This is a genomic window from Collinsella sp. LCP19S3_F2, from assembly GCF_052121015.1.
In the GTDB taxonomy this organism is placed as follows: domain Bacteria; phylum Actinomycetota; class Coriobacteriia; order Coriobacteriales; family Coriobacteriaceae; genus Collinsella.
The window spans coordinates 1-57,671 of sequence record NZ_JBQKFA010000002.1; the positions used below are offsets into that span (position 1 = coordinate 1).

The 57,671-nt window shown below is 58.0% G+C and carries 49 protein-coding genes, 7 tRNA genes and 1 rRNA gene (1 of these 57 running past the window's edge); 28 read left to right on the top strand and 29 right to left on the bottom strand.

From position 1 onward, the window contains the following. The 11 genes from ACTQX9_RS01675 to ACTQX9_RS01725 all read right to left on the bottom strand — a co-directional run. A 16S ribosomal RNA gene (locus tag ACTQX9_RS01675) occupies window positions 1-485 on the bottom strand; the annotation flags it as partial. A 775-nt stretch (window positions 486-1,260) separates the two neighbouring features. Next, window positions 1,261-1,336 (bottom strand) — tRNA-Lys (locus tag ACTQX9_RS01680). A gap of 28 nt (window positions 1,337-1,364) precedes the next feature. Then, the gene (locus ACTQX9_RS01685; protein WP_441537028.1) at window positions 1,365-2,645 is read right to left on the bottom strand and encodes an aminopeptidase; all 1,281 of its coding nucleotides are present in this window, start codon (window positions 2,643-2,645) and stop codon (window positions 1,365-1,367) included. A gap of 93 nt (window positions 2,646-2,738) precedes the next feature. Then, window positions 2,739-3,314, bottom strand: a complete 576-nt coding sequence (locus ACTQX9_RS01690; RefSeq protein ID WP_427717870.1) for a hypothetical protein — start codon at window positions 3,312-3,314, stop codon at window positions 2,739-2,741. Then, window positions 3,315-4,193 carry a phosphoribosylaminoimidazolesuccinocarboxamide synthase gene (locus ACTQX9_RS01695; protein ID WP_154516897.1) on the bottom strand — a complete coding sequence of 293 codons (879 nt, stop codon included), beginning with the start codon at window positions 4,191-4,193 and terminating at the stop codon, window positions 3,315-3,317. It lies immediately after the preceding gene. Window positions 4,194-4,311: 118 nt separating this feature from the next. After that, complete coding sequence (locus ACTQX9_RS01700; protein WP_154516828.1) at window positions 4,312-5,877, bottom strand: sensor histidine kinase; 1,566 nt, start codon at window positions 5,875-5,877, stop codon at window positions 4,312-4,314. 11 nt (window positions 5,878-5,888) lie between these two features. Beyond that, the gene (locus ACTQX9_RS01705; RefSeq protein ID WP_441540307.1) at window positions 5,889-6,611 is read right to left on the bottom strand and encodes a response regulator; all 723 of its coding nucleotides are present in this window, start codon (window positions 6,609-6,611) and stop codon (window positions 5,889-5,891) included. Window positions 6,612-6,763: 152 nt separating this feature from the next. Further along, the gene (locus ACTQX9_RS01710) at window positions 6,764-7,975 is read right to left on the bottom strand and encodes a hypothetical protein (protein WP_427748135.1); all 1,212 of its coding nucleotides are present in this window, start codon (window positions 7,973-7,975) and stop codon (window positions 6,764-6,766) included. Then, window positions 7,975-8,238 carry a TIGR03905 family TSCPD domain-containing protein gene (locus ACTQX9_RS01715; RefSeq protein ID WP_427717875.1) on the bottom strand — a complete coding sequence of 88 codons (264 nt, stop codon included), beginning with the start codon at window positions 8,236-8,238 and terminating at the stop codon, window positions 7,975-7,977. Before ACTQX9_RS01715 ends, ACTQX9_RS01710 begins: the two co-directional genes overlap by 1 nt. 129 nt (window positions 8,239-8,367) lie before the next feature. Further along, window positions 8,368-9,714: an adenylosuccinate lyase gene (gene purB, locus ACTQX9_RS01720; RefSeq protein WP_441540308.1), complete on the bottom strand. Its 1,347-nt coding sequence runs from the start codon at window positions 9,712-9,714 to the stop codon at window positions 8,368-8,370. Between the two features lie 386 nt (window positions 9,715-10,100). Further along, window positions 10,101-10,175, bottom strand: a tRNA-Gly gene (locus ACTQX9_RS01725). A gap of 298 nt (window positions 10,176-10,473) precedes the next feature. On the opposite strand from ACTQX9_RS01725, the gene ACTQX9_RS01730 reads away from it, so the two are divergent. Next, complete coding sequence (locus ACTQX9_RS01730; protein ID WP_441540309.1) at window positions 10,474-13,905, top strand: SpaA isopeptide-forming pilin-related protein; 3,432 nt, start codon at window positions 10,474-10,476, stop codon at window positions 13,903-13,905. 62 nt (window positions 13,906-13,967) lie between these two features. Here ACTQX9_RS01730 and ACTQX9_RS01735 read toward each other — a convergent pair whose 3' ends face one another. Both ACTQX9_RS01735 and ACTQX9_RS01740 read right to left on the bottom strand, forming a co-directional pair. Beyond that, a complete protein-coding gene (locus ACTQX9_RS01735; RefSeq protein WP_441540310.1) occupies window positions 13,968-14,186 on the bottom strand; it encodes a hypothetical protein in 219 nt (72 codons plus the stop codon). Window positions 14,187-14,206: 20 nt separating this feature from the next. Further along, window positions 14,207-17,317, bottom strand: coding sequence for a hypothetical protein (locus tag ACTQX9_RS01740; protein ID WP_441540311.1), 3,111 nt, complete (start codon window positions 17,315-17,317; stop codon window positions 14,207-14,209). 198 nt (window positions 17,318-17,515) lie between these two features. Here ACTQX9_RS01740 and ACTQX9_RS01745 point away from each other — a divergent pair, with 198 nt between their 5' ends. Together ACTQX9_RS01745 and ACTQX9_RS01750 are read left to right on the top strand one after the other, a co-directional pair. After that, window positions 17,516-18,538 (top strand): helix-turn-helix transcriptional regulator, encoded by a 1,023-nt coding sequence (locus ACTQX9_RS01745; protein ID WP_154516810.1) that lies wholly within the window; start codon window positions 17,516-17,518, stop codon window positions 18,536-18,538. Continuing rightward, window positions 18,525-19,442: a helix-turn-helix transcriptional regulator gene (locus tag ACTQX9_RS01750; protein WP_441537032.1), complete on the top strand. Its 918-nt coding sequence runs from the start codon at window positions 18,525-18,527 to the stop codon at window positions 19,440-19,442. Before ACTQX9_RS01745 ends, ACTQX9_RS01750 begins: the two co-directional genes overlap by 14 nt. On the opposite strand, the gene ACTQX9_RS01755 is transcribed toward ACTQX9_RS01750, so the two are convergent. After that, entirely contained in the window at window positions 19,439-22,333 is a 2,895-nt protein-coding gene (locus tag ACTQX9_RS01755; protein WP_441540312.1) for a helicase C-terminal domain-containing protein, read from the bottom strand. The genes ACTQX9_RS01750 and ACTQX9_RS01755 overlap by 4 nt on opposite strands. Continuing rightward, window positions 22,327-23,292, bottom strand: coding sequence for a D-alanine--D-alanine ligase family protein (locus tag ACTQX9_RS01760; protein ID WP_441540313.1), 966 nt, complete (start codon window positions 23,290-23,292; stop codon window positions 22,327-22,329). The genes ACTQX9_RS01755 and ACTQX9_RS01760 overlap by 7 nt, the downstream gene beginning before the upstream one ends. A gap of 85 nt (window positions 23,293-23,377) precedes the next feature. Here ACTQX9_RS01760 and rlmN point away from each other — a divergent pair, with 85 nt between their 5' ends. Then, on the top strand, window positions 23,378-24,430 hold the full coding sequence (rlmN, locus tag ACTQX9_RS01765) for a 23S rRNA (adenine(2503)-C(2))-methyltransferase RlmN (protein WP_154516799.1): 1,053 nt from the start codon (window positions 23,378-23,380) through the stop codon (window positions 24,428-24,430). A gap of 192 nt (window positions 24,431-24,622) precedes the next feature. On the opposite strand, the gene ACTQX9_RS01770 is transcribed toward rlmN, so the two are convergent. From ACTQX9_RS01770 to rpmH, 9 genes are all read right to left on the bottom strand, one after another. After that, window positions 24,623-24,877, bottom strand: coding sequence for a hypothetical protein (locus ACTQX9_RS01770; protein ID WP_154516796.1), 255 nt, complete (start codon window positions 24,875-24,877; stop codon window positions 24,623-24,625). Continuing rightward, on the bottom strand, window positions 24,867-25,745 hold the full coding sequence (locus ACTQX9_RS01775) for a ParB/RepB/Spo0J family partition protein (protein ID WP_441540314.1): 879 nt from the start codon (window positions 25,743-25,745) through the stop codon (window positions 24,867-24,869). Before ACTQX9_RS01775 ends, ACTQX9_RS01770 begins: the two co-directional genes overlap by 11 nt. Before the next feature lie 19 nt (window positions 25,746-25,764). After that, the gene (locus tag ACTQX9_RS01780) at window positions 25,765-26,565 is read right to left on the bottom strand and encodes a ParA family protein (RefSeq protein ID WP_441540315.1); all 801 of its coding nucleotides are present in this window, start codon (window positions 26,563-26,565) and stop codon (window positions 25,765-25,767) included. Window positions 26,566-26,695: 130 nt separating this feature from the next. Continuing rightward, entirely contained in the window at window positions 26,696-27,433 is a 738-nt protein-coding gene (rsmG, locus tag ACTQX9_RS01785) for a 16S rRNA (guanine(527)-N(7))-methyltransferase RsmG (RefSeq protein WP_441540316.1), read from the bottom strand. 96 nt (window positions 27,434-27,529) lie between these two features. After that, window positions 27,530-28,099 carry a Jag family protein gene (locus ACTQX9_RS01790; protein WP_441540317.1) on the bottom strand — a complete coding sequence of 190 codons (570 nt, stop codon included), beginning with the start codon at window positions 28,097-28,099 and terminating at the stop codon, window positions 27,530-27,532. Between the two features lie 44 nt (window positions 28,100-28,143). Beyond that, window positions 28,144-28,914, bottom strand: a complete 771-nt coding sequence (locus ACTQX9_RS01795) for a YidC/Oxa1 family membrane protein insertase (RefSeq protein WP_441042215.1) — start codon at window positions 28,912-28,914, stop codon at window positions 28,144-28,146. Between the two features lie 29 nt (window positions 28,915-28,943). After that, window positions 28,944-29,168 carry a membrane protein insertion efficiency factor YidD gene (yidD, locus tag ACTQX9_RS01800; protein ID WP_441540318.1) on the bottom strand — a complete coding sequence of 75 codons (225 nt, stop codon included), beginning with the start codon at window positions 29,166-29,168 and terminating at the stop codon, window positions 28,944-28,946. Beyond that, complete coding sequence (gene rnpA / locus ACTQX9_RS01805) at window positions 29,165-29,503, bottom strand: ribonuclease P protein component (RefSeq protein ID WP_154516785.1); 339 nt, start codon at window positions 29,501-29,503, stop codon at window positions 29,165-29,167. The genes yidD and rnpA overlap by 4 nt, the downstream gene beginning before the upstream one ends. Window positions 29,504-29,523: 20 nt before the next feature. Next, window positions 29,524-29,658 carry a 50S ribosomal protein L34 gene (gene rpmH / locus ACTQX9_RS01810; RefSeq protein ID WP_019127408.1) on the bottom strand — a complete coding sequence of 45 codons (135 nt, stop codon included), beginning with the start codon at window positions 29,656-29,658 and terminating at the stop codon, window positions 29,524-29,526. A 345-nt stretch (window positions 29,659-30,003) separates the two neighbouring features. Here rpmH and ACTQX9_RS01815 point away from each other — a divergent pair, with 345 nt between their 5' ends. The 14 genes from ACTQX9_RS01815 (at window position 30,004) to typA (ending at window position 45,219) form a co-directional block, all read left to right on the top strand. After that, window positions 30,004-31,380 carry an ATP-binding protein gene (locus ACTQX9_RS01815; protein WP_441540319.1) on the top strand — a complete coding sequence of 459 codons (1,377 nt, stop codon included), beginning with the start codon at window positions 30,004-30,006 and terminating at the stop codon, window positions 31,378-31,380. Between the two features lie 15 nt (window positions 31,381-31,395). After that, window positions 31,396-33,099, top strand: coding sequence for a DnaA ATPase domain-containing protein (locus ACTQX9_RS01820; protein WP_441540320.1), 1,704 nt, complete (start codon window positions 31,396-31,398; stop codon window positions 33,097-33,099). A gap of 238 nt (window positions 33,100-33,337) precedes the next feature. Further along, window positions 33,338-34,441 carry a DNA polymerase III subunit beta gene (gene dnaN, locus ACTQX9_RS01825; RefSeq protein WP_427729028.1) on the top strand — a complete coding sequence of 368 codons (1,104 nt, stop codon included), beginning with the start codon at window positions 33,338-33,340 and terminating at the stop codon, window positions 34,439-34,441. Window positions 34,442-34,450: 9 nt separating this feature from the next. Next, window positions 34,451-35,557, top strand: a complete 1,107-nt coding sequence (recF, locus tag ACTQX9_RS01830) for a DNA replication/repair protein RecF (RefSeq protein WP_441540321.1) — start codon at window positions 34,451-34,453, stop codon at window positions 35,555-35,557. Beyond that, window positions 35,544-36,107, top strand: coding sequence for a DciA family protein (locus ACTQX9_RS01835; RefSeq protein WP_441540322.1), 564 nt, complete (start codon window positions 35,544-35,546; stop codon window positions 36,105-36,107). Before recF ends, ACTQX9_RS01835 begins: the two co-directional genes overlap by 14 nt. A gap of 104 nt (window positions 36,108-36,211) precedes the next feature. Continuing rightward, a complete protein-coding gene (gene gyrB, locus ACTQX9_RS01840; protein ID WP_441540323.1) occupies window positions 36,212-38,242 on the top strand; it encodes a DNA topoisomerase (ATP-hydrolyzing) subunit B in 2,031 nt (676 codons plus the stop codon). A gap of 185 nt (window positions 38,243-38,427) precedes the next feature. After that, on the top strand, window positions 38,428-41,139 hold the full coding sequence (gene gyrA / locus ACTQX9_RS01845) for a DNA gyrase subunit A (protein WP_441540467.1): 2,712 nt from the start codon (window positions 38,428-38,430) through the stop codon (window positions 41,137-41,139). A 298-nt stretch (window positions 41,140-41,437) separates the two neighbouring features. After that, window positions 41,438-41,514, top strand: a tRNA-Ile gene (locus ACTQX9_RS01850). A gap of 67 nt (window positions 41,515-41,581) precedes the next feature. Further along, window positions 41,582-41,657 (top strand) — tRNA-Ala (locus tag ACTQX9_RS01855). Between the two features lie 4 nt (window positions 41,658-41,661). After that, window positions 41,662-41,738, top strand: a tRNA-Ile gene (locus ACTQX9_RS01860). Between the two features lie 153 nt (window positions 41,739-41,891). Next, window positions 41,892-42,392: a bifunctional nuclease family protein gene (locus tag ACTQX9_RS01865; RefSeq protein WP_427748159.1), complete on the top strand. Its 501-nt coding sequence runs from the start codon at window positions 41,892-41,894 to the stop codon at window positions 42,390-42,392. A gap of 45 nt (window positions 42,393-42,437) precedes the next feature. After that, window positions 42,438-42,782, top strand: coding sequence for a hypothetical protein (locus ACTQX9_RS01870; RefSeq protein WP_441540324.1), 345 nt, complete (start codon window positions 42,438-42,440; stop codon window positions 42,780-42,782). 30 nt (window positions 42,783-42,812) lie between these two features. After that, on the top strand, window positions 42,813-43,262 hold the full coding sequence (locus ACTQX9_RS01875) for a hypothetical protein (protein WP_441540325.1): 450 nt from the start codon (window positions 42,813-42,815) through the stop codon (window positions 43,260-43,262). A 118-nt stretch (window positions 43,263-43,380) separates the two neighbouring features. After that, window positions 43,381-45,219 (top strand): translational GTPase TypA, encoded by a 1,839-nt coding sequence (gene typA, locus ACTQX9_RS01880; RefSeq protein ID WP_441032650.1) that lies wholly within the window; start codon window positions 43,381-43,383, stop codon window positions 45,217-45,219. A 104-nt stretch (window positions 45,220-45,323) separates the two neighbouring features. Here the strand turns inward: typA and ACTQX9_RS01885 are convergent, their stop codons facing one another. The 4 genes from ACTQX9_RS01885 to ACTQX9_RS01900 form a co-directional block, all read right to left on the bottom strand. Further along, window positions 45,324-46,469: a polymer-forming cytoskeletal protein gene (locus ACTQX9_RS01885; protein WP_441540326.1), complete on the bottom strand. Its 1,146-nt coding sequence runs from the start codon at window positions 46,467-46,469 to the stop codon at window positions 45,324-45,326. A gap of 184 nt (window positions 46,470-46,653) precedes the next feature. Then, a complete protein-coding gene (locus ACTQX9_RS01890; RefSeq protein ID WP_229770653.1) occupies window positions 46,654-47,343 on the bottom strand; it encodes a trimeric intracellular cation channel family protein in 690 nt (229 codons plus the stop codon). A gap of 300 nt (window positions 47,344-47,643) precedes the next feature. Next, window positions 47,644-47,734, bottom strand: a tRNA-Ser gene (locus ACTQX9_RS01895). 48 nt (window positions 47,735-47,782) lie between these two features. After that, window positions 47,783-47,873: transfer RNA gene (locus ACTQX9_RS01900), tRNA-Ser, on the bottom strand. A 335-nt stretch (window positions 47,874-48,208) separates the two neighbouring features. Here ACTQX9_RS01900 and ACTQX9_RS01905 point away from each other — a divergent pair. From ACTQX9_RS01905 to ACTQX9_RS01945, 9 genes are all read left to right on the top strand, one after another. Beyond that, on the top strand, window positions 48,209-49,762 hold the full coding sequence (locus tag ACTQX9_RS01905) for a PTS transporter subunit EIIC (protein ID WP_441063254.1): 1,554 nt from the start codon (window positions 48,209-48,211) through the stop codon (window positions 49,760-49,762). Window positions 49,763-49,866: 104 nt separating this feature from the next. Beyond that, window positions 49,867-51,216, top strand: coding sequence for a family 4 glycosyl hydrolase (locus ACTQX9_RS01910; protein WP_441063252.1), 1,350 nt, complete (start codon window positions 49,867-49,869; stop codon window positions 51,214-51,216). Between the two features lie 113 nt (window positions 51,217-51,329). Next, window positions 51,330-52,043 (top strand): hypothetical protein, encoded by a 714-nt coding sequence (locus ACTQX9_RS01915; RefSeq protein ID WP_441537045.1) that lies wholly within the window; start codon window positions 51,330-51,332, stop codon window positions 52,041-52,043. Window positions 52,044-52,112: 69 nt separating this feature from the next. Continuing rightward, window positions 52,113-52,679 carry a hypothetical protein gene (locus ACTQX9_RS01920; RefSeq protein ID WP_441537046.1) on the top strand — a complete coding sequence of 189 codons (567 nt, stop codon included), beginning with the start codon at window positions 52,113-52,115 and terminating at the stop codon, window positions 52,677-52,679. 376 nt (window positions 52,680-53,055) lie between these two features. Further along, the gene (gene rpsF / locus ACTQX9_RS01925; protein ID WP_006235831.1) at window positions 53,056-53,349 is read left to right on the top strand and encodes a 30S ribosomal protein S6; all 294 of its coding nucleotides are present in this window, start codon (window positions 53,056-53,058) and stop codon (window positions 53,347-53,349) included. Between the two features lie 48 nt (window positions 53,350-53,397). Further along, a complete protein-coding gene (locus ACTQX9_RS01930; RefSeq protein ID WP_006235830.1) occupies window positions 53,398-53,850 on the top strand; it encodes a single-stranded DNA-binding protein in 453 nt (150 codons plus the stop codon). 72 nt (window positions 53,851-53,922) lie between these two features. Further along, window positions 53,923-54,189 carry a 30S ribosomal protein S18 gene (gene rpsR, locus ACTQX9_RS01935; protein ID WP_006235829.1) on the top strand — a complete coding sequence of 89 codons (267 nt, stop codon included), beginning with the start codon at window positions 53,923-53,925 and terminating at the stop codon, window positions 54,187-54,189. 15 nt (window positions 54,190-54,204) lie between these two features. Continuing rightward, complete coding sequence (rplI, locus tag ACTQX9_RS01940) at window positions 54,205-54,744, top strand: 50S ribosomal protein L9 (RefSeq protein WP_117843040.1); 540 nt, start codon at window positions 54,205-54,207, stop codon at window positions 54,742-54,744. A 218-nt stretch (window positions 54,745-54,962) separates the two neighbouring features. Next, on the top strand, window positions 54,963-56,045 hold the full coding sequence (locus tag ACTQX9_RS01945) for an IS1595 family transposase (protein WP_441540327.1): 1,083 nt from the start codon (window positions 54,963-54,965) through the stop codon (window positions 56,043-56,045). Between the two features lie 71 nt (window positions 56,046-56,116). On the opposite strand, the gene ACTQX9_RS01950 is transcribed toward ACTQX9_RS01945, so the two are convergent. Then, the gene (locus ACTQX9_RS01950) at window positions 56,117-56,611 is read right to left on the bottom strand and encodes a nucleotidyltransferase domain-containing protein (RefSeq protein ID WP_039689008.1); all 495 of its coding nucleotides are present in this window, start codon (window positions 56,609-56,611) and stop codon (window positions 56,117-56,119) included. 190 nt (window positions 56,612-56,801) lie between these two features. Here ACTQX9_RS01950 and dnaB point away from each other — a divergent pair, with 190 nt between their 5' ends. After that, a protein-coding gene (gene dnaB / locus ACTQX9_RS01955) for a replicative DNA helicase (RefSeq protein WP_427718155.1) crosses the window boundary here: on the top strand, window positions 56,802-57,671 show its 5' portion. The gene runs 528 nt beyond the window's last position; the window shows 870 of its 1,398 coding nt (coding positions 1-870); it begins with the start codon at window positions 56,802-56,804; the stop codon falls past the right edge of the window.

The following is a 57,671-nucleotide window of genomic DNA, read 5'->3' on the forward strand; positions in this document are numbered from 1 at the left end:
ACGTAGTTAGCCGGGGCTTCTTCTGCAGGTACAGTCTCGTCTCTTCCCTGCTGAAAGCGGTTTACGACCCGAAGGCCTCCGTCCCGCACGCGGCGTCGCTGCGTCAGGGTTGCCCCCATTGCGCAAGATTCCCCACTGCTGCCTCCCGTAGGAGTCTGGGCCGTGTCTCAGTCCCAATCTGGCCGGTCGGTCTCTCAACCCGGCTACCCGTTGTCGGCACGGTGGGCCGTCACCCCGCCGTCTACCTGATGGGCCGCGGAGCCATCCCCTCCCGTCGGGGCTTTAGCCCGGGCGCCATGCGGCGCCCGGGGGTATCCGGTATTACCCGTCCTTTCGGGCGGCTATCCCGGGGGAGGGGGCAGGTTCTCCACGTGTTACTCAGCCGTTCGCCACTCGCCTCTATCCGAAGATAGGTGCCGTTCGACTTGCATGTGTTAGGCGCGCCGCCAGCGTTCATCCTGAGCCAGGATCGAACTCTCCGTCCAAATATGTTTGGGCCTCGAGCCCGTCCGGTCCTCTCAGTCATCGCTGATCGGTTCCGTTCGATTCATATGGTTCTGTTTGATAGGAAAAGGAATTTCTCGGGGCCGCCTCTCGGCGGCCTTGCGAAAAACGAATCCAAGTCAGACCATTTCAAATGGTTCGATGTCTGCCCGGATGCGACACATCTGGTGTGTCCATCCTCGCAGTATCCGGTTCTCAAGGTGCACGCCTGCGCCGGTTCCCGGTCCGACCGGGCCGCGCGGCAAGGAGATATATTGCCAGACCGGAGGGGCCCCGGGGGCGGGAATCACGCACTCCATATTTTGTTCACAAATAAATTGATCCTTCAGCTGTTCCACTGAAGTCATATCTGAAGCATCGGCTTCCGGTATTGGCGATGACCAGCTGGTTTATAGGTGTTGAGGTATCGGTCATCTCTGGTGCGCTACTTTACTCTAACGGCATCTGGTTTTGGTTTCCTGTCGGTAAAAGGCTGGTTTTGGCCGCCAGGCGTCCTTATATATAGAGAAGATCGGGTTCGAACCCGTGCACCGGCAACAAAAAAGCGGCCGGCATCCGCCAGTCGCTTTTCTATTCTATGGTGGGCCGTCAGGGGTTCGGGCCCGCTGCGCGGGCGGCCGCTTCGGCGCCCCCGCGCCTCGCGCGCTGCGCTGGCAAACGCTGACGCGTTTCCTCAGCTCCGCGCCCTTTCGGGTTCGAACCCGTGCACCGGCAACAAAAAAGCGGCCGGCATCCGCCAGTCGCTTTTCTATTCTATGGTGGGCCGTCAGGGGTTCGAACCCTGGACCTTGGGATTAAAAGTCCCCTGCTCTGCCAGCTGAGCTAACGGCCCGCGGATGGCATTGTACCACGGTCTGAGACTATTCCCAACTCCATTGGCCGTTCTGGAAAATCACAATTTCACGTCCATCAGGTGTAATGCCCGTAATATCGATGTCGTCCGTGCCAATCATAAAGTCAACGTGCGTGCTCGAAACGTTGACGCCATGCTCCAGAAGTTCCTCTTTGGACATGTCATACCCGCTTTCGATGCACTCGGGAAAACCGACACCCAACGCAAGGTGACAGCTGGCGTTCTCGTCATAGAGTGTGTCGTAGAATAGAATGCCGCTTTCACGAATCGGTGTGTTCTTGGAAATAAGCGCAACCTCGCCCAGATGAGCAGCACCTTCATCGGTTTCAATAATGCTCGCAAGCGTTGCCTTACCCACGCGAGCGTCATAGTCCACTACGCGGCCGTTCTCGAACTTAATCCAAAAATCGTCAACCTTATTGCCGTGGTGAATGAGCGGCATAGCCGAGTACACGATGCCGTCGGCGCGCATACGATCGGGCGAGGTGAAGACCTCCTCGGTGGGAATGTTGGGGAAGAAAGGGTGACCGTCGGGAGTTTTTCCCTTGCCGCCGGCCCACTCATGGCCTTTCGTCATTCCAATCGTCAGATCAGTTCCATTCGAAGCGGTGTAGTGCAGGCAATCAAATTGATTATCGTTTAGGAAGCGCAGGTTCTTTTCGAATGTGGCGTCATGGAGCTCCCAGTCGCTCTCCGGGTCCTGGCCATCAGCACGAGCGGTGTGCAGAATCGCATTCCACAGCTTATAGACTGCAACCTCATCGGCGTCTCCCGGGAATACCTCGCGCGCCCAAGCAGCGACCGGAGCGCCGGCGATGCACCACGGGTTAATGTTGTAGTCCAGTCCACGGCGGAAGACCTTACACTGCATGTTCCTCGCCTTAGAAGCTGCGGCAGGCTTAGCGGGATCGATGCCCTTGAGGGCAGCAGGGTCCGTGCCCTCAATAAAGATAAAGCAGGCTCCGTCCTGAGCCAACGAATCCAGCTGCATGCGCTTCCACTCGGGAGTCTGCTCAAAATAGCTTTTCTCGACATACTCGTAGGTAAGCCTCGTCACGGCATCGTCAGCCCAGATGACCGTCACGTGACCGGCACCGGCGTCATAAGCCTCCGCAACCACCACGCGCGCAAATGACGCGCACTCGACAGGAGACTGAACGACGACCTCCTGACCGGGCTTAACGTTGACGCCCTTGCGGACAACGAGACGCGCATAATTTCTAATCTTGGGCTCCAGGGACTTCATACCCTCCAGAGCCTCTTCGACCGTCAGGGCAGCTCGAATCATGTGCCACTCCATCTATCTACAGGACAGTAAAAAGGCGCGCCGCAAAAAACGACGCGCCTTATATCTTAGCGATATCTATAGGTTGTAACGCTACTACTTCTTCTTGGAGGCCTTCTTGTCCTCTTTGGCAGCCGAGCGCTCGATGATAGCGTTGAGCTTGTTATCGGACATGCCCTCGGCCTGCGCGCGATACATATTACGCAAGGGACGGATGCGCACGAAGTCGTAGATGAAGTCACCCAGAATGACGATGTAGGACAAAACAATGCCGGCCATCTGGACGGGGCTGGACACCATGCCAGCGGGAGCGAAGTACAGCGAAGACCAAATGGCCACGACGAGCACCATGCCGATAGTAAGCACGGCCCACCAGATGCGGCGGCGCTTGGTGTAGTCCTCATCCTGCTTGAGAAGGATACTCGACACCGTGTAGATGCGGTCCTCCTTGGCGCGCCGCTTAGCCTTGCGGGCGCGCTTCTCCTCTTTAGAGAGGCCCTCGAGGCTCTCGCCCTTCTCGAGCTCCTTGCGGCGTGCCTTGGATGATGCCGGCACGACGCGAACAGAACTCGCTGCCTGACGAGCTGGCTTGGCGGATGCGGCGGACTTGCGCGCAACCCCGGTAACCTCGTGGGATTGCGTGCGCTTGTTCGTGGCGCTGCGGGTACTCACTTACGCGTTCTCCTTCATGCTTGTAAACTGGGAGCCCGTGATGATCTGGAAGGCCTCGCGATAGCGCTCGGACGTGCCATCGATGACCTCGGCGGGCAGATGCGGGGTCTCCCCCGTCATATCCCAGTTGGCCTTGAGCCAATTGCGGACGAATTGCTTGTCGTAGCTAGGCTGAATCTTACCCTCCTCGTAGCTGGCGGCAGGCCAGAAACGGCTGGAGTCGGGCGTGAGGCACTCGTCGATCAGCGTGACCTTGCCATCGATGACACCAAACTCAAACTTGGTGTCGGCAATGATGATGCCACGGGTCGCTGCATACTCGGCGGCAGCCTTGTAGATCTTAAGAGATAGATCGCGAATCTGCGTGGCGATGTCCTCGCCAACGATCTCGCAGCAACGCTCAAACGAGATATTCTCGTCGTGATCACCGATCTCGGCCTTCGTGGACGGGGTGAACAGCGGCTCGGGGAGCTTGGAGGCCTCGGTCAGGCCCTCAGGCAGCTGGATGCCGCAGACGGTGCCGTTCTCGTCGTAGGTCTTCTTGCCCGAACCGGTCAGATAGCCGCGGACGATGCACTCGATAGGAATCGTCTGGGCCTTCTTAACCAGCATGGCGCGGCCTGCGAGATAGTCACGATACTCGGCAAACTCCTTGGGGAAATCCGCCGGATCGATGGAGACGAGGTGATTGGGGACGATATCGGCAAACTTGTCGAACCAGAACGCCGAGATACGGTTGAGCACCTCTCCCTTAAACGGAATTTCGTCGGGAAGAATAAAGTCGAACGCAGAAATGCGATCGGTGGCGACCATCAACAGGTTTTCGCCGGCATCGTAGATATCACGAACCTTGCCACGGGAATCCGGACGACGCTCCATCGTTGTCACGTGAGTCACTCCTTACCTAAATACGACAGAAATGCGGGTTCTTTACCGCACGTTTTCGCAAACTCGGAGCGGCAGGGACGCGGTCCCTCCTTCACCGAATAGCGAAAAGCTAGTGCTCCATTGTAGTAGATGCCGCGTCCGCCGTGTGCTCGCGGGGCAGATGAATCGTAAAAGTCGTACCCTTTCCAAGCTCCGACTCCACGGATATGTAGCCATGGTGACGCTCGACGATCTGTTTAGTTACGGCGAGGCCGACGCCCAGGCCGCCAGCTTCGCGGGCGCGGCTGGCATCGGCGCGCCAAAATCGTCCGAAGATACGCGACAGATCGTCCTTGGCAATACCGATACCGGTATCCGAAACGGCAATACTGACATGCTTGCGGTCACTGAGCACCGACACTACGACCCAACCGCCCTCGGGGGTGTAGCGCATGGCGTTGCTCATGAGGTTGATGACGCATTGCGTGATCATGTCGGGATCGGCCTCGACGACATCGTCGTGCCCCTGGGTTTCATCTGCAAAGCGAAGGCGAAGGTCACGGTCGGCAAACAGACGCTCCTGGCCGTTCACAATCGATCGCACGAACGGAACCATGTCCACCGGTTCGAGATTGAGCGGAGCCGTGCTGTTTTCCATACGCGATAGGTCGAGCATCTGCTGCACCAAACGAGCGAGGCGACGCGTCTCGGAAGCGACCGTCTCCAGATGCTCGTCGTCGGTGGGGTACACGCCGTCTTGCATGGCCTCGACCGTTGCAAGCATGGCCATGAGCGGTGTACGAAGCTCGTGTGCGACATCCGAGGTCAGGCGCTTTTCGTGCTTCATATCTTTCTCGAGCGAGGTGGCCATCTCGTCAAAGGTCTCACCCAGCTGATCGATTTCGTCATCGCCGCGCAAGCCCGTACGAGCAGACAGATCGCCGTCGCGAATTTGCTTGGCTGTGCTCGTAATACGATGAATCGGCTTGGTAAGCATGCGCGACACGAGCGATCCGATAACGACCGAGATGCAGATTGCAACAACCGCGGCAAGAGCCATGGCGTTAAAGGTCTTCTCCCTAAATGCAGAATCTGCCTTAGTGAGCAGAGCGTCGGAGCCGATAGCCCATAGCTTTACCTGTCCGACATGCTCGCCAGAGGACGTAACGATTTCGACGTTGGCAACGCTATCGGAGTCGGTGGGCGCTGACGAGACCGGGCTATGCGAGGCCTTTTTACCGCTCGAGCTGCTCGACGGCAATTCGCTCTCGCGCACATCGGCGGTCGCACTTGCCGAAGGCCATGAGTCGTCATAAACGACAACGCCCTTTTTGTTGACGACCTGCATACCCAGGTCGTCGGACACCAAGCTCGATGTCGCGACCGTGCGCAGCTCGCCCGCAGTCCAATTGCCGTTTTCCTCATACGACGTCGCAAGCTTTTCGGCAGCAGAATTGGCGATCTCGACGATATTGGAGCGCGTGTAATCCGAAAAGACGGTGCCCCACACAACGGAGACAACGCCCACCAGCACCAATACCGTCATGAGCGATGTCAGGGCAAAAGCCAAAGCCATACGCGAGGGATAGCTCATCGCCGGCCGTGAATCGGAACGAGGCGTGTTCCAACTTGCCTTGGAACCCGCCTCGTTCTCCTGCTTGTGCTTTTGTCCGATTTCAAAGCGCGCAGGTGTCATATGTGATTTACCTATTTCTCGTCCGGCTTATCGGTCTTGGCCGGAGCCTCGAAGCGATAACCGACGCCGTGAACGGTATAGAGCCACTTAGGCTTCTTGGGGTCGTCGCCCAGCTTGGCGCGAAGGTTCTTCACGTGGCTGTCGATGGTGCGCTCGTAGCCCTCAAAGTCGTAGCCGAGCACCTTCTCGACCAGCTCCATACGGTTATAGACGCGACCGGGGTGGCGAGCAAGCGTGGTGAGCAGCTTAAACTCGGAAGCGGTCAAATCAACTTCCTTGCCCTCGACCAAGATCTTGTGGCCCGAGATATCGATGACCAGATCGCCAAAGTCGAGTACCTCAACGGCGGGCTCGTCTGTCTGGTGAGCACGACGGAACAGGGCGCGAACGCGGGCGACGAGCTCGCGCGGCGAGAACGGCTTGATCAGGTAGTCGTCGGCACCAAGCTCGAGGCCGATGATGCGATCCTCGATCTCGCCCTTGGCGGTAAGCATGATGATGGGCACATCCGAGGTATCGCGGATAGTGCGGCAAACGCGCTCGCCGGGGATCTTGGGGAGCATAAGGTCGAGCACAACCAGGTCGAACTGGTGCTTCTCGAACTCCTCGATCGCAGACTGGCCATCGCCAACGCCAACAACCCAGTAGCCCTCGCGCTCGAGATAGGCAGCGACAGCGTCACGGATCGCCTTCTCGTCCTCGACCAGCAGAATCTTTTTTGCATCTGAAGCCATAACACGGCCCCCCTGTCTCAATTAGCTAAGAACAAGCCCATTTTAACGCACCTGAGCCCACCGGGCATCGCATGGGCGCGACAGCTCGGCGGGCGGTACTCACGGTTACAATGGGCTTATTCCCCCGTTGGCGCCTTTTTAACCCCTCGGCGCTAAAGAGAGAACAGGCGAGCGGTAACCGTCTCGGGAATTCCTTGGCTATTACGCACCGTGGCATAGGTTAAAAACGTATTCGATTTTCCCGCCGTAGCTGGATAGTCGCCATATTCGAGAGCGCGGTCGGGCGACAGCAGCGAACCATAGGTTTTAGCGGAGGTATCGATCAGAAAATGCGATGCCTGAACCTTAACCAGATATTTGCCCTTCCTGCCGGCGGCGCACGCAAGCGGTTCGCGCGATAGAAATTGATACGGGCCGCCCTCGTTACCAATGTAGGTACCCATATTGCCCAGGCCGCCCACGCCGGCATAGGTCGCCTCAATGGAGAACACAAACGTATCGCCCATATATACGGCCTCGAAAGGTGACACCGACGAAGGAAGGACCAGCTGAGCCCTCTTGGTATTGTTGCCGTCCGTCAGGTCGATCGCCGTCATGCCGTAGTAGACGCCCTCGTCATTGCGCACGCGGGGTGAGATAGTCAGGATGCCATCGCTCACGCGCGGTGCAGACGCAAAGCGGCCTGTCGACTTCCAGATTGCCTCCGCTTTAGATTCATCGAGCGAACGGCGGTAGCAATATGAATCGCTGCCGGTCTTATTGCCACCGGTCGAAGGCATCTTGTACCAGATGACCGACGAGTCAAAGGCGGTAAACAGCGGAGGGTCGTAGTCCTCACCGCCGCGATCAAGCTCAACGGCATTACCAGTAAGCGCCGCGCCCGACAGGGTTTGCGCATAGAGCTTCCACGACGAATTCGCGTAGTTCATCTCAACCCACGCAAACACGCTATCGGTGGCGCGAACGTCGTAAAACGCATAACCGGAACCCTCGACAGGATCGTCAATCAACGTGGTGAGTGAGCCGTCCCCCATGTTGAACACGCCAAGCGTGTTGGCATGCAGCGCAGATGCGGGCGCCATCATCGCCGCAGCGTAACCGCCATCGCAGTAGTACAGCAGCGTCCCCAATGGCAACGTCCACGACGCCGTCGGCTTAAGATCAATGTCGACGGCCTCATACTCTTCGGTAATCGAGACGATCTTGGAATCATCTTTGATAACCTGCGGCTCACCGGCAGCATCATCGCTGGTGCCCGTTTTTTTCGAGCACCCCGCAAGCAGCGTGGCAGCACTCGCGGCAGCACCACCCAACACAAATCCTCGGCGCGTTACCCCATTCTTAACGCGATCAAAAATACTCATTAGGCAATCTCGGCACGCGCGGCCTCGATGGCACGCGTAAGCTGGTCGGCACAGGAGGTCTTTTTCGTGCCGCACGTATTGCCGGCCAACACCTCAATCACGCGATCGGAAGAAACACCTTCGACCAATTTAGAGATGGCCTTGAGGTTGCCGTTGCAGCCGCCGGTAAACTCAACGCCCAGCACTTTGCTGCCGTCATCGGAAAGATTGAGGTGAATATTGCGAGTACACACGCCCTGGGGCTTGTAATCAAACGAAATCATGCGATCTCCTTCTCAGAATGTCATTCGAGACGACTATTATCCCCGTCTTTCCATAAATGCAACGAGGCGCTTTACCGGCAACACACATTACCAGCAAAGCGCCCTAAAAAGCTAACGTTATGCCCGAACCTACTCGAAGTTCAGCTGCTCCAGACGATCGAAGACCGTATCGATGCGGGTGAGGAAGTCCCACGGATCAAAGATCTCGTCGAGCTTCTCCTGGCTGACGGTGCAGCGCGGATCGGCCTCGAGGCGCTCCTTGAAGGTGGGGCCGGAAACGCAGTCCTGCACCTCATGCCAGGTCGCCATGGCGTTTTCCTGCACGATTGCGTAGGCGTCCTCACGGGTAATGCCCGTATCGACGAGGGCCAACAGAACCTTGGAGGAGAAGATGAGACCGCGGGTCTTGTTGAGGTTGGCCATCATGCGAGCCGGATACAGCTGGAGGCCATCGATAACGCGGATAAGGCACTGGAACATGTGGTCAAGCGCGATAAAGCTATCGGCCTGGGCGACGCGCTCGGCAGAAGAGTGCGAAATGTCACGCTCATGCCACAGGGCGACGTTGTCGAAGGCGACCTGGGCGTTGGACTTCACGATGCGCGACAGGCCACAGACCTTCTCCATGGTGATGGGATTACGCTTGTGCGGCATGGCGGAGCTGCCCTTTTGACCCTTGCGGAACGGCTCCTCGGCCTCGAGTGTATCGGTCTTCTGCAGATTGCGAACCTCGGTAGCAATGCGCTCGCAGGTGGCCGCCGTGGTGGCGAGGACGCCAGCGAGGTAGGCATGATGGTCGCGGCTGATAACCTGCGTGGACAGCGGGTCGTGAACCAAACCCAGGTGCTCGCAGACATACTCCTCGACAAACGGCTCGATGGAGCTGTAGGTGCCAACGGCACCCGAGATGGCACCGAAGGCGACGTTCTTGCGAGCGTCCTCAAGGCGATCCAGATCGCGCTTGAGCTCCCAGGCCCAAGAGCCAAACTTCATACCAAAGGTCATAGGCTCGGCGTGGATGCCGTGAGTGCGACCGGCGCAGAGCGTGTTACGCTCCTCGAAAGCGCGACGTTTGCAGATCTCGCCGAGTTTCTTGACGTCCTCGATAATTAGGTCGCAGGCCTGGGTGAGCTGATAGCACAGGGCCGTATCGCCCAAGTCAGAGCTGGTCATGCCATAGTGAACCCAACGGCTGGGTTTAGGCTCGCCCTCGGGAACATCGGCGTCGATATACTCCTTCATATTGGTCAGGAAGGCAATGACGTCATGGCGCGTGACTTCTTCGATCTCGTCGACCTTCGCCTTCTCAAAGTTGGCGTGGTCGCGGATCCACTGAGCTTCTTCTTTAGAAATACCGATCTTGCCGAGCTCCGCCTGGGCCTCGCAGGCCAGAACCTCAATCTCCTGCCAAATGGCGTACTTGTTCTCGAGGGAGAAGATGTGTCCCATCTCCGGGCGGGTATAGCGATCGATCATAGCGGCTCCTTTTTGGTTATTGGCACGTTGGTCGTAACCCAACCATTGTACCGTGCGCAGGTGCAAGTATAGGCAGCAGGTATTAACCTAACATTTTGCCATTTGCCTAACGTTCACACCTTGTCGGGTTCGAGTCCCGGCGCTTTATTGAAAAAAGCACGACACCGTGATGGTGCCGTGCTTGTACTTTTAACTGGAGCGGGCAACGGGACATCCGCGCATTTGCTTCGCAAATCCGCACCGGCTTCAGGCGCCTGTCGGCGCCTTCACCTGCTCGCTACAAACGCTTCGCGTTTGCTTAACGCTCACACCCTGTCGGGTTCGAGTCCCGGCGCTTTATTGAAAAAAGCACGACACCGTGATGGTGCCGTGCTTGTACTTTTAACTGGAGCGGGCAACGGGACTCGAACCCGCGAGTGTCAGCTTGGGAAGCTGATGCCTTACCACTTGGCGATGCCCGCATATGTGGGGGATAGTATAACGCGGTTGTCTTGTTTGATACAAGGGCGCTAACCCTTGTTTTACGCATGGAAAATCATCTTCTTGTTGCTCGAATTGCGAAAACAGGGACTCGAGTAACCTGTTTTACACCGTCTTCTACCTGCTCTTTTGTTTGATTATCTAAAACCGGTCTCCATTTGTTGGGAACTTGGCAAGTTCTTGGTCAGCTCGCGGTACTTACCCGTATGACCCCCGGCGCTAATCTCATCCCACGCGCCGCAATCTCCCAGCGCGGCGCACAAAGGATAAGGAGCAGCCATGTCCAATGCACCCACGCACTCTGTCCACAGCGCAATCGCAACAGCACCGCTGCTCCTATTCCTCTTGTTGTTTCTAGCCTGCGCCACGCCTGGTACCGCCTGCGCCGTCGATGGAAACGATACGCTTAGTTTTCGCACCATCAGCGATATGTGCGGACCGTTTGGCATTGGCAAGTATGAGGCACAAGACGCCTCGATTTCTTACTGCATGAACCAAGACTGCCCCGGCCCCAGCAGCCCGGGAGGACCCTGGCGGACCTACAATCAGGGTTGGACATGGCTCGACAACGAGTTTGCCGCCGTCATCTGCCATGGATACCCTTCCGCCACATCATTTGGCGGCCATGACCTAACGGCCGAACGCGCCCGCGCCGCAACCCAGATTGCCGTGTGGATGCTCAAAGGAACCACGCGCCCCGATGGCTCTTTTGCGTATACAAACAACGCCGGCGTTGCCAAAAGCGGCAAGTTCGATCAAGACGCCGAGGTTGTCGCGGCGGCGCGCTGGCTCTACGACAACGCAAAAGCCGGAAATATTAAGGCCGACCCGCATCGCGCCAGACGCTATCACGGACCCGTCTCTAACGAAGGCCGGCACCAGGATATGCTCTACGTTTTGCCCACCATCAACGTATCCTTTGAGAAAAGATCTGCAGACACTGTCATTACCAGCGGGAACGATACGTATCAGTTAGGTGGGGCGACGTTTAACATCTTTGAGGAAAACACGGACAAACACGTCGGCAGCATCAAAATGGACGGCAACGGTCGTGCACGGGCAACACTTTTGCCCAACACGGCATACTACCTAATCGAAACCAAAGCGCCGACAGGCTATCTGTCCCGACGCGATCGCATTGCCTTTACCACCGGAAATAGCGGCGGACATGTCACAATCAACGAGCAGCCAGGTTCTATCACGCTGCGTGTCGTCAAAACCGATGCCGCCACGAATGCCGGAGCGCAGGCGGGAACCTCGCTCGCCAAAGCCGAATTTACCTGTGTCTCGCAATCTACCCCTGGGTGGACGCGTACCTTCACGACCGAAGGCGATGGCCAGGCGACCTTAAGCGGCATTCCCCTGGGAACCTTTACCCTCTACGAATCGAAAGCGCCAGAGGGCTACCTGCTCCCCCATGACAGCTGGACCTATACGGTCGGTCCCAATCAACTAAACGACATGGGCGTCGTTGAGCTCGAACGCCGCATCCCCAATACTCATGTTGCGTTTGATATCGAGATTTCCAAGTTCAAGGATTACGGGAACGGCGAGCAATCGGGATTAGAACAGCCAGCGGAAGGCGTCGTCTTTGAAATCGTCAGCAACAGCTCTAAGCAGGTCGTAGGCACATTGACGACAAATATCTATGGCTTCGCATCCACCAAAGACCAGCCCAAGGCCTGGTTTGGCGCGGGCACACGACCGGACGGCGTCCATGGAGCCATCCCCTACGATCGTGAGGGCTATACCGTTCGCGAGGTCCCGGAAACTGTTCCCACAGGCTTCAAGCGGGCAGAGGATTGGACCATCGCGCCCGAGCAAATCGCCGACGGAGCCAAGCTTCAGTACATAGTGGACAATCACACCCTTTCGACACATCTCCAAATCATCAAACGCGATGCCCAGACGGGAGCTTCCGTCCCCCTTGCCGGCTTTAGTTTTCAGCTGCTCAACAGCAACCGTGAACCCATCTCTCAAACATGCTGGTATCCGACGCACAACGTTATGAACACCTTTACCACCAATGCGACCGGCACCGTCACGTTGCCAGAATCGCTCAAGCCGGGCACATATTACGTACGAGAAGTCGCAGCCAAAGCGCCCTACCTTGTGGGCGACGAACTGAAGGTGACGATTCCTGCCGATGCAGATCTCACACCTATCGCCGCCGTCTCGTATTTCAACAGCGCGGCAACCGGAAGCATCGAGATCGTGAAGGCTGACGCAGTAGACGGCAGTGCCCTATCTGGTGCCAAGTTTGAAATTCGCGCTACCGACGATATCGTTTGCCCCGATGGCCACATTGCCGCCCTTGCCGGTGAAGCCGTTGCCGCCGTCACAACTGATGAACAGGGTAAAGCTCGCGTAGACAACCTTTCGCTGGGTTGCGGAACGGCACGATACGAAGTCGTTGAAACCCAGTCTCCCGACGGCTATCTACTTGATCGGACAGCACATATCGTTGAGCTTGCTTATATCGACCAGAAGGTCCCCGTGGTCGAGTCGCAGATCAAATTGTCTAATGATTACACCAAGGTCGATTTCTCCAAGGTCGATATAACAGACAAGCATGAAGTTAAAGGCGCCCGACTGGTCTTATGCGACGCCGATGGAACAGAAATTGATTCTTGGATATCATCCGAGCAGCCCCATCGCGTGGAGCACCTTGAACCCGGTTCTTATACCCTACGCGAAACAATGTCCCCGCGCTCCTATGACCTCGCTGAAGACGTATCCTTTGAAGTCGAGGATACGGGGAAGATCCAGGCCGTAACCATGACGGATGCACCGATTGAGATTAAGGGGAGCGTCGACAAGCGACAAGAAATCGCGCGGCCAACCGCAAAGGGAACAGTGGCGAACGGCGACGGTAAAAACCGGGCGGCGACGCAACCCGACAGTAAGGGCTCCTATTCCTACACCATCGACGCTCAAAACGAATCGAGCACCTGGGTCGACGAGTTCACCGTCACCGACGATCTCGAATGTGCCAAAGACGGCACGGCCAAACTTGTCGCCATTAAAACCCCGATCGCCGTCGGCGACTTAAACGGGCTCTGCAATGTTTGGTATCGAACGTCACCGGCAGACAAGTTGGGCATAAAGGAAAAGGCCAACGCCACACTTGACGATGAACACACCAACCCGTGGCTCGAGACAGCCGAGGTCAAAGAGCGGCTGGGCGAGGATGTGCGGATTGTCGATTACGATGGCTGGAGTCTTTGGAAAGCCGATGTCTCGACCACGGAGTCTTCCACCCTCGAAGTAAAGGACCTTACGCTTTCGGACGACGATGTTATCACGGGGATTCGCTTTGAGTATGGCTCGGTTTCCGCAGACTTTACGACCCGGCGCGACAACGATTCTTGGAATCGCAATGGGCTTAAAGACGAGCATGACGACCTTGACGACGCGACGGCATCCCTCAAATCGGATTTACACGGAGCAATCATCCGGATGTGTGCAACCTCATCCTATACGCCCCAAACCGCACTCGCCAACAGTGCCCGTGTTGACCTTTGCCGCAACGGAGGAGGCGAAAAACTCGAGTCGCACGATAAAGATCGTGTTGTTCAAAAATGCGCCATTCCGCAGGATCTTCCAAATACGGGCAATGCACCCATCATCTCTTTTCTCACCGCATTATTGACCGCCGGTGGCACAGCAATTTGGCTCACTTGGCTAAGCTCGGCATCAAAAGAGGAGTAGGTAGAAATAACGGGCGAGCCGATATGCCGGCTCGCCCGTTATCTGGCGTATGTAACCAAAGGCTATTCCGTAGGCGCAGACCCGCCGTCAACAAGTTCCAGATCGCCATCCGAAATGCCGTCGGCACCCAAACTCTGCTCTTGCTCCACCTCTTCGCTCATCGTGGACCTGGGCGTCGACCCCTTAGCGCCCACGATATATGCGGCCCCCAGACCCATAGCGATGGCGATCAAAAACAGAACCACATAGACGGGCCAATGGCGTTTGATGTATGAAAACACGCTAACTCCTTAGAGGTCCGCTACGAACGGCGGATGACCTCGGTGACAACCTCGGACACCGTAGCGATGTTCGTCGGGTTGACGTTGTACGGCAAATCGTCTCCGGTGCGCGCGCAGGCAAGACGCGGGCCATCGACACCGGCAATTGTGAGGGCGCGACGGCTCGCCTCGAGCGCGGCATAGGCATCGGTCTTGGCATAGGGCATCTCAAACGCGCCACAATCAACGTGGAACGACTTGCACACCTTGCTGACCAGATTCATGATGCGGCGATCACCCTTGAGCAACTGCTGCTCGCCTTCGACCGTCACGACCGAAAGCCTACCGGCTCCAATGGACTCAAGATTGATAAAGAACACACCACGCAGCTTATCGCGATGGGCTTCGAGGAACGCCTTCATACCGGCGCCGTCACAATCCGAGGCACCCGTTGCCACAAACCAGATATCGTGACCAAGCAGCTCGTCATCACCCATGGAGGCAACAGCCGAAAGCATGTCCTCGGCAGAAGCGCCGTCAGAAGAGGTGGCACCGCCCTTCCAGCCGTTATCATCGTCCTCAAAGTTATCCCAAGAGCCGATACCGCGGCCAGACTTCTTGGCATCGTAGTCATCCTCGACGCCCAGCCAGTCGCTCATGCTGTTCTGCTCATTCTTCTTTTTGCGTCCGAACAAGCCGCCCAGACCGCGCTTCTGAGGCTTTGCCTCCTTGACGACGGGAGCCGAGATGGTTTCGATGGGCTGAGCGCCCGAAGAAACGGGCATGGAGGGGGCAACCGGCGCCGACGTGGGCTCGGGCCCCTGAGCCGTCGCGAAAGGATCGTCGGCCTGAGCCGAGGGGTCGGGGAGATCGAAGAGGGATGTGCGGGATGCGACGTTTGCCTGCTGCATCGAGGGCAGCGATGGATCGGGGACCGAGGCAAGCGGCGAAGAAGAAGGTGTGAGCACCGGAGCAGAAGCGGGATCGGGGATATTCATCTGCGGACGCGGTGCGGCCTTGGACGAAATCTGTGCCATGAGCGAATCAACCGTCTCGACCTGCGCCGATGCGGGGTTGGCAACCGTGGAGCCGGGATCGCTCGGGGCAGGCATGGTAAAGATCTGCGTAGAGTACGGCCTGGACTCATCGGCGTTAGAAATCACCGGGGTCTCTTCTTGCTCAACGACGACCGTCGCGTCGGCTTCAATCTCGTCGGCGGTGTTCGTCTCGGCGTCAACGTTCTCAACCTGCTCGGCATCGACACTCTCAGCCGGCTCGGCTTCGGGCGCCTCGATCTCATCTGCAGCATCCTGGGACTCATCGGAAACAGAAAGGGGATCGGCGATGGCAGTACCCTGCTTCTCGAACGTTATCGTGGCATCGAACTTCGCGGCATCGAGCGTCTCGGTGGCGTCGATTGGCTGCTGGGCCTCAAAGGACGTCGTAGCCTCGGCGACCTCCGTCGCGGCAGGCTGCTCAGCCTCATGCTGTTCAAATTCCCGCGCCGCACGCTCACGCTCGGCCTCGGCAGCCTGCTGGTGGGCAATAGCCTCCTGCTCTGCCACCTCGCGCGCAGCGGCACGCTTTTCCTCAAGGTCGTCGACAAGTTTTTTACCCTTAGCGAGTGCGCCCTTAAAGAAGCTTGAAGCGCTGGCTCCAATCGAAGAGAACGCAGATGCTATATCGGCATGGGGCGTCGCGACCGGTAGATCGGCCGAAAAAACGGTATCGCTCTCATAAGAAACGCGCTGCGGATACTCATCGTAATCGCTGGCGGAATCGTCGTACACATCCTGAACCACCGGAGCGGGTGCAGCGGTGTCCGGCTCGGGTGCAGGGCTGGGCTCGGGTTCCGTCTCGGGCTCGGTATCGACGACGGGCTCGTCGGCAGGCGCGGCGACAGGTTCAACCGAAGCAGGCGCGGGATCGATCGTCGGCTCCTCGCCCTCTTCGTAATCAAGCGTGCACGACTCGGGAAGCATCCCCAAGGCACGAATGGCATCAGAACCAAAGCGAATATTACCGGCGGCATTGCGATACAGCTTGGGCTCGGGCTCGCTCGGCTCGGCGACAGCGGGCGCCCCAATCGACTCGACGACATCCTCATCCGCGACCGGCTCGGCAGCAACCTCGGCTTCAGCCTGAGCCTCGGGAGCAATGACACCAATCAGGGTTTCGTCAGCTGAGGCACCCCCAAAGCCATCGATCTGCTCGTCAAAAACTTCGCCCTGCTCGGATTCGGGAGCGATCGGCTGGCCAAACTCGTCCTCGGTGTAGGAGGGCTCTTCGTACTCGATGGTGTTGCCGTAGTCGTTTTGCTGCTGGGCAGCGGCATACTCAGCCGCCGCGCGCGCCATCTCCTCGGCACGACGCTTTTGCTCACCAAAATAGTCATCAAACGGAATGTCGTTGGGGAACTCGTTTTCGCCCTGGTAAGGGGCAACGTTATCCATGACACCGAGCATCGCGGCTACAGAAGACTTATTGCAGACCGCACCGGACGTATAGGGAAGAACAAAACGGTTGGCAATGATATTGGCCGCGTTGGCGAGCGCCACAAGAGAGGCGAGGATCGCAACGATCCAAAGCAGAACCTTCAGAGCGCCGGGGAGCGGCAGTATACGCAGAATGGCGACGGCAGCGGGGACAATCGTGGCGACCGGCAGCATCTTGGCGATGAGCGCGCGATACGGCGCGTACGGTTCGCGAGCGAGGAGCTCGGCACGCGGAGAATCGTAATGGGCGACAACAACCACCGGACGGTTGCGCGGAGATGCAAGCGGACCTGTGGCCTTGTGATAGGCAATGACATTTTGACTCACGCCCGTCTTGCCCAGACGAGAGATAACAGGGCGACCGGTACGCTCGAGCACATACAACACGGCACCGGCGATGGCCAGCAGAACACCGATTAAGCCGATGCTGCCGCCAATACCCATAAGCAGGGCACCGGCAAAAGACAGGATGCCTGTGACGGCAAATGCCAGCCTGCTGGGTGCAGGAGCGTTAAATTCCTGGACTTCGGGATCAAAGCCATGATTGCGGAAGATCTGGGCGATATCCTCGGCAGCCAAACGCTCTTCTTCGCTGCACGCCGGCGTGATGCCCGTGCCCTGCAGCAGGTGATTGATATAGTTCTGGGTGTTCGCCATGTGCGCTCCACATCCATAATCCGACAAATAGGCCCAATGCTTGCACATTAGAACCGTATATAGTCGAAAGTATACCCCGAGCGAACGCAATCGGCCGAAATCTGGGCATCTTAACGCACTGAGCGGACAAGGATATAGCCTAATCTCCATATCGGATTAAAATCATGGCATCAAATAACCTTCCCATGCGAGGATTCTATGACGGTAAGCGATATGACCGCGACAAACAAAACAAATGCGCCAGAACCCGGTTTCGACAAAACCGCCCAGCGTATCCTCAACCTTTTCTTTGTCCTCAACAGTTCCCCCGAGCCTCTAACAACCGAGCAGATCGTGCTGGATTCTGACCTAGGCTACGGATCGGGCAACGTCGACTCGGATAAGCGAAAATTTCGCCGCGACCGCGACAAGCTGCTCGAGCGGGGCATTGTGATCAAGGAAGTTCGCGCCGCAGGTGCCCAGGAGACCGAGGAGAGCGCCTGGACGATCGACCGTGAGCATACGTTTGCCGCGGGCGGCTTGATCACCGCAGACGATGCCGACATTCTGCTAAACGCTATCGATCAGACCCTCACCACGGGCTCTTCGGCCTTTGCGACCCCGCTCGCCGACATACGCTCCAAAATTGCCTATCTTACTGGCGAGACGAATACGGCCGAACCCCCCGTTGTTCACTCGCCGACGGTCGATGCGGTATGGAGCGCGTTTGCCGACCGATGCGCGCTGCGTTTTTTGTATCAAAACGGACGGGGTGAGCAACGACAACGCACTGTTTGCGTCTACGGCATGTTCGAGCGCGAAGGAACAGCCTACTTTTGCGGCCTAGATGACGCCACCGGAAAAATCAGAACCTTTCGCTGCGATCGCATCGTTCGTGCGTGGCGTCCATCGCGGGCCTACGCCATTCCCGCAGACTTCAATCTCAACGATTACCTCTTCTTTGAATTCGATTTCTCCGATTGCCAGCCCGTCACGGCAACTTTCTCGTTTGCTCCGCAGGCTCAATCCGACATGGTCCACGGCCTCACACGTGGGCGAGGAAGGCTCGAGCACGCCAAAGACGGCTGGACCTGGACCGTTGACGTTCGCGACCTGAATGCGGCGGCGTCATTTTGCATGGAACACAGCGTTGACGGTATGAGGCCCGTAGCGCCCAACGAACTCAAGCAGGCGTGGAACCGCCTCATCGAAAGGACAGTGAGCGCTCATGGCCGTGCGTAAGCTCACCAGCGAACAAAGGCTCTCGCGCTCCATCGACATTATGGAGGCACTCTATGCCGCCGGCGAGGCGGGCATGACGCGAGACGAAATCTGCAGTCGCTTCGATATCTCCGGAGCTTCGCTCGACGAGATCATCGGCATCATCTCGACGCTCGCAGACCGCGAATCGGGCGCGCGCATCATTTGCGAATGCCACGATGAACGTGTGGTTCTCATCGGCGATGCGGGCCGTGTGCTGCCGCTTCGCCTGAGTGCCGCCGAGGGCGCCGTACTCAATCATGAATTGGAGTCACTCGGAATCGAGGAGTGCGCGGCGGCGCGCATCCGGCGCGCACTCCTTCCGGCGGAACTCGGATACAACCAACGCGTTGACGATACCGTCGCCCGCGGATCTTATTGGCAGCAACTCTGTTGTGCAATTCAGGATGGCGTGCGATGCCTCGTCACCTACCGCTCCCTGGACGACCAGCATCCACGCAGGCGATTGATCGACCCCCTAAAGATTACGACCAACGGCGACCAAACGTACCTGATTGCCTGGGATGTCGAGGCAGACGGGCAGCGCTCCTACCGTATGGACAAGATCGAGGAGCTTCTGCTGACGGAAGACTCCGTCGTGCGTCACACGACCGAAACCACGTCCCTGCACGATTCCCTTGCACAGGCAAGCCAGAGCGTTAAGCTCCTGATGCCGCTCGATATGGCAGAACGCGTGAGGTGGGCAGGTATCAGGTCAATTAAAGCCGATGGGGAGGGTACGGCAAGCGTGACCGTTTGCTATAGCTCCGAAAACTGGCTGTTTAGCCAGATTATCGCAGCGGGCGGAGCCATCCGCATCGCAGACGACCCCGCCCTTTCAAAGCGTCTATGTGATGCCGCCGAGGCAATGGCCTTCCGTTCTTAGCGATGGCGTTCGTGCGCTTGGCGCCATAACTGAAGATAGTGGCCGATCTGCGCCGTTTCGATGCGCTGATACGAGCTGGTAGGCAGCGATGTCAGAAATTTCTTTCCGTAACCCTTCGTCACCAGACGCGGGTCGGCCAAAATCAACACGCCGCAATCGGTCGATGAACGAATCAGGCGACCGGCCGCCTGCTTGACCTCGAGAACCGCCTCGGGCAGCGAGTAGCGTACCCAGGCGCGGTCCTCGCGCAGATTGCGCTCGCACGAGAGAGGATCGGTGGGGCTCGAGAATGGCAGCTTGGGGATAATGACGCATCTCAGCGTCTCGCCGCTGGCATCGAAGCCCTCCCAAAATGCTTTGAGAGCAAAGAGCGACGAGGTCGACTCGTTGATAAAGCGATCGCGCAAGCGACGGGGAGACGAATTGCGCTGCTGACAATTGAGTTCCAGGCCGGCACGCGCCAGCTTGGGCTCAACCCGAGCGTACAGGTCTTCCATATCGCGGCGATTGGTGAACAGCGTGAGTACCGACCCGCCCATGGCAAGATGGGCATCGACCAATACGCGCTCGAGCGCGGACAGATAGCCCTCGCGGTCGCGAGGGTCGGGAATGTCCCCCGCCACGACTACGGCCATGTTCGAATCGAAGTCATAGCTCGAATCCAGGTGCAGTGACGAGGATGCCGAAGCGCCAATGCGATCGAGGCCTACGGCATGGTTAAAGTGCTCAAAGCTCTTGGACACCGTCATGGTTGCCGAGGCAAAGATGGCCGTATGCACCTCGGGCAGCCACTCGTTCGCCAGGGCCTCGCCGATGTCGATGCGCTCGGCGGTCATGGATTCTCCGCCCGCACGTAGGCGGCGGTTGACCTGCAGCGAGTACACATAATGCTCGTCGGTGCCGTCAATGATGAGCTTGAGGTTCTCGGCCAGCTCGTGCAGACGGCGCGAAATATCGCCCAGGTCGACGACGACCTCGGGTTTATCGGCAGCGACAGCCTGCACCAGCGCGGCAACATTTTTATCCGCCTGCTCCAGGGCATCGATAGCAGCGCTGGCAGACTGCAAGAAGTCATGCCAGTCATCCGACTCGCGCAACTCGGGGCCAATCCACAGATTTGCGCTGTCATAGCCACCGCGGGCGCGACGGCCGAGCTCACGCACGCCGTCAAACACCTCGGCGAGTGCCATGCTCGCGCGTGCGACCGTAGACGTCGCCTTCGCGGTGAGCCCCAGATAAAGCGTGGAGCCTTCGGATGTCGCCAAATCACGAGATACCTGGCTCAATGCACCGGAGCTCGACCCGCCAAGGCGCTCAAATAGCACGCGAGATTCGTCTGCCGAGACCACGCGCGCCCACTGGCGGCGCGCCTCGCGCTCGATGGAATGGGCCTCGTCGATTACCCAGTGGCGGATGGGAGGCAAAATTCTCCCTTCGGCCGCAACGTTGCGAAATAGCAGGGAATGATTTGTGACCACGATATCGGCATGCGCCGCGCGACGACGGGCACCGTGGACGAGGCATTTATCGGGGAAGAACGGACACAGGCGGCGAGCGCATTCGCGCGAGGCCGTCGTAAAGTCGGGGCGGTTGACGCTGCGCCAGCGAATGCCGAGCGAATCGAGGTCACCATCGGCAGATTGGCACACATACGCCATGATCACCGCAACCGCTGTGAGCGTGTCGGCAGGATCGCGGTTGGTGGTAATCTCGGTCTGACTTCGGCTCATGCGCTCGAGTTTGCGCAGGCACGGATAGTGGTCATATCCCTTGAGCGCACAGAATGACAAGCCTCCGTCCAGCTGTTCGGCGAGTTTTGGCAGCTCGTGGTACATAAGCTGATCGGCAAGATTATTCGATTTGGTCGCAATGCCAACGGTAATGTTGTTTCGGCGGGCGGCCTCGGCAAAGGGCACGAGATACGCCATCGATTTACCGACACCCGTACCGGCCTCTATCACGCGATGCGTATCCGTAACCAACGCGTCGCGTACCTCGAGCGCCATGGCAATCTGCTCGTCGCGCGGCTCATATGTGGGATACATGCGGCTGACTAGGCCACCAGGGGCATAATCCGCCTCAATCTCTTCGCGACTCGGCATGTTAAGAACCGGCAGCTCGTCGGCATCCACGCGATCATCGGCGCGATCGGCCTTGAGCACGTCGGCGCGGGCGGCGGCAAGCGAGAAAATCGAGCCGGGGTTTTGACCTGCCAAAAACGAGAAAATGGGACGATAGGACCAAGGAACATCCGCGTGCATATCCGCCAGACGCGCCATAAGGCCCTGCGGCAAGTCCGTAAGGGCAACCAGCAGCACGCGCCACACCCCACACAGGGCATCGACATCGGCATTTGCACGGTGCGACACGGAGTCGCAGCCAAACAGATCGGCCATAAAGGACAACTTGTGCGATGCCAGGCGCGGCAGCGCGATACGGGACAACGCCAGCGAATCGATCCAGATGTCGCTGACGTTGACACCGCCCTTGACCGATTCGATGAACGATCGGTCAAACGTGGCATTGTGCGCGATAACCGGGCACCCGCCCACAAAATCGGCGAGCGCAGCCACGGCCTCTACAGCCGAGGGGGCATCGGCCACATCGGCGTTTGTGATGCTTGTGAGCTCAGTGATTTCGGCAGGGATCAGCTGCTTGGGATGCACAAACGTATCAAAGCGGTCAACGACCTCGCGGCCCGAAAGACGGGCCGCGGAAATCTCGATAAGTTCGTTGTCCTGGACCGAAAGACCCGTGGTCTCGGTATCGAGGACGATAACATCCTCCTCGATAAGGCCAAACGATTGTGTGCGGGCACGCTCGGCGAGCGTTGCATAGGAATCAATGACAAACTGCGGCGTTCCAGGAGATACAGCGTCCTCGATTAGCATGCAATGCCCGCTCGACGGAGACCCATGCGAATCAGACTGTCGCAGACCTGCGGGAAGGTCATGTCTTCGGTATGACGAATCTCGTCCGGATACAGCGACGTATCGGTCATACCGGGAATCGTATTGGTCTCGAGGATGACGGGGCCGTCCTCGCTCACGATAAAATCGCTGCGCGAAATGCCCAGACAGCCGAGGGCTCTGTGGGCCGCACAGGCAAGTTCCTGGGCACGAGCATAGTTTTCGGGCGAAATCTGCGCCGGAATACGGTGGATATCCGTGGGATCGACGTACTTCACATCCAGGTCATAGAACTCGCAGTCCTCAGGCTTGCGAATCTCGACGATCGGCAGGGCGCGCACGTCATCCTCGCCGTAGACGCCTACGGTAATCTCGGTTCCCTCGATGCACTTTTCGACCAGCACCTTATCGCCGTACTCAAAGGCCTTGGCGATGGCGGCAGGCAGCTCAGAGGGCTCGTGTACCAGGGAGATGCCGTAGCTGGAGCCGTTGACGGCGGGCTTTACAAAGCAACGCTCGCCGCAAATCTCAACGATGCGATCGATATCGACCTCGTCGCCCGCCTCAAGCGCCAAACCGGGGGCAATGGGGATGCCCGCCTTGGCATACAGAAGCTTTGAAACCTCTTTATCGGCGCCACACGCGCTGGCGAGCACACCCGACGCCGTGTAGGGGATACCCAGCGTCTCCATGGCTCCCTGCATGGCGCCATCCTCGCCGCCGGCGCCGTGCATGGCGATAAACGCCACGTCAAAATCGCCAGTTGCCATAGTCACCATAAAATCATCGGCAGCCGTATCGAGCAGCTCCACCGAAGTGTAGCCAGCCTCCTTTAGGGCCACCACGACGTTCTTTCCCGAATTGAGCGAAATCTCGCGCTCGGCGGAATGGCCGCCCGCCAAGACCGCTACGTGCATGTTCTCTAGGCTTTTACCCGGCATGGGCAGACTCCTCCTCTATGATTTCTGCAGCTGATACCATATTGTAGCGATACCCCCTACGTTTCCCCAAAATCGAAAGGCTTCCATGAATCCCAGGACTAAATCTCAGGACATTCGCGACTTGAGCCAAAACGATATTCGCGAGCTCGTGGCCGAACTCGGCCAGCCCGCTTTCCGCGCGAAGCAGCTCATTGAATGGGTTTTTGAGAAGAACGTTTGTTCGTTTGACGATATGACCAACCTTCCCAAGGCTTTCCGCGAGCAGTTAAAGGAGGCATTTGCCTTCGACACGCCGACCGAGCTCACTAAGCAGGTGTCCAAGGACGGCTCTCGTAAATACCTACTCGAGTACCACGATGGCATTTCTGTCGAGACCGTCGGCATGCCCCGTCGTAACAAGCTCTCTGTCTGCGTATCCACCCAAGCCGGCTGCGGAATGGGCTGTGCTTTTTGCGCTACCGGTCTCAACGGCCTCAGGCGCTCGCTGACCGCCCAGGAAATCGTCGACCAGGTACTTCACGTTTCCAATGATTTTGGCGAGCGCGCGACAAGCGTAGTGTTCATGGGCCAGGGCGAGCCTTTTGCCAACTACGATGAGGTTCTTAAGGCGCTGCGCATCCTTAATGACCCCGACGGTATCGGCATTGGAGCGCGCCATCTCACCGTGTCTACCAGCGGTGTTATTCCTGGCATCCGTAAGTTTGCCGACATTCCCGAGCAGTTCACCCTAGCTGTCTCGCTGCACTCCGCTATCCAGTCCACACGCAATAAGCTCATGCCCGGTGTCAAGAAATACACACTCCTGCGCCTTCACGAGGCACTGCAGCTCTACACCGAGAAGACCGGCCGCCGTCCGACGTACGAATATGCCATGATCGAGGGCGTCAACGACACCAACCCCGAAATGCAGGCGCTCTGCGACTTCTGTGAGGGCACGCTGTGCCACGTCAACTTGATTCAGCTCAACGATATTGAGGGCAGCCCGCTCAAGCCGTCACCGATCCATAAGGTAGAAGACCTTCAACGCCGTCTTGAGTCCCGTGGTATCGAGACCACGATTCGCAACTCCCGTGGTAACGATATCGATGCGGCTTGCGGCCAACTCAAGCAGCGTTTCAAAGTTCAGAAGAATGCGTAGGGGCGACCAGCCCAAACGTTTCATGTGAAACATCAGAAAGCCCCGGTTGCTTAATTGCAACCGGGGCTGTTTCATATTCATCGATTATCTGCATCATACGAATGTCCAGCATTATTTAGGACGATATTTGGGATCCCTGTACTGGTGATCAGACAGGGAACCCTTCAGAATAGATGAGTTATTGTTAGGTACCTAAAAGCCTACATTTTCCCATTGATGATTAACCCAATCTTGGTTGATCTTGGGATTCTTAGTCATCTGAGCCGTACGCATGGCAACGTCCTCGGTCATAACATCCATTTTCTTTTTTGAGGTATCAACGATATCCTGCGCTCCGCGAAGTAAACGACCACGCAATTCATCATCTGTCGCAATCTTATAACCGGCAAAAGCGCCAACTGCAACAGTAGCAGCCAAAGCGACAGCAGTCAGAACTTTATTCCTCATCCTGACCTCCTTGATCAAACTGAATGATTTCGCCAAGAATGCGAGAGAGTTCCTCTTCATCCTTAAATTCAATCTCGATCTTGTTCTTTCCGCGCGAGCTTTTTACGCGAACGTTGGTGTTAAACACCTGACGCAGAACGCGTGCCGCCTTCTTAAAAGACTGAGGCGTTGCGGTTCGAGGCGTTTTTGAGGTCTCTCCGGCAGAAAACAACGGAGCAAGATTTTCTGTCGCGCGGACGGACAATCCTTCCGCAACAACCTTCTCAGCTAACCTAATACGTGCATCTTCGTATGGAACTGCAAGAATTGCACGAGCATGTCCAGCAGTCAGCTTACCTTCAAAGATCATCTGCTGAACAACCTCTGGGAGATCAAGTAGTCGCAACGAATTGGTGATTGCAGAGCGAGACTTGCTAACAGCCTTCGACAAGGCCTCTTGAGTCATGCCGCTCGCATCGATGAGCTGTCGATACCCCTTAGCCTCTTCGACGGGATTGAGATCAGAGCGTTGCAGGTTTTCAATCAATGCAAGCGCAAGCATCTGTTCATCATCAACATCTTTTATTATGACAGGAACTTCCTCAAGTCCAGCAAGCTTAGAAGCCTGATAACGGCGCTCACCCGCGATAATCTCATAGCCATTATCGTGCTTGCGTACAAGAAGCGGCTGAAGAACGCCATGCTCCTGAATCGACTCACTCAACTCTCGAAGCTCGGTCTCATTAAAATGAATTCTGGGTTGGTTGGGGTTCGGAACGATATCCTCGATTGGAAGTTTAGTTTCCGAAGCAGTATTGGATGCGGACGTCGCAGATCCACCGGTCTCATATTCTGCTTCGGAGACCAATGCATTGAGTCCGCGACCCAAACCGCCACGCTTCCTTGGACTAGGCACGCTTGATCACCTCTCTGGCAAGGTTCATATACGCCTTTGCACCCTTATTTTGTGGCGCATATGTAATTACCGGCTCACCGAACGACGGTGCTTCTGATATTTTAACCGTACGCGGAATCAAGGTCTTAAATGCCTTATCGCCAAAGTACGACTTCACTTCTTCGACAACCTGATTTGAGAGCGATGTGCGCGAATCATACATCGTCATAAGCACACCATAGGTATCAAGGCTCTTATTTAGGCGTGTTTTGACCATCTTCATCGACTCAAGCAGCTTCGTGACACCTTCGAGTGCGTAATACTCGCACTGAATTGGAATCAGAACACTGTCCGCCGCCGTCAACGCATTAATGGTCAACAAGCCAAGTGAAGGCGGACAGTCGATAAATATAAAGTCAAACTCATCCTTAACAGGCTCAAGCAGATCCTTCAAGCGCGTTTCTCGTGCAATCGCGCTTACAAGCTCAATTTCGGCACCTGCAAGCTGGATAGTAGCCGGTATTACAAATACCTTACTGCAATTTGTATCAAGAACAAGCGATTCTGCCGGAACATCATTCAGCAATGCATCATAAATGCAGTTATCGAGTTCTTCTTTTTCGATTCCAAAGCCGCTCGTGCTATTACCCTGTGGATCAAAATCGACAATCAGCGTCTTTCGACCCTGTTCACCCAGTGCTGCTGCAAGGTTTACAGCTGTGGTGGACTTACCCACACCACCCTTTTGATTGATGATTGCAATGATACGCGTGTCTTTTGCGCTCTTTGAACGCTTAACGTCGCGAAATCCCACGGTCCCTCCTGGTGTATTTTAAGCTGTTAAACGGAGGATGTTTCACGTGAAACATTCCGATTCATCATCTGTTATGTTTCACGTGAAACATAACAAGTAATTACTATCCATTATGTTTCACGTGAAACATCTAGGCAAGCGGATTCTTCTTCGCCATGCCATTAGCACGTGGAAGCGAAATAGCTGCCGGACGAGATTTTTTTAGAATGATAAACTCGCGATGACCCAAGCCATTTGGCAAATCTAAATCATCCGTCATAAGTGTGGTGAACCCACATATACTAGCGGCAGTTAGACCAGACTGAAGTTCGACGTCTGATGGGTTTCCCTTAGTAATAACAAAGAGACCACTATCTATTAGAAATGGTGAAGCATACTCGACGAGAACTGGTAACGGTGCAAGTGCACGAGCGGTAACAACAGCAAACTGTTTCTTATGGCTTCGGGCATATTCTTCAAGACGATCATGAACCGCTTGTGCATACTTGAGACCGAGAGCCTCAACAAATGAGTTGACGGCATCAACCTTCTTGCCAACCGAATCGATATAGGTAGCCTTACGTCCGCTAGCAATTGTCAAAGGGATACCAGGAAAACCAGCACCAGTACCCATGTCTAACAAAGCACCTTCTGGAGCTATGTCTATATAGGGAAGCAACACAAGCGAATCAAGAATATGGAGAACAGCCGCATCTTCGACATTGAGAATGCGCGTAAGATTGGTGGTCTTATTAGCCTCCAAAACAAGATCAAGATGCTCAATACAGGAGCGTAGGGCATCATGGGAGACCTTCAAAGAATAGTCTTCGCAATACGAAATTAGACGACTAAGCATCTGGCTTGTCTGCTCATCGGTTAGTACAAACAAGACAAACTCCTATCTGACAAAAATCAGTGTATCAAGAACTTTTGACAAAAAAAGGGGACGTGGAAACCACGCCCCCTTAAGATAAGCTCGTTTAGGTTATCGAGCAACAATCACAACATGGCGATCGGGGTCAGAACCCTCAGAATGCGTGTCGACGGCATCGTTGCCGCGAAGAGCAATATGAACAAGACGGCGCTCGTAGGCATTCATGGGAGGAAGCGAAACGCTTTTGTGAGTGCGAACTGCCCGCTCGGCAGCAGACTGAGCCATAGAGGCAACCTTGTCCTGGCGGCGGCTCTTATATCCCTCGACGTCGACGACAACCGGATACCTAAAGCCAATCTTTCGGCTCACCAACAGCGAGAACATAACCTGAAGGGCATCAAGGGTGCGACCATGACGACCGATTAGGACGGCAAGGTCGGGAGCCGTTACATCAAGAATCAGTTCGCCCTCGTCGCCCTCGTACTCATCGATAGGAGAGTTGGCGGCGTCGAAATGCGAAAGGATGGAACGAAGAATAGAAATCGCAACATCGGCAATGGTGTCGAGCTCTTCATCCGTAAGCTCTTCACCAGCCTTGTAGCGCTGTGCAATCTCGAGATAATCGCCCGCGGCCTGCGGGGCAACCTCCTCAAGCATATCCTCGACGATCTCTTCAGACATAACGTACTCCAAAAGTTAGGTACCTAAATAAGATTACTATACCGCTACTTCTTCTTGTGTGGGCGCGGCTTCTTCTCGCGACGCGTGACCTCAACCTGCAGCGGGGCGTTCTTAAGACGCTCCTCCTCTTCGGCCTTAGCCTTCTCGATAACCTTCTGCGTCACAAAGATCTGCTGGATGACCTGCCAGGCAGAAGACACGTCGTAGTACAAAAGAACACCAACGGGCAGGCTCCAACCCATCCAGAGCATCATGACGGTCATGACGACGGCCATCATGCGCATGCTCTGGGCCTGCTGACCGGTCTGATTGCGCGACATGTACAGCTGCGGAATCAGGGTCAGGACAGCAAACAGAATCAGGCAAATCAGCGCAGGCAGTGCGACCATAAAGCCATCGGCAAAAGAGGCGCTCGGCGTGGTAGTCAGATCGGGCAGAATGTTGAAGAACGAGAAGGTGCCCTCGTTAAAGTACTGCGGCAGGTTGCGCAGAAGTGTAAACAGGGCGATGAGGATAGGCATCTGAATCAGAAGCGGCAGGCAGCCGGACAGCGGATTGAACTTGTTCTCGCTGTAGAACTTCTGCATCTCCTCGGCCTGACGCTGGGGATCGTCGGCGTAGCGCTCCTGGATCTCGAGCATCTTGGGCTGCAGCACCTGCATACGGGCCGTCGACTTGGTCGACTTGAGCATGAGCGGCGTCAGCAGCAGACGGACGATGACCACCAGGATAATGATGGACAGGCCCCAGTCGACCGCAAAGGTCTGGATGAGCTTGAGCAGCTCGAAAAGGATGTTAACGATCCAATCCCACATGTAATTTTTCCTCCGATAGCGAGTGCCCGCTAGGGCACAGGGTCATAACCGCCGACGTGCAGGGGATTGCAGCGAGCGATGCGCCTCACGGCAAGCCAGCAGCCTCTACAAACACCGTATTTCTCGATAGCCTGGACGGCGTAATGAGAACACGTTGGATAATAAATGCAGGCGTCAGGCAATAAGGGCGAAATAACCTGTTGATATATGTGAATAGGAGCGATGGCAACACGTCGCAAAACGTGATTGCTCATCGCTCCTCCCCGGCAACGCCGGCGCGTATCACAAGCGAACGCAATGCCTCGTTCATCTCCTCCGGCGACGAGATCCTCGTCTTGGGGGTCGCGAACAAGATGATGTCATAACCCGCAACGGGAAATCCGCAGCTGCGGGCGGCCTCGCGCATCACACGCTTAGAACGGTTGCGCACAACTGCGCAACCGAGTCGTTTAGCACCAACGAAGGCGACCCTTCCAGAGTCGCCTTCGCCAACCGATTCACATATGGTCATTCGAATCAGAGGATGATTGAAACGACGCCCCTGACTGAACACATGCTCGAAATCTTGCCGAGACTTAATAGTCTTCATGCGAGATGTGTGTATCGCTGCTAGACAGTGAGACGCTTGCGGCCCTTGGCGCGGCGACGGGCGAGCACGGCACGACCACCCTTGGTGGCCATACGGGCACGGAAGCCATGGGTCTTGGCACGCTTACGCTTATTAGGCTGATACGTACGCTTCATCTTAAGTTCCTCCTGCTGCATTTCGAGTGTCCGCGAGGGCGCGGACGCAGATATAGACACGTGAGCTTGAAGATTGTAGGGAAATCAATGTTCAAATGTCAAGAAATCAAAGGTAAAAGGTTGCGCAGTTCACACGGTTCCGCCATAAGCCGGATGAGTTTTTGAGTATGACTCCAACTTTTCACGATATTTCACCGAGTTTTCAACAGGTCATGTTGCCAATGTTGAGAACTTTTCGCCCATTTTCCAAAGTTTTCAACATGTTTTGAAAACTTGTCGAAAGATGAGAAACATTGCGCGGTGAGCTACTATTTATCCGAAACCTTTTGAAAGATTGCGAGCGGCATGTCTGACGACTTTTACACCATGGTCGATTCCGGTGACCCGGCACCCGACAACGAGCACATCAACGGCGTACGCGAAGAGCGCGAAGAGGGCGAGCAGACATCGAAACAGACACCGAAAACCATGTATGCGGCGCGCATCGCCGTCTATGACGACATGCTTTCGACCCCGCGCGTGATCGTCATCGAGCCGCAAGACATCCGCACGTATCTGGAAGAGACGACTAACACCGTCTACCAGTGCATGAAAGAGCAAGGCGGACACATCTCACTCATGGTTATCCGCGAGATTGTCGAAAACTTTATCCACGCCCACTTTGCCGAGCCCATTATCTCGATCCTGGACGGCGGGGAAACTATCCGCTTTGCCGACCAAGGTCCGGGCATCGACGACAAAGAGCGCGCCTTCGACTTTGGCGTCACCAGCGCAAACAGCAAGATGAAGCGGTATATACGCGGCACCGGGGCAGGTTTTCCCATGGTGCAGGAATACCTGGAAAACGCCGGCGGGGCAGTCTCCATCGAAGACAACATGGGCAACGGCACCGTCGTCACGGTGAGCCTCGACCCCAAGCGCGTGCAGGAAATTGAGCGCGCGGGAGGGCGCGGGGCAGCCGTGCGCCCCGAGGCCCAGGGGTCGGAATACCCACTGCCGGGAGCATTTCCACAGCAAGCAATGATGACTCCGCAGCAAACCATGGCCGCGTCCCCACTACAACAGCCCATGGCTTCGCAGCAGATGCATCAACCCGGCATGCCGCCCATGCAGGACCCCCAGCCCGCGGGACAGACGACAACTCAAGGCTCGGCAGAGTCCATGGTCCCGGCCGATTTGGATGCAGCCGCGATGCAGCAGGTGACGGGCATGCAAGGAGCTCGGCAGATGGGCTTCCAACCGTACCCGCAGGCATATCCGGGACAATATATGCCGCAGCAGGGATACTCCCAGCAATATATGCAGCAGTATCCCCAGGGCTATCAGCAGCCGTATCAGCAGATGCCGCAGCCGTACAATCCCTGGGCCCAGCAGATGCCGCCGCAGCCATACCAACAGTGGCCGCAAAGTTTTCAACAGCCGATGCCAACCATGCAGAGTTCTCAACAACCAGCAGCTCAAATGATGTATCCTAATGCGGCGAATCAATACGCACAGCCGCAACCGGACGTATTTGTGAGCGAGCGCGGCAACGCGGCGCTGGGATATCTGGCTCAAAACCAAGAGTGCGGCGCCACCGACCTGGCGCGAGCATTTGGAAACTCCGCACCCACGTGGTCACGCACACTCAATGACTTGGCGCAGGCCGGCTTGGTGATCAAACACGGTCAGAAATACCATCTGACCGAACTCGGCAGCGCTCGCGTGCGTGCCCAAAGTTAAGGAACGGGAGAGACAGTGGACGAGGAAGCAAGCATCATCCTGGAGGATGCCATCGCCTTTTGCCAGCGCGACGGCCAAGATGCACGCCTCATCAACATGTTGGGGCAATCGCGTGCCGTGAACCTGACCGAGGACACCTTGACCATCGAGGCACCGTCGCGCTTTGCCATTGCGCAGCTCAAAAAGCACCAGCCGACTATCGAGCACTACCTAGAAGAGATTGCCTTTGCGCCGATCGCGCTCAACATCGTGGCCCCGCAGGGTCCCACGACAGGCGCCACAGGGGCGGCACCCGTCACTCCCCCTTTGACGACCGTCGCCCCCGTGGCGGCTCCGGAGACCAATGCGAGCGATGTTTCCCGTGAAACCATGCCCCACGCAACAGCCGTGCCGGTAGCAACCGCGCCCAGCGTTTCACACATGCCCGTCGCGCACGACGCGGCGCCGGGCGAAGAACCGGGCATCGCGATCAAAAACACGCTGTCGGCCGACGATTTCCGCCGCATGATGAATCAGATGAAGGGCGTGGCACCCGCCAAGAGCGCAAAACCAGTCTCGACATCGCCTGTGAGCGTGCCTGCGGCTGCGGCGCCGGGCGAGCAGAACGCCGATGGCGCGCCCCTCGTGGCCAACTCAAAATTCACCTTCGAAAACTTTGTCTACGGCCCCGAAAACAGCCACGCCTATCGTTCGGCGCTTAAATTCGCCGCACTCGCAGACGAACGCGGTACTTGCACATCCCTGTTCATCTATGGCAAATCGGGCTTGGGCAAGACCCACCTGCTGCTCGCCATCAAAAACGAGCTCGCCGAGAAGTCGCCCGAGATCAAAGTGAAATACGCCAACTCACAGGCATACATCGATGATCTGATGACAGAATTCGACCGCCAAAAGAAGAGTAACGCCCCCATCATGCAGGCATACCACGGCGTGGACGTGCTCATCATCGATGACATCCAAAACATCATCGGCAAGCGCGCGAGCGTGGATTACTTTTTCCAGCTCATGGACGAGTTTATCCGCAACAACAAGAAGGTCGTGATTGCCGCAGACCGTGCGCCCAAGGACCTGAACATGGACGAGCGCCTGACCAGCCGCTTTAACGCCGGCATGCTCTGCTTGGTAGCAGAGCCCAGCTACGAGATGAAGTACAAGATTCTGCAACGCTATTACGAGAACACGATCGCGGCGGCGCCCGAGGCGGGCGACGACTCGCTGCTGGCGGCCTACGGTGGCGACAGCGGACATCTGACCGACAAGCACTTTAAACATATGGCGGAGGTATCGGGCACCAACATCCGTGAGCTCGAGAGCTTCTGCGAGCGCTGCGCCGGGGAGGCGGGCGACCGCGAGCGCGAGGGTAGCGAGCTGAGCTTCGACGACATCGACGCCATCGCCAGCCAGTACTTCGACACGTCGGCCAAAAAGATCAACGTGCAGACAGTTCAGTCTGTTATCGAGGAGCAGTACGGCGTGACGCATGAGGAGCTCATTGGTCCGCGACGCAATGCCAATATCGCCAAGGCTCGCCATATCGCCATTTACCTAGCGATCGAGATGTGCGAGATGACAACCACCGCCGTGGGTGCGGAGTTTGGCAACCGCAACCACTCGACCGTCAGCACGAGCTACAAAAAAGTCCAGAAGATGATCCAGGAAGACCGGACCGTGACCGAGGACCTCAAATCGCTACGAGACAAAATTACACTGCGCTCGTAGGGAAATAGGCACACCTGTTGAAAACTTGTCGAAACCGCGGGCATAAGGTGTCTAAAACCCAGCCTGCTCCGATGAAAAGTTTTGCGCAGGTTTTGAACGTGGAAAACGACCCCTGTTGCACACAGGGAACTGTCGATTCTCTTTTTGGGTTTGACCTGCATGTTTGGGAGTAATCAACAGTTTCGTCAGTACTATTACTATTATTAAGATATTTATATCTATAGAAAGGTATTAAAAGATGAAGTTCACCGTCAGCCAGAGCTCGCTTACGCAAGCAATCGGCGTCGTCATGAAGGGTGTCGCTTCGGCATCCACCCTCCCCATTCTGTCGGGCGTGCTCATCAAGGCACAAGACGGCATCTTGGAATTCCAGACCTCTAACTACACTATCTCGATTCGTCACCGCATCGCGGCACATGTGGAAGAGGAAGGTGAGATGGTAATCCCCTGCAAGATGCTCTCCAACATCACCAAGACCCTTCCCGATGCCCCAGTTACCTTTGAGCTTTCGGAGCGCCAGGTGCTGATCGGTTGCGAGAAGAGTTCCTTCCGCCTGAATACGCTCGATGCCAACGATTTCCCCGAGTTCCCGGCCTATGCCATCGAGAGCGCCGTTGAGCTCCCGACCGACATTCTGTCCGAGATGGTCAGCCGCGTGTGGCGCGTCACCTCGACCGACAAGGCCCGCCCCATCCTGGGCGGTGTGCATATGAGGGTCGAAAACAACACCGTGCGCCTGGTGGCGACCGACTCCTTCCGTCTGGCCGTGTGCGATACGCAGGTGGAGACCTCGACGCTCGAGGGCTCCTTTGAGCTCAACGTGCCGGCCGATGCCTTCAACGACGCCCTGAGCATCATGGCGAGCCAGGCGACCATTATGATCGGTGCCACCGACACCCAGGTTGTCTTTGAAGCCGGCAACACCACCTACGTGTCGCGCCGCATAGAGGGTATGTATCCCAACTACAAGCAGCTCATCCCCGATTCGTGCGTAACGAGCGTCAAGATCGACGTGGCGGCTTTTAATGCCGCCCTCAAGCGCGTGGCGGTCATCGCGAGCGCCAACCCCGCCGTCAAGTTTGAGATCGATGTCGAGAACGGCCAGATGGGCCTGTCCTCCATCTCCAATGACCAGGATCTGGCGCAGGAGACGATCGATGTCGAGGCCGAGGGCGAGTCGGGTACCATTGCCTTTAACTACCACTACATCTTTGGCTGTCTCAACGCCCTGTCCAAGGAGAAGGAGATCACGCTGGAGCTCAAGAGCTACTCGCAGGCCGGCATCTTTAAGTCCTACGACAAGATCAACTATCTGTACCTGGTCATGCCGGTGCGCATCTAGCGGCGCCCTATGGCCATGTTCGCCCGCGACCTTTCCGTCGCGCGCTACCGCAGCTTCGATAGCTATCGCCTGGAACTGAGCGATGGCGTGACGGTGCTCGCGGGGCCCAACGCGGCGGGAAAGACCAACCTCATAGAGGCGCTGCAGCTGCTAACGAGCGGCGCCTCGTTTAGGCATTCCACTGCCGTCGAGCTTGTGCACGACGGCACGGGTTTGTGCAAGGCCGAGCTTAGGCTCGAGGGCGATGGCCGCGTGCTGGACATGGGCCTATGCGTGGAGGACGGTAAGCGTTCGTTTAGCCGCAACGGCAAGCGATGTGCCGCCTCTGGCGTGCGCGGCGTGCTGCCGAGTGTTTTGTTCTGCCCCGATCATCTGGATATGGTTAAGCGCGGTGCCAGCGTGCGTCGCGCCGCGCTCGACGACTTTGGTGTGCAGCTGAGCGCCCGCTATGCCGATCTGGCAAGCGCCTATGGCCGCTGCGTGACGCAGCGTAACGCCCTGCTCAAAGAGACATGGTGCTGCCGTGAGATGCTCGGTGCGTGGAATGAGTCGATTGCCCGCGCCGGATCGGCCCTGCTGGTGCACCGCTTGGCCTTGCTCGATCGCTTGGGCGCCCACGTGCGCAATGCCTACAGGCTGGTTGCGTCCGGGGAGGAGGCCGATGTGGCCTATGCGTCCACGTTGGGGGAGCTGCCCCAGACCGATGACCGCGAGGAGCTGAGGGGCTGGGCATACGAGCGCATGCTCGCGGCGCTCGACGAGCGCGCCGACGAGGAAATCCGCCGCGGCGTGACACTCGTGGGTCCGCACCGCGACGAGATTGAGTTTTCGGTCGCCGGCCGCTCGGCGCGCTCGTTTGCCAGTCAGGGTCAGCAACGTACGTTGGTCCTGGCTTGGAAGGTGGCCGAGGTGGCCGTAGCCCGCGATATTCTGGGTACCGCCCCGCTGCTGCTTTTGGATGACGTGATGAGCGAGCTCGACGGCGATCGTCGCGCCGCTTTTTTGCAGCTGATCGGCGACGACATCCAGACAGTCATAACCACCACCAATTTGGGATACTTTACCGATGAGTTACTTGATCGAGCCAAGGTGGTGAGCATGGGTGAGGCATGCTAATTACGAGCGTGAGAACGGCGCGGCTGCCTTCAGTGACTTTTTGGGTGCCGAGCGCCAGCGCATCTTGGCGTCGGCCACGCCCGAGCGTCGTGCGCAAATGGAGGCCGCCGAGGAATCGCGTGCGGTCTACCGTGCTTGGAACGCGGTGTGCTCGGGCACGCGCGAGGGCCGGCACGTGACGGGGCTGCGTTATCTTCCCGAGTCCAACGAGCTGCTGGTGTATCTCGATTCGCCCTCGTGGACACAGGAGATGACACTTTTGCGCGAGATAATCCGCGCACGCATGGAGCGTGCCGGCGCGCATGTGGATGGCCTGGTATTTAAGACGACCCGCCCCGGCCACACGCCGCCCGCGGCAAAAGAGCGCCTGCGCCCGGTCGCGCCCGAGCGCCCGCCCGCGCCGCATGCCGACCTGAATGAAGCCGAGCGCGCCGAGATCGAGCGCCAGGTGTCGCCCATCGAAGACCAAAAACTGCGTGAGGCCCTCCAGAACGCCATGAGGGCCAGTGCCGAGTGGGCCAAGGGCGTGCAAAGCAAAAAAGAGTCTTAAATCGCATCTGGTGGCCTTGTATAGGCAAATACCCTCGTCCCCGAGGGTATTTTTTACGATAAAATAGTAAGGCTATACAGATTTTCTTAACCGAAGGAGGACGTGTGGCAAACGAAAACGATTACGATGGCGGCGAAATTAAGATCCTCGAGGGTCTCGAAGCCGTCCGTAAGCGCCCGGGCATGTATATCGGCTCGACGAGCGCCAGCGGTCTGCACCACCTGGTGTGGGAGATCGTTGACAACTCCGTCGACGAGGCCATGGCCGGTTTCTGCACCGAGATTCAGGTGACGGTCCACGCCGACAACTCCATTACGGTCGTCGATAACGGGCGCGGCATCCCCGTCGACGAGCACCCTGTCAAAAAGATTCCGACGCTCGAGGTCGTCATGACGATCCTTCACGCCGGCGGTAAGTTCGATAACTCGGCCTATAAGGTTTCCGGCGGCCTGCACGGCGTGGGCATCTCCGTTGTCAACGCCCTGTCCAAGCGCGTGGTCGTACAGGTGCGCCGCGACGGCAATATCTACGAGATGGAATTCTCGCGCGGCAAGACCGTCAAGAAGATGGAGGTCGTGGGCACCTCGGATTCGACGGGCACCACCGTCTCCTTCTGGCCCGACGACGAGATCTTCGAGACCTGCGTCTACGATTTCGATACACTGCACAATCGTCTGCAAGAGACGGCGTTTCTCAACAAGAACCTCAAGATCGTGCTGACTGACGAGCGTGAGTCGGCTCCCCGCGTGGAGGAGTTTTGCTACGAGGGCGGCATCATCGACTTCGTCAAGTTCCTCAACGACGGCAAGGACGTCCCCGAGGCCTTTAAGGAGCCCATCTACATTGAGGGTAAATCGGACCCGGATGCGCCCGTGGCCAAGATGGGCGAGGTCGAGGTGTCCCTGCAGTGGAACGCCGGTTATGGCGAGAACGTCATGTCGTTTGCCAACGACATCTACACCCCCGAGGGCGGCATGCACCTTGAGGGCTTCCGCACCGCCCTCACCCGCGTGATTAACGATTACGCCCGCAAGCAGAACCTGCTTAAGGAGAAAGAGGCCAACCTGAGCGGTGACGACGTGCGCGAGGGTCTCTCGGCCGTCATCTCGGTCAAGCTGCCCGATCCGCAGTTTGAGGGCCAGACCAAGGCCAAGCTCGGTAGTTCCTACATGCGCGCGCTTACGCTCAAGATCGTGACCGACGGTCTTGCCGACTACCTCGAGGAGCACCCCAAGCCCGCCCGCGAGATCGTCAAGAAGGCGCAGCAGGCCTGCAAGGCCCGCAACGCCGCACGCAAGGCGCGCGAGGCGACCCGTCGCAAGAGCCTGCTCGAGACGGCGTCGCTGCCCGGCAAACTCGCCGACTGCTCGGTGCGCGATGCCGAGCTGACCGAGCTCTTCATCGTAGAGGGCGACTCGGCAGGCGGTTCGGCCAAGGACGGCCGCCGCCGAGACATCCAGGCGATTCTGCCCCTGCGCGGCAAGATTCTGAACGTCGAGCGCGTGGGTGACCATCGTGCGTTCTCGAGCGACACCATCCAGTCGCTGATCACCGCGATCGGTTGCGGCGTCACGACGAGCGCCGGCGACGGCGGCGACTTCGATATCACCAAGGCGCGCTACCACAAGATCATCATCATGACCGATGCAGACGTCGACGGTGCGCATATCCGCATCCTGCTGCTGACGTTCTTCTACAAGTACATGCGTCCGCTGATCGATGCCGGCTATGTCTATGTTGCCTGCCCGCCCATCTTTGGCATTAAGGTGCGCAACAAGATCCACTACGTGTATCCCAACGGCCGACAGCCCGAAGACGAGATTCTGCGCGACACCATTCAGAGCCTGGGCCTGAACCCCGACGACAACGACGAGGACGGCAAGGCCAAGGATGGCAAGATCACCAAGAAGCGCAAGGGCTATACCGTCCAGCGCTACAAGGGCCTGGGTGAGATGGACCCCAAGCAGCTTGCCTCGACGACGATGGACCCCAAGACCCGAATTTTGCAGCGCGTGACGATCGAGGATGCCGTGGTGGCGGACCGTGCCGTACGCGAGCTCATGGGTTCCGAGGTGGGCTATCGCCGCGAGTACATTGAAAAACACGCGCATGATGCACGCTTCTTAGATGCCTAACCTGTTCGGCTTTCCCAGCTACCGCACCTTCGCCCTCAATCGTCGGTTGCGTACCCAAGTACGCTTCCCTCCTCTCTCGGGCGAATCTGCGGCACCTGGAAAAGCCGTCTCCGTGGTAGGGAACTAATGGACCACGCAAACCATGAGGAGGTAACGTGGCAGACGATATCAACAACAACGAGGGTATGGACGAGGCCGGCGACGCCGGTATGCCCGATGATCTGAAGCGCCTGCTCGCCCGCGCCGAGCAGGGCGAGGACGGCGATCCGGATTCCTACAACCCCGATGTCGAGGATGAAGAGGAAGAGGACGACGACGCCGAGCTCGAGGAGAGCTTTGGCGCGGTCGATCGCGGCGCCTCGGCCGGCGAGGACATCAACGGCGGCCAGCTCCAGATTTCGGAGTTTGGCCGCGAGATGAAGCAGTCGTTTATCGAGTACTCGATGTCGGTCATTACGGCACGCGCCCTGCCGGACGTGCGCGACGGCTTAAAGCCGGTGCACCGCCGCATCCTGTACGCCATGAACGAGAGCGGCATCTACCCCAACCGCCCGCACAAGAAGTCGGCCTGGACGGTCGGCGAAGTTATCGGTAAGTACCACCCCCACGGCGACTCCGCGGTCTATGAGACCATGGTTCGTCTGGCGCAGTGGTTCTCCATGCGCACGCCGCTTATCGACGGCCACGGCAACTTTGGCAACATCGACGGCGACGGTGCCGCAGCTATGCGTTACACCGAGAGCCGTCTGGCAAAGCCCGCCATGGAGCTGCTCCGCGACCTGCAGAAGGATACCGTCGACTGGCAGCCCAACTACGACGAGTCGCTCGCCGAGCCCGTGGTACTGCCCGCACGCTTCCCCAACCTGCTGGTTAACGGCAGCCAAGGCATCGCTGTAGGCATGGCCACCAATATCGCCCCGCATAACCTCACCGAGGCGATCGAGGCCACCTGCTACCTGATCGACAACCCCGACGCCACCGTCGACGAGCTCATGCAGATTATGCCCGGCCCGGACTTTCCCACCGGTGCCATCATCATGGGTAGCGCCGGCATTAGGCAGAGCTACGAGACCGGCCGCGGTTCCATCACCGTGCGCGCCAAGGCCCATGTGGAGTCCACCAAGACCGGCCGCAGCCGCCTGGTCTTTACCGAGATTCCCTACATGGTCAACAAGGGCACCCTGCAGGAGAAAATCGCCCAGCTCGTAAACGACAAGCGCATCGAGGGCATCTCGGACATGCGCGACGAGTCCAACCAAAAGGGCATCCGTCTGGTCATTGAGCTCAAGAAGGGCGTTATCCCGCAGGTCGTACTTAACAACCTGTATAAGTACACCTCGCTGCAGACCACCTTTGGTGCCAACAATCTGGCGCTCGTCAATGGCGTTCCTAAATGCCTGAGCCTGCGCGAGATGCTGCAGCACTACATCGACCACCAGGTCGACGTAGTCACCCGCCGCACCCACTTTGACCTTAAAAAGGCCCAGGCCCGTGCACATATCCTTGAGGGCTACCTTATGGCCCTCGACCATATCGACGAGGTCATTAGCATCATCCGCTCCTCGCAGACCGATTCCGAGGCCAGCAGCCGCCTGATTGAGCGTTTTGGCTTTACGCCCGAGCAGACCACGGCCATCCTCGAGATGAAGCTGCGTCGCCTGACCGGCCTGGAGCGCGACAAGATCCAGGAAGAGCTGGACGGCCTGCGCCGTGCTATCGCCTACTACGAGGACCTGCTGACGCACGAGGAGAAGATTCTGGGCGTCATCAAGGAAGAGATGCGCGAAATCTCCAAGAAGTTTGGCGACAAGCGCCGTACCGAGATCAGCCAGGTCGAGAAGGATCTGGACGTCGAGGACCTCATCGCCGACGAGGACATGGTCGTGACCATCACCCACACCGGCTATGTGAAGCGTATCCCGGTGGCCGCTTACCGCGCCCAGAAGCGCGGCGGCAAGGGCGTGTCGGGCGTCAACCTTAAAGAGGACGACGTTATCGACGAGATGTTTATCGCGTCCACCCACGAGTATGTGCTGTTCTTCTCGAGCAAGGGCAAGGTCTACCGTCTGAAGGTGCACGAGCTGCCGGTTGGTACGCGCCAGGCGCGCGGCACCGCAATCGTCAACCTGCTTCCCTTTGAGGAAGGCGAGAAGATCGCGAGCGTCATTAGCTGTCGTGAGTTCCCCGCCGATGAGTACCTGATGTTTGCCACCAAGAACGGCATGGTCAAGAAGACCGTGATGAGCGCCTATGATCGCAGCCGCCGCGATGGCCTAATCGCCATCAACCTGAGGGACGACGACGCGCTGCTCGCCGTGCGCCGCGTGCGCGAGGGCGACAAGGTCATCATGGCCACCACTGCGGGCAAGGCGATCATGTTCCCCGAGGACCAGGTTCGCGCTACCGGTCGCGACACCAGCGGTGTCCGCGGCATTGGCATGAAGGACGGCGTGAGTGTCTTGGGCATGGAGGTCACCAACGGCGAGGGCGACCTGTTTGTCATTACCGAGTGCGGCTACGGCAAGCGCACGCCGGTCTCGGATTATCCGGAGCAAAACCGCGGCGGCCAGGGTGTCTACACCATCCAAATGACCGAGCGCAAGGGCAACCTTGCGGCCATGAAGGCGGTCGGCCCGCAGCATGAGCTGTTTATCGTGACGGAGGGCGCGACGGTCATTCGCGTCAAGACCGACGAGATCAGCCAGACCGGTCGAACCACGCAGGGTGTCAAGATGATGACCGTAAGCGATGACGACCGCGTGTGCGCCGTTGCCCGCATGACGGCCGCCGAAGAGAAGCCCGAGGGCGAAAGTGCCGAGACCGCAGACGTCACCGAAGAGGCCCCAGTCGACCTGGGCGACGGCAACGACATGCCAGAGGATCTCCTAGACGAGTAAGAGGACCTAGCTGGTAAAAATCATCAGACCCCATATATCGGCGGTCGGCGCACCTGCGCGCCGACCGCTTTTTTGAAAACCTTGGGACCCCATGGTCGCTGGGCTGGCGAGATAGTGTTGGTTTGTCGCGAGTTCCGCACGCAAAGAAGGCCACTTAATGTGGCCTTCGTCTTGCGCAGGACTGCCCGAGCAGCAAACCAACACTATCTCGCCAGCCCAGCGACCACCCCTCCCAAAGATTTTCAAAAAAGTTGTTGACGCGCGCGTAACGACTCGTCTAATATATCCCTTGCGCGATGGACCTGTAGCTCAGTTGGTTAGAGCGTCCGGCTGATAACCGGGAGGTCACAAGTTCGAATCTTGTCAGGTCCACCACTTTCTTTCGCAATAAACACCCCAGCGAGAGCCGAGTCGCCGCTGGGGTGTTTATTACTGTCTCCGTGGGGGTTTAGCTCAGCTGGGAGAGCGCGGGCTTTGCAAGCCTGAGGTCAGGGGTTCGATCCCCCTAACCTCCACCATGATGGACCTGTAGCTCAGTTGGTTAGAGCGTCCGGCTGATAACCGGGAGGTCACAAGTTCGAATCTTGTCAGGTCCACCATCTAAAACGTAAAGAGCCCCGAGCTATTGCCTCGGGGCTCTTTTCTTACCTATCCAATAAGTTTTTGTGTGCGGTGCGAAAGTTTGGGTAGTATAGCTATTCAATGCGGCGGAGCTGCCGCGCATGCCAATCACAACGTACCGGAGGTGTTCCATGGTTCGTGTCGACATAGAGACCATCGTCATGGCCGCCGGTCCCGTGCCATCGCTGATCGTCTTGCGCGAGCGTTGCCGTAAGTCGGATTCGTCCGCGCCGCTGCGCTCTCTTTCCATCCAGACCGGTTCCTACGAGGCAGCGGCCATCAGCCGCGGTATCGATACCGGCCGCACCGATCGCCCCATCACCCACGATCTTTTGCTCGATACCATCGAAGTGGTGGGAGCGAAGATCGAGCGTATCGAGATCGTGCGCGCCGAGCCGCCGGTGTTCTACGCGACGGTCGTCGTGCACACCGATAGGGGCGAGCGTATGCTTGACGCACGACCGAGCGACGCTATCGCCCTTGCCGTGCGCAGCAATGCCCCCATGTTTGTGGAGGACGACATCATGAATCGCTTGGGCACCGTCTCTCCGCTTGCCGACGAGGTTGACGACGAGAGTGAATTCGAGAAGTTTGACGAGTTTGTCCACACGCTCTCGCCCGATGATTTCTAAATGTCGGTTGAGCACGATGCACGGCGAGCGCTGATGGGTACCAGTGTGTCGACCGAAGCAGCCGCTATCGCGCGTGAGGCCCATATGCGCGCCGAGGCATTTGAGGTCGCGCGCATTGCGTATGTGACGCAGGCTCGCACCCTTCGCGAGCGCCGTGACTCCTATATCAAGATGGTTGTTGTCTCCGCGCTTGCCGCGGTAATCTTGTCGCGGCTTCGTGGTACAGTTGGTGCGCTTGGGTTTTCGATTTCGACGGGCCTGGTGATCTGGGGCGTGGTCGATGCGGTAATGCTGACCAACCAGATCAAGGTGCTCGACAAGCGCGCTGCGGATATGGTTCGCGCCCGTGACGCTGCCGCCAGAATCGCGGCCGAGGCACAGGAGTTATAACGACGCCGAATGCGATGGGAAGGTCAAAAGATGGCACAGGATATGAAGGACGCCGGTAACGTCTCCGCCGAGCTCGACGCCATGGTGTGCGATCTGATCGGTGCGTTTTTGGATGACCTTGCCGCCGGTGAAAACCCGGGCGTTGTCGTGGCAATCGAGGATGCCGCCTCCAACCGCTATCTTGCGGCTCTCGACGAGGACGGTGAGGAGGCATGCCTGGAGGCTGCCACCAACTTTATCTCCGAGCACAAGATGGGTCTCAAGGACGAAGGCCTGGGCCGCATCGCCCGCTATGCCATCGGCTATACCGGCTGTGTGGAGATCGAGGGCGGATATCACGACGCTTTGCTCGTTAGCTTCTTCGAGACCACGCTCGAGAGCGGTTTTTCGGCATATGTGCTGTACGAGGGCATGGGCGCCGGCGATGGTTTTATGTGGAGCGACCCTGAACCTGCAGGTGAGGAAACCCCTCTCATCTAGAATCGCTAAAATAAACGAGTTTTTCGGTAAAAGGCTCAATATTCCCGCCGAGCGTTGTGTTGCTGGACGGGTCACATACGCGTGCCGTTTGTATATAGATAGAAGATAGGGGAACTACATGCGCGTAGACAATCTGAGGAACATCGCCATTATCGCCCACGTCGACCACGGTAAGACGACGATGGTCGATAAGCTCCTGCGTGCCACGGACGCCTTCCGTGCCAACCAGCAGGTCGAGGATCGCGTCCTGGACTCCAACGACCAGGAGCGCGAGCGCGGCATCACGATTCTCGCCAAGAACATCTCTATCGAGTACAAGGACGTTAAGATCAACGTCATCGACACCCCGGGCCACGCCGACTTTGGCGGTGAGGTCGAGCGCGTGCTGCGCATGGCCGACGGCGCTCTGCTGCTGGTCGACGCCTTTGAGGGCCCCATGCCCCAGACCCGCTTTGTCCTACGTCACGCCATCGACACCGGCCTTAAGATCATGATCGTCATCAACAAGATCGACCGTCCGGGCGCCAACCCCGAGAAGGCCTACAACGACTGTCTGGACCTTATGGCCGACCTGGGCGCCACCGACGACCAGCTCGAGTTTGCCATGGAGCACGTGGTCTATGCCAGCGCCATGAATGGCTTTGCCCGCCTTGACCCCAACGACGGCAACATGGACATGTACCCGCTGCTCGACATGATCATCGACGACATGCCCGCGCCCGAGGTTGACGAGACCGCGCCGCTCGCTATGCAGTGCGTGACCATCGACCACTCCAACTTTGTCGGCCGCATCGGCATCGGCCGTGTGTACTCCGGCAGCATTCGCCAGGGCGATCAGATCCTGGTCGTCAAGAACGACGGTTCCAGCGCCACCGCTACCGTCAAGCAGCTCTTTACCTTCGACTACCTGGGCCGCACCGAGTGCCAGGAAGTCGGCGCCGGCGACATTGCCGCCGTCGTGGGTATCGAGCGCACCGACATCGGCGATGTCTACACTGATCCCGAGAACCCCGTCGAGCTCGAGCCTATCGAGATCGATCCGCCGACCCTGTCCATCGTCTTCGAGGCCTCGACCTCTCCGCTCGTCGGCCGCGATGGCGACATTGTGGGCGCCCGTCAGCTCAAGGAGCGCCTGTTCAATGAGGCCGAGAACAATGTGACCATGAAGATTGAGGAGCTCGAGGACAAGAGCGGCGTCGAGGTCTCGGGCCGCGGCATTCTGCACCTGTCCGTCCTGATGGAGTCCATGCGTCGCGAGGGCTTTGAGTTCCAGGTCGGCCGTCCCCGCGTTCTGTTTAAGAAGGATGAGAACGGCAACAAGATGGAGCCCGTCGAGCAGGCTGTCGTCGAGTGCCCGGACGAGTACTCGGGCAAGGTCGTCGAGGTCTTTGGCACCTCTGGCGGCATTATGACCAGCATGGACACCTCGGGCATCGTGACGCACCTTGAGTTTAAGATCCCGACCCGCGGCATCATGGGCCTTAAGAACCGCATCATGAACGTCACTCACGGCGAGGGCGTGTTCTATCACACCTTCCTGGAGTACGGTCCTTACGCCGGCGAGATCGGCAACCGTCAGAACGGCGCCATGATCTCCATGACCACCGAGAAGGCCGTTGCCTACGCTCTGGGCACGCTGCAGGAGCGCGGCCAGCTGTTTGTTGAGCCGGGTGTCGAGTGCTACGAGGGCATGATCGTGGGCGAGCGCAGCAAGGCCGGCGACATGGTCGTCAACATCGCCCGTACCAAGAACCTGGGCAACCAGCGTTCCTCGACCTCCGATATCTCCGTGCAGCTGGTGCCGCCTCGCACCTTCTCGCTGGAGGAGGCACTGGAGTACATCGCCGATGACGAACTGGTGGAGATCACCCCCAAGAACATCCGTCTGCGCAAGCGTCTGCTCAACGCCACTGATCGCAAGAAGGCTGCCGTTCGCGCCGGTCAGGTCAACAAATAAGCTCTGAGCTCTGTAGCATTCACAAGAAAGGGCGCCGACCATCGCGGCCGGCGCCCTTTTTGTACCACCACAAAGAGGAAGGGCACCTTTGCGGTGGTTGGCGGTTAGGCGGAGGGAAGGCCCGGGGTGTTGGGGGCCTTTTGCGGTTTGACGTGGGCGCTGCGCCAGATGATCTGAATGAGATAGCCCAGCATAAAGACGAAGGCTACGCCGCTGATAAAGTTGCCCATAAGGGGAAGTGCTGTAAGGGCGCCGGCGATGGCGCCGCCTACGGCGGCCATGGCGTAGCGGTTCTGGCTGTGCCCGACCATGCGTGCGACCGCGGTGCCCGCAAAGGCCGACGAGACCAGGGCGATGCCGATGACGCCGCACATCAGGGCTCCGGCGAGCGACAGGCCGGCAATAGAGATGATGAGCAGCAAGATGGCGGGAACGGCGGCTACCGTGCCCAAAAGACCGCTCACCCACAGCGGGGCAGGGTGCTGGTGAAGCATGCCGGCCGCGCTGGCTGTTGCACGCGGAAGGACGAGCTCAAGGAGAATCGCGACAAAGCAGGTGGAAAGAGCTGCGGCAACGATGCCGCCGATGACGTCGTTGATGGTGGAGGTATCCTCGTTCTCGGTGCGGTCGATCTTGAGGGCTCCCACTTTGGCGCCGTCGGCGCGTTCGGGATCCTGTGAGACATGAGCGTTTACGGTGCCGGTGATGTTGGCGTTTTTGCCGAGCACCAGCTTGTCGGCCCAGACCTCAACATCGCCATCGACAGTGCCGTCGATGGTTACCGTACTGCCCGCGAGCGCTGCCGACTTGGCGGAGCCGCGCAGGGCAACCGTCTCACCTGCGGCATAGAAGCAATTGGCGGTACTGCCGGAGTTAAGTACGACGTGCTGAGCGGCAACCGTCACGCTTCCATCAATGGTGGTCTTGGCGATATCGATGGTGCGCGCCGCCAGGCGAACGGCGCCGCCTACGGTGCAGTCGCGAATCGACAGGCTTTCGCCGGCGGCGATGATATCGCGGCCGATGGACGCGTCGTCCAGGCTAAGGCTTTGACCGGCCCAGTACAGATCGCCCCCGATGCCGGATGGACTGGAATCCCCGTCGGACACGAAAACATTGCCCGCGGTGTCGGTGCCGGCGAATGCCATGGAAGGCAGCGCGGTAAACGCCAGCGCGATAAGCGCGAAGGCCATAATGAGGTGTCCGCGCATGCTGTGATGTTGCGCCGCCGCGGGTTGGTTGTGAGGCATGGTGAATCCTTTGCTTGGTGATTTGCATACGCCCAATATGGTACCCATTGCGCCTTCGCTCTAAAAGAAACTCGCGGTTGCAGTATTCTGCATGGGCAATTGCCTACGTAAGGTGTCGTGGGATATCGGGCCTGCGGCCGGTTGTAGACAGGCTGTCACCTTGCGATGGGCCGGGCCGTGCTATCTATTTTTTACGATGTAGGAAACGCGCGATATCGTCCTCGGTGGGGCTTTTGATGTCAAAGCGCAGCGAGAGCCAGCGCAGGCCCATGGTCACTGCGACGCAAACGACCAGCGCGACGACATTGCTGACCAAGCCGCTCATGACAAGGCAAACATAGCTTGCCGATCCAGCGATAGCCGCGATGGCATAGAAGTTGGTGCGCTGGAAAATACCCGGCACCACGCCCATAAAACCATCGCGCAGCATGCCGCCGCCTACCGCGGTAAAAAAGCCCATCATGATGCACACGACCGGTGCAAATCCGTACACGAGCGCCTTATCTGCGCCGGTTGCCGCATAAATACCCACCGAGATGATGTCGAGCAGGGGGATGAGCTTGTCGGGCTTGTCGACGATGGCAGGGAAGATGTAGATGATGGCCGCCGTGGCGATGGACAGCGGAAGCGCCATGGGCTGGTTAAGGATGTAGACGTTGCCCACCTGGAGCGTCATATCGCGCAAAAGACCGCCGCCCAGACCGCAGACCACGGCGAGCGCGACGGCGCCCACCAGATCGAGTTTGTGCTCGCGCGCAACCAGTACACCCGAAATCGACGCCGCGACGACAGCGAACATCTCGAGCCAAAACGGGATGGCAACCATGGCATCCGAGGCGTGTGCGGTAACGATTACAGTGGCGATGACGGGCAAGGTGGGTTCCTTTGGGTAGTTGGATTGGAAAATGCCCGTACATAGTACATGGTTGTGGGAGGTCGTGACCCCATTGCTCGGTAAACGGTCGGAACTGGGCGCGGTCACAGGTTCCAAACATGTACATCAGCATCCAAAAACGACATTTTTTGACATCTTTGGAGGGTGATGTACATGTTTGGAGGTCTGGGTTGGTGTTGAACGCCCTGGCGGGTTCGAACCCCTCCTCCGCCGCCGTATTTGTCTGTAAGGGATTCAAAACAAAAAAGCTCCCTTTGTTGGGAGCTTTCTCAACCAAAATGGCGGAGGAGGAGGGATTCGAACCCTCGTGACCTTATACAGGCCAAACGGTTTTCGAGACCGCCGCATTCAACCACTCTGCCACCCCTCCGCGTGGGGTAAAAACAAAGCAGGCACAAAGGCCTGCTTTGGAATTAACTGGCGGAGAGTCAGGGATTTGAACCCTGGAGACGCTTTTGACGCCTACACGATTTCCAATCGTGCTCCTTCGGCCACTCGGACAACTCTCCGTTAAATGCGGGATTCATTGTACATGAAGTTTGGGGTTTGGCAAATAAAAATCTTCGGATAGCAAAAATTGCCTCCGTCTTGGCCTTGGTGCCCGGCGGGGCCTGGATGAATCGGCTCTCGCGGCCGTCGACACCGCGGTTGCGGGGCGAGCGGGCGTTTTGCGCCCACGGCCGGCTTAAAAGTGGGACAAAGGTCGAGATAGCTGGGACAAATACACGAGATCGACCTGGCGTTAAAACGAGAAGTGCGCGCCCGTATTCTAAATGGCAGCTGCAGTGGCAAAGGTTTAAGCCTTTGCAAATATCGGTTGATTCAAATCATATTTAGGGAGGATATGGTGAAAATCGATATCCAAGGAGCGATGAAGCGCTTCTCGGGCGCAATCATCAAGCCGGTCATGTTTCTCGCTGTTGCCGGCATCCTGCTCGCCTTCAGCGTCATTCTCAAAATGGACGGTATGCCCGCCCCGCTCAACGTTCTCGGTCAGCTTCTGTACAATTGCGTCAACTCGGGTGTCGTGGGAAACCTCGGTCTGATCTTTTGCATCGGCCTCACGTGCGCCTTGGCCAATAAGAAGAAGGGCGATGCGGCCGTGATTGCGGCGTCGACGTTCCTGATTTTCCTGTTTGCCAACAATTTCTGGCTCACCCAGAACAACATGCTGGTGGATGCCACCAACGGCCTCTATGGTACCGGCCAAGGCATGGTCCTTGGCGTGCAGGTGGTCGATATGGGCGTGTTTATCGGCATTATTCTGGGCTGCATCAACGGCTGGGCGTTTAACAAGTTCTGCGATGTCAAATTCCCCGAGGTCATCAGCACCTATGGCGGCACCCGCTTTGTCTTTCTCATCACGCTCGTGATTGCGATCGTGCTCGGCGTTGCGATGTGCTATGTGTGGCCGGTCGTCAATGGCTGGATCAACAGCCTGCAGAGCTTCATGTATTCCGCCAGTTACGCCGGTCAGTGGGTCTACGGTTTCCTCAACAAGCTCCTGATCCCCACAGGTATGCACCACCTGCTCTGGATGCCCTTTATGTACTCCGCCGTGGGCGGCACCGCTCAGATCGCCGGCGAGGCTGTCTCTGGCTCTTACAACATCTTTATGGCCGAGCTTGGCAACACCGCATCTATCACCGCCATGGATCCCTCCATCAGGTTCAGCCTGCTCGGTTTTGGCAAGTGGTTTGGCACCATCGGCACGGTCCTCGCCTTTATCAGCGTGGCCAAGCCCGAGCACCGTTCGCAGGTTCGCGCCATGCTCGTTCCGGCCGCCCTTGTGGCTATCCTTGCCGGTATCACCGAGCCGTTCGAGTTCATGTATCTCTGGGCCTCGCCGATTCTCTTTGTGGTCAACGCAGCGCTCGACGGCCTGTTCCAGTGCATCCTGTTCGCAACCGGGTGGCGCGCGCTGCTTACCGGCTTCATCGAGACGGTTCCCGGCCTGATCGCCCTTCCTGCGGACCTCTCCCACTGGTTTGTAATCATTCCTGTCGGCGCAATTGCAATCCTCGTGTGGTTCGTTGTCTTCCGCTTCCTGATTCTCAAGCTCAACCTCGTCACGCCGGGCCGCGAGGACGATTTTGGCAGCGATGTCTCGGGCGAGATCGGCTCTGGTGAGCAGTCCTCGGCCGTCTCTGCGGAGGATGTCCAGACGCTTATCGAGGGCTTTGGCGGTCCCGCCAACATCAAGCGCGTCATGAACTGCTTCACTCGCTTGCGCGTTGACGTCAACGACATGGGCCTTGTCGACAAGGACACTCTCAACAAGGTGCAGAACAGCGGTATCGTCGAGGGTGGTCCCAACAATATCCAGGTCGTCGTGGGCATGAAGGTCCAGGAGGTTGCGGACGCCGTCAACCACGCGCTCGGCCGTGAAGGGGATTAATCCCTCTCATAGAGCCTAGGTCCTATACGCGGACCTCTCAAGTTAGTCGGTCCGGGGTGGGGCCAAGGCTTCACCCCGACTTAATCAAGATTAAGGAGAACATCATGGAAGACAAAAAGTTCACGGTCTGTATCGTCGGAGGCGGCTCTCGCTATACGCCGGGTATCCTTAAGATGCTCGTGGCCGAGCAGGAGCGTTTTCCCCTGTCCAAGGTCGTTCTGTACGATAACGAATACGATCGCCAGGCCAAGGTGGGCGAGTACGGCCGCCTGCTGATGAATGAGTACTATCCCGGCTGCGAGGTTATTGACACCACCGATCCCGAGGTAGCTTTTACCGATATCGACTTTGCCTTTATGCAGATTCGCGCCGGTCGCATGAAGATGCGTCGCTCCGACGAGCACATCGCCCTTAAGCACGGCTGCATCGGCCAGGAGACCTGCGGCGCCGGCGGCTTTGCTTACGGCATGCGCTCCATCCCCGCTGTCTGCGACATCATCAAGAACATCCGCAAGTACTCCCCCGAGGCCTGGGTGCTCAACTACTCCAACCCGGCGGCCATTGTCGCCGAGGCTACCAAGCGCGTCTTCCCCGGCGACAAGCGCGTCATCAATATCTGCGATATGCCCGTAGGCATCATGAACCAGTACGCAGACGCTCTCGGCGTGCCCCGCAACTCCATCGAGCCGCGTTACTTCGGGCTGAACCACTATGGCTGGTTCACGGCAGTGCTCGACAAGGAGACCGGCGAGGATTACCTGCCGCGCCTGCGCGAGATCTTCTCTGAGGACCTTCCCGAGGAGGCCTTCAGCGAGCTCGATGCCAGCTGGTCGGCAACCTTCCACTTTATGCGCAAGATGGTCCGCGAGTGCAGCGACGGTATGCTTCCCAACACCTACCTCCAGTACTATCTGTACAATCAGCATATGCTTGCCGAGGAAAACCCCGACTACACCCGCGCTGATGAGGTCATGAACGGTCACGAGAAGATGATCTTCGAGATGATTGACGAGGTTATCGCCAACGGCAAGTTTGAGGGTACCAAGTACGCCTTTACGCTTGAAAGTCTCAAGGACGACGACCACGCCACCTATATCGTCGACCTCGCCTACGCCCTCGCCCACAACACGCACGATGTGTTCCTGTGCATGACCGAGAACAACGGCATCATCCCCAATTTCTCCGAGGGCGCCATGGTCGAGGTTCCCTGCATCGCCGGCACCAACGGCCTCGAGCCGCTTAACGTGGGCGAGATCCCGGCCTTCCAGAAAGGCCTGCTTGAGAACCAGTTTGCTTACGAGAAGCTGACGGCCGATGCTGCACTCGAGGGGAGCTACCGCAAAGCCCTCGACGCGCTGACGCTCAACCGCCTGGTTAACGACACGGATAAGGCCCGCGCCCTGCTCGATGACTACATCGCGGCAAACAAGGAGTACTGGCCCGAGCTTAAGTAGTCAAATAGGACGTCAAATAGGACGTCTTTTCGAGATGTGCGTTATGATGCGGCTCTATTCCTTTGTGGATGGAGCCGCTTTTTGGCGTTTCGGAGTGCAAAAGAGGTGTTGTTGTGGTTCATCTTTCTGAGCTCGAGCGGGCGGTGTTTCGCCATATCTCGCAACATGTCGCGCAAAACGAGGAGATTACGCTCACAGAGCTCGCTGAGGAGTGCCATGTGGCAAAAGGGACTGTTATCAAGGCGGTTCAAAAGCTCGGATATCGCGGTTTCAACGACTTTGCCTGCAACGTGCGCCTCAACGCCCAGTCGAGCGACACCCTGCTGCTCCCCCGGCGCATCGTCGAGGGAGATGCCGACGCGCAGGCGGGGAGCCTGGCGCATGTGTTTCTCGCGTGCCGGGGCAAGGGCAACTTCATCTTCTCGGGGGACCGCCGGTGCGCAGCGCTCATCGCCTCGTATATGAGCCGCAAGCTCGCTTCGTTTGGATTATCGGTTCCTCCGTCCTACGACTATGCCATGGCGGACCCCTGTGGTCTGGAGCCCGGGGTGGCCTTTTTCTACTTTCACAAAGAGCTGCCGGGAAGAGAGGGGCGAGGACAGGTGGACGATTACGGCAAAGGCATGCTCTCTGCCGCGCGGAGGGCAGGCTTCTTTATCGTGGTGGTCTCGGACGATAGGCGCCGCGCCAGCGACACCGATGCCGATATGGTCGTCCCGATTGCGCAAAATGACGGCCTCGAGACGGACATGTTCGTTTCTCGAGTGATCGTACTGCTCGAGAAGGCATTTGCCGTCTACTCGGGGCTCAGTAGGGGGCTGGCTTAGATGAAGGCAAATGAGAGCAGGGTGTACGAATACGTACGGTCGAGGGCTCGACTGGGAAAGAGGCCCACGGTGCGCGAGACGGCGGAGGCGACGGGTGTCGCCCGCTCGACGGTCGCGCGCGCTGCGGTGAGCTTGGGCTATGCGAGCTGGAGCGACTTCACGGAGCAGCTGAGGCACTACCACGGCTCGGGGGAGTCTGTGGGGGCGTTGGCTGAGAGCGTGGAGATGGTCGTTTCGGTTCTTAAGCGCCATGCTGGACAGACGGTCCTCATCGATTCGGTGGGCGATGTCGAGATCTGCCTCGAATATATGCTCATCCGCTTGGGCGAGCTGGGGATATCGGCGATGCCGTATGGGCATGGCGTGGCGGATGCGATGAGCGATGGTGTGCTTTTGGTCTTGAATGAGAGCGGAATGGCCCTGTTTCCGTCGTGCGTCCACGCTGCCGAGCTCGGATACGAGATCATTGCGATCACGGCGAGCCACGACACGCCTATCTCGAAGCTCGCCGGGGTCAACGTCGTGATCAAGAACAACAAGTCGAGCAACGCCGATTACAAGCCTAATTACTTCACCGCCGGAGTCCTGGCATATCTCGAGCGCGTGCTGGCTGAATACGCAAGGGGGGTGGACTGACGGGTGCGATGCCGAGATGCCCGCCCAAACAGGGGTTCTATCTGCTCCAAATACTTAAGTTCCGGTGGATTTTGTGTGCGCGGAGAGCCGCTGGTATGCATTTTGCGACCGCAGCCATGCTGCGAGCGACTTGCGGTTATCTGGCAGAAAGTCGGTATGTACCCGCCCTTGTCCTCAAATCCGTCAAGCTCTTGGACAGCATTTGGTTGGAATATGCAAGAAAGGCCGTGCGAGTATGGGCATATGTGGAGGTCATGAGGTTGTAGCTGCATATTCTTGCAGCCTGGGAGGTTGAAAGATACTATTACCAAGTCTTTTCCTGCTTCAGGCGCACCTTCACGACCTGAAGCCACATTTGTCCAGAGGAGGTGACAATATGAAGGCTTATGAACTGCTGTTCTTTGTTGACCCGTCGCTCGACCCCGAGACTCGTCTCGCTGTTATGAAGCGTATCGATACCACGATCGCTGAGGGCGCTGGCAAGGTCGACTCCGTTGACGAGTGGGGCAAGCGCAAGCTCGCCTACGAGATCAACGACCTCACCGATGGTGACTACACCCTCATCAACTTCCACGCAGATCCTACCCAGATCGCCGAGCTTGATCGCGTCCTGCGCATCACCGACGCTGTGGTCCGCCACATGATCGTCCGTCGCGACGACCAGGAGTAAGACTGTCGTTTTGGACTGGGCTTGTGCCCCAAGAGGAAGTAGTGAGTAATGAGCATCAATCGAGTGAACATCACCGGTAACCTCACCCGCGATCCCGAGCTGCGCGCCACTGCCGGCGGAACCCAGGTTCTGTCCTTTGGCGTCGCCGTGAACGATCGCCGCCGCAATGCGCAGACTGGCGAGTGGGAGGACTATCCCAACTTTGTCGACTGCACTATGTTCGGCACCCGCGCCGAGGCCGTGAGCCGTTTCCTGGCAAAGGGAAACAAGGTCGCGATCGAGGGCAAGCTGCGCTACAGCTCTTGGGAGCGCGACGGTCAGCGCAGGAGCAAGCTTGAGGTCATCGTCGATGAGATCGAGTTTATGAGCTCCCGCGGTGGCCAGGGTGGCTACGATCAGGGCGGTTACGCCCCCGCAGCTCCCGCGCCCGCAGCACGTCCTGCCGCACCGGTGGCTACGCCGCCCGCGGTCGATGTCTACGATGAGGACATCCCGTTTTAAGGGTTGTTCACCTATTTTTGAGTGAGAGGCGGCTTCGGTTCGCCGAAGTTGCCAAATGAAAGGTATTTTGACATGGCTAATGATTTTTCTGCACGTCAGCCGCGTCGTAAGTACTGCCAGTTCTGCAAGGAGAACACTGAGTTCATCGACTATAAGGACACTCAGCTTCTCCGTAAGTACATGACCGACCGTGGCAAGATCAAGCCCCGTCGCGTCACTGGCGCTTGCACGCAGCATCAGCATGACATCGCCAACGCCATCAAGCGTGCCCGCGAGATGGCTCTCCTGCCGTACACCGTCCCCGTGGTTTCCTCTCGTGGCAACCGCGACCGCGGCTAAGAAGGGAGACGCATCATGAAGGTTATTCTTCTCGATGAGATCAAGGGCAAGGGCGGCGAGGGTGACGTCGTAGAGGTCGCTCAGGGTTACGCTGAGAACTTCCTGTTCCCCAAGAAGCTCGCTGTTGCCGCCACCAAGGGCAACCTCAAGCAGCTTGACGAGCGTCGCAACAACATCGCCAAGCGCGAGGCCGTCCGTCTGGCTACCGCCAACGAGACCAAGGCTGCCCTCGAGGGCAAGCAGGTCACCGTCGACGTCAAGGTCGGCGACGAGGGCATCCTCTTTGGCTCCGTCACCGCCGCTATGATCGCTGACGCCATCAAGGATCAGCTCGGTATGGACATCGACCGCAAGCGCGTCGAGCTCGGTAAGCCCATCAAGGTTGCCGGTGCCCACACCGTTGCCATCTCGCTGTACCGCGAGATCAAGGCCGAGGTTGTCGTTCTCGTCGGCGTTACCGCCGAGGAGCTCGCTGCCGAGGCTGAGGTCGAGGAGGCCGCTGAGGTCACCGAGGCCGAGACCGCCGAGGTCGAGACCGAGGCTGCTGCCGAGTAGCATTTGCTGCAACGCAACAATCTTGTTCTAAGAAGGGCGCTCTGGGAGACCGGGGCGCCCTTTTATTTTTTGCGCTGAGTGGGTGTCACGTCATACATGGAGATGTAGTCCCACATAAGCGTTGTGTTAGACCGCTTTGGATAAGTGTCCTATGCACAGTACACGCAGCAGGACCCCCAATTGCGACAATTCCATCATCAGGAAAGATGGAGGTTGCAATGGAAGACGTGCTCACCCAGCTGACGAGGCAGTTCCTCCCGCAGATGACGGCTGCCGAGAAGAGCAGGGCCCTGAGATCGCTCAAGGCGCTGATAGACGCGGAGCTTTTCGACCTTGCGGCAAGCGAGGGGGCGGAAGACGATCCCGACAGAGCCTGCCCCTGGTGCGGCTCCCCGCATTACGTGAAGAGGGGGCGAGACGGGCGCGGCCGTCAGCGGTTCCTCTGCCGAGGGTGCGCCAGAACCTTCACCGACGCCACCATGCGCATCTTCTCCACCACCAAGCTCGACAGGTCGGCCTGGATGAGGTTCGCGGAGTGCCACGTGGACATGCTCCCGCTGCGCGAGTCGGCGGAAAAGTGCGGCGTGTGCCTCAAGACGGCGTTCTTCATGCGCCACAGGCTGCTCGAGGCCATGGCCAAGCGCATGCCCGCCTTCCGCGTGGAGGCCGGTGGCGGGGCCGAGCTCGACGAGTGCTTCTTCAGGGAGAGCTTCAAGGGAAACCGCTCCAGGTCGGAGTCCGGCATGCCCAGGAAGCCCCGCACAAGGTCGCAGGGAACCGACGGGCACGAGAAGATATGCGTGCTCACCGGCATCAACGACGCCGGCGACATCTTCTACGAGATCGCGGGGAGGGGCGGCCTCGACGAGGCGGCAGCCAGGGAGCTGCTCGCCGACAAGCTCGCGGTCGGCGCGATAATCTCGACGGACCGTGCGCACGTGTACCGCCGCGTCCTGCCCGCCCTCGGCGTCGGCGAGCACATCGCCAGCAAGAGGGAGGAGCACGCCATCAACAGGGTGAACAGCCTCCACTCCCAGATGAGGCACTTCATCGGCAGGTTCCGGGGCGTCTCCACGAGACGCCTCGAGAACTACCTCGCCTGGTTCAAGTGGACGTGGTGCTTCAAGGTCCGCAGGAGCGCGGACGAGCTCGCCGAGCTCATAGTGAGGCAGGCGGCCCGCGGCACGTACGAGAAGACCTGGCGCCAGTACAAGGTGACCCCCTATCCGTTCTACGAGTACTGGATCAAGCAGGCGAAATGGGACTCGCGTGCGCGGAGGGCCATATACGGCGTGGCGTGATGTCCAGGGCGGTCTGGCGCAGCGCATCTGCGGCAAGCGCTGAAGTCGTGACCCGATGCAAAAAGCAACAGCTAGCGATATTCTTCGGGAACGTCGAAACCGTACTCACGGCATAGGAGCATGACATCGTGGACGTCGTGCTCGTCATGCTGATAGCCCAAGTGAAACAACAGCTGGCTTTCGGGGTCGATGCACGACACCTCCACCTCGCCGATGCGCCCCCTCCCCGAAAAGACCTCCCCGGGAAAACGATCTCCCTGATACAGAATATCGCCATTCTCGGCGAAATCGAAGCAATGCAGGTCGACGATGCGTCCCGCCTCGTCTTGCCACACCGTGTGATCTTCGGTGGTGAAAGATGCAGCCACCTCGGAAAACCCCTCATCAGCAATTAGATCCACGAACCTTTGGTAATCCCCGCGCTGAACGAACAGGTCGATGTCGTTATGAGCCCTGGTCTCACGCCCGACAAGCGCATCGACGCCCCAGCCGCCATCAAGATATACGCCAATGCCCGCACCTGCGGAAAGGCCGATTATCCAACACGCATCATCCTTGGTGACCATAGGAGCTCCTTCGCTTTCGCCTGCTATTTAAGCAAGAAAGATTATAGGAAAAGTCCCAGTATCCAAAGTGGTCTAACACAACGCACATAAGGGACCGTTCATCCGTTTGGTTCGGTGATGATTATTAAGGCGCGCCTCGATTTAAAGCTGTGGCTGATACTATGGATGCTCGCAAGCGATATGAATGAGGATGCTCATGGCATACGACGATAGGGAGACATGGCTGACGGTCGAGGACCGCGGCTCCAAGTTGGGTCTCCCCCAAAACCAAGATGCAGAGGCCAACGTACTGGCCGCCATGCTGCTATCGCCCGAGGTGGTCGAAGAAGCCCAGGTCGAGCTGCAGCCCGACGATTTCTACCGGCCCATTCATAAGACCATCTATACCGCGATGGTCGATATGTACAACAGTCGCATTCCCATCGACTCCATCTCGCTGATCGATTACCTGCGAAGCATCAACAAGCTCGATGCCGTGGGCGGCGAGGCGTACATTTTGGAGCTGATGGGTCAGACCCTGTCGCTCGTCAACTGGCAGCACCATGCCGCCATCGTTCGTCGCGACTCGATGCTGCGTGAGCTGATTGGCGCCACCAACGAGATTAACGCGCTGGCCTATAACGCCCCCACCGATACCAAAGAGGTCGTGGAGCTGGCCGAGAGCAAGCTGCTCAAGGTTACGGCGCGCGAGGTTAAGTCGAGCTACAAGACACTGACCGAGTTTATGGTCGAGGCCTATAACGAGGCCGAGGAAGTGTGCCAGGCCGGTGGCCAGGCAGCGGGCGTTCCCACGGGCTTCCCGTCACTCGATCGCATGCTTATGGGCTTCCGCGAGGGCCAGCTCATCATTATCGGCGCCCGCCCCGCCGTGGGTAAGACCTCGTTCGCTCTAAACCTGGCGCTCAATGCCGCCGCTGCGGGCTACACCGTCGGCTTTTTCTCGCTGGAGATGTCGGGCAAGGAAATTGCCCAGCGCCTGATTTGCGCCTATGCCATGATTTCGATCAGTGATTTTCGCATGGGTCGCATTAGCCCCGAGCAGTGGGCCAATATCAACGAG

Coding starts and splice junctions, on each gene's coding strand:
- ACTQX9_RS01685 (WP_441537028.1), bottom strand. CDS start 2,645: ATGATTCGAGCTGCCCTGACGGTCGAAGAGGCTCTGGAGGGTATGAAG.
- ACTQX9_RS01695 (WP_154516897.1), bottom strand. CDS start 4,193: ATGGAGCGTCGTCCGGATTCCCGTGGCAAGGTTCGTGATATCTACGAT.
- ACTQX9_RS01700 (WP_154516828.1), bottom strand. CDS start 5,877: ATGACACCTGCGCGCTTTGAAATCGGACAAAAGCACAAGCAGGAGAAC.
- ACTQX9_RS01705 (WP_441540307.1), bottom strand. CDS start 6,611: ATGGCTTCAGATGCAAAAAAGATTCTGCTGGTCGAGGACGAGAAGGCG.
- ACTQX9_RS01710 (WP_427748135.1), bottom strand. CDS start 7,975: ATGAGTATTTTTGATCGCGTTAAGAATGGGGTAACGCGCCGAGGATTT.
- ACTQX9_RS01715 (WP_427717875.1), bottom strand. CDS start 8,238: ATGATTTCGTTTGATTACAAGCCCCAGGGCGTGTGTACTCGCAATATT.
- purB (WP_441540308.1), bottom strand. CDS start 9,714: ATGATCGATCGCTATACCCGCCCGGAGATGGGACACATCTTCTCCCTC.
- ACTQX9_RS01730 (WP_441540309.1), top strand. CDS start 10,474: ATGTCCAATGCACCCACGCACTCTGTCCACAGCGCAATCGCAACAGCA.
- ACTQX9_RS01740 (WP_441540311.1), bottom strand. CDS start 17,317: ATGGCGAACACCCAGAACTATATCAATCACCTGCTGCAGGGCACGGGC.
- ACTQX9_RS01745 (WP_154516810.1), top strand. CDS start 17,516: ATGACGGTAAGCGATATGACCGCGACAAACAAAACAAATGCGCCAGAA.
- ACTQX9_RS01750 (WP_441537032.1), top strand. CDS start 18,525: ATGGCCGTGCGTAAGCTCACCAGCGAACAAAGGCTCTCGCGCTCCATC.
- ACTQX9_RS01755 (WP_441540312.1), bottom strand. CDS start 22,333: ATGCTAATCGAGGACGCTGTATCTCCTGGAACGCCGCAGTTTGTCATT.
- ACTQX9_RS01760 (WP_441540313.1), bottom strand. CDS start 23,292: ATGCCGGGTAAAAGCCTAGAGAACATGCACGTAGCGGTCTTGGCGGGC.
- rlmN (WP_154516799.1), top strand. CDS start 23,378: ATGAATCCCAGGACTAAATCTCAGGACATTCGCGACTTGAGCCAAAAC.
- ACTQX9_RS01770 (WP_154516796.1), bottom strand. CDS start 24,877: ATGAGGAATAAAGTTCTGACTGCTGTCGCTTTGGCTGCTACTGTTGCA.
- ACTQX9_RS01790 (WP_441540317.1), bottom strand. CDS start 28,099: ATGTCTGAAGAGATCGTCGAGGATATGCTTGAGGAGGTTGCCCCGCAG.
- ACTQX9_RS01795 (WP_441042215.1), bottom strand. CDS start 28,914: ATGTGGGATTGGATCGTTAACATCCTTTTCGAGCTGCTCAAGCTCATC.
- yidD (WP_441540318.1), bottom strand. CDS start 29,168: ATGAGCAATCACGTTTTGCGACGTGTTGCCATCGCTCCTATTCACATA.
- rnpA (WP_154516785.1), bottom strand. CDS start 29,503: ATGAAGACTATTAAGTCTCGGCAAGATTTCGAGCATGTGTTCAGTCAG.
- rpmH (WP_019127408.1), bottom strand. CDS start 29,658: ATGAAGCGTACGTATCAGCCTAATAAGCGTAAGCGTGCCAAGACCCAT.
- ACTQX9_RS01815 (WP_441540319.1), top strand. CDS start 30,004: ATGTCTGACGACTTTTACACCATGGTCGATTCCGGTGACCCGGCACCC.
- dnaN (WP_427729028.1), top strand. CDS start 33,338: ATGAAGTTCACCGTCAGCCAGAGCTCGCTTACGCAAGCAATCGGCGTC.
- recF (WP_441540321.1), top strand. CDS start 34,451: ATGGCCATGTTCGCCCGCGACCTTTCCGTCGCGCGCTACCGCAGCTTC.
- gyrA (WP_441540467.1), top strand. CDS start 38,428: ATGGACGAGGCCGGCGACGCCGGTATGCCCGATGATCTGAAGCGCCTG.
- ACTQX9_RS01865 (WP_427748159.1), top strand. CDS start 41,892: ATGGTTCGTGTCGACATAGAGACCATCGTCATGGCCGCCGGTCCCGTG.
- ACTQX9_RS01875 (WP_441540325.1), top strand. CDS start 42,813: ATGGCACAGGATATGAAGGACGCCGGTAACGTCTCCGCCGAGCTCGAC.
- typA (WP_441032650.1), top strand. CDS start 43,381: ATGCGCGTAGACAATCTGAGGAACATCGCCATTATCGCCCACGTCGAC.
- ACTQX9_RS01885 (WP_441540326.1), bottom strand. CDS start 46,469: ATGCCTCACAACCAACCCGCGGCGGCGCAACATCACAGCATGCGCGGA.
- ACTQX9_RS01905 (WP_441063254.1), top strand. CDS start 48,209: ATGGTGAAAATCGATATCCAAGGAGCGATGAAGCGCTTCTCGGGCGCA.
- ACTQX9_RS01910 (WP_441063252.1), top strand. CDS start 49,867: ATGGAAGACAAAAAGTTCACGGTCTGTATCGTCGGAGGCGGCTCTCGC.
- rpsF (WP_006235831.1), top strand. CDS start 53,056: ATGAAGGCTTATGAACTGCTGTTCTTTGTTGACCCGTCGCTCGACCCC.
- ACTQX9_RS01930 (WP_006235830.1), top strand. CDS start 53,398: ATGAGCATCAATCGAGTGAACATCACCGGTAACCTCACCCGCGATCCC.
- rpsR (WP_006235829.1), top strand. CDS start 53,923: ATGGCTAATGATTTTTCTGCACGTCAGCCGCGTCGTAAGTACTGCCAG.
- rplI (WP_117843040.1), top strand. CDS start 54,205: ATGAAGGTTATTCTTCTCGATGAGATCAAGGGCAAGGGCGGCGAGGGT.
- ACTQX9_RS01945 (WP_441540327.1), top strand. CDS start 54,963: ATGGAAGACGTGCTCACCCAGCTGACGAGGCAGTTCCTCCCGCAGATG.
- ACTQX9_RS01950 (WP_039689008.1), bottom strand. CDS start 56,611: ATGGTCACCAAGGATGATGCGTGTTGGATAATCGGCCTTTCCGCAGGT.